The organism is Viridibacillus arenosi (assembly GCF_001955655.1).
GTDB lineage: Bacteria > Bacillota > Bacilli > Bacillales_A > Planococcaceae > Viridibacillus > Viridibacillus arenosi.
The window spans coordinates 519,043-576,713 of the sequence record NZ_MSPW01000001.1; the positions used below are offsets into that span (position 1 = coordinate 519,043).

Genomic DNA, 57,671 nt, shown 5'->3' on the forward strand with positions numbered 1-57,671 from the left:
TCATTTGAATGACTATACTCTACGTTTACTTCAGCCATTTCAATATTTGCAGCAAAACTTGATTCATCAGAGAACGCAATTGTATCTTCTCCAATTTCAGATAACACCATAAATTCGTGTGTATCTTTACCGCCTATTGAACCTGAATCTGCGATAACTGCACGGAAGTTTAAGCCAAGTCGAGTGAAAATATTCGTATAAGCTTTTACCATATCATTATATGTTTCATCTAAACTTTCACGTGTAGCATGGAATGAATATGCATCTTTCATAACAAATTCACGACCACGTAATAAACCAAAACGAGGGCGCTTTTCATCACGGAATTTATTTTGAATTTGATAAAGTGTTAATGGTAATTTTTTGTAAGATTTTACTTCATCACGCACTAAAGAAGTAATAACTTCTTCGTGTGTAGCTCCTAATGCAAAATCACGGTTATGACGGTCTTTTAAACGCATTAACTCTGGACCATATGCTTCCCAACGTCCTGTTTCTTGCCAAAGCTCAGCTTGCTGTAAAGCAGGCATTAACAATTCGACAGCATCGATTGCTTCCATTTCCTCGCGAACAATTTGCTCTATTTTTTTAAGTACTTTTGTAGCTAGTGGTAAGTATGAATAGACACCACTTGTATTTTGACGAATAAAACCTGCACGTAATAATAGCTGATGAGACTTAACGTCAGCATCAGCAGGTATTTCACGTAAGGTTGGGATAAATGTTTTGCTTTGTTTCATAAAAACCACACCTTTTGCGTTATTTATAATTATTTATTAAAAGAAAAATCTTTGAATATCGTTCCAAGTAACGACAATCATTAAAATCATTAACAACATAATACCAACAAAATGCACCATGCCTTCTTTTTGACGATCAACCGGTTTGCCACGTATAGCTTCAAAACCGAAGAATAATAGGCGTCCACCATCTAAAGCTGGTAGAGGTAATAAATTCATGATTCCTAGGTTGATACTTAAAATAGCTGCCCAGTTCATGACATTTGTCCACCCGTATTTAGCTACCTCTTCAGTTGCTTTGTATATACCAACAGGACCAGATAATGCATCTAGTGTAAATTTACCAGTTACAAGCATACCTAATAGTTCAAAGATTTTCATTGTCCATGTATACGTTTGCTCCACACCATACGAGAATGCTTTTAGTGGATTTTTTTCCATCGGACTTGAATATTGTACACCTATTTGTCCCATTTTTTGTTCATTTACTACAACTTCTTTTGGTGTTAGTGTAATTTGCGCTTTTTCTTCACCACGTTGTACATCCAAGGTCATTTCTTTTTTCGGGCTATTTTGAATAGCTTCAGATAATTCTTGCCAACTGTCAATCGCTTTGCCATTAATAGCCGTAACGACATCCCCTTTAGCGATACCCGCCGCTTGAGCTGGACTACCTTTTACTACATCAGCAATAACAGGCTCATTTGTTGGAATTCCCTGAACTAGTCCAATAACAATGAATATTATGCATGAAAGGATAAAGTTAAATAATGGCCCTGCAAAAATCGTCATTGCACGTTTACCTAATGATTTTGAATTAAACTGACGATCATAAGGAGCAATAATTGTTTCCGTGCCATTTTCATTAATAACTGCATCACGCGCTACATCATAACGCACAAGTTTTTCATCTTCGTCATAGCCTTCAATCCACAATTCCTTTTGTAGATCCGCCTTTTCAACTTCCAAAAATAACATGTCCGGTAGTTGCTTATTTTGATTTAAAACAATTTTTTCGATTTCATCTTTGTCATTCAGTTGCATACCGATTCTATAACCAGGTTGTAATTCGATATTGTCCATATCGTCTCCAGCCATTCGTACATAACCACCAAGTGGAAGTAATCGAATAGTATACAATGTTTCACCTTTTGTAATCCCTAAAATTTTAGGACCAAAGCCGATTGCAAATTCTCTAACTAAAATACCTGAACGTTTCGCAAAAATAAAGTGACCGAGCTCATGAAAAAATACAATTGAGCCGAACACTACTATGAATGCAATGATTGATTGCATGGAATCCCACCTTCTTCAGCTTGAAAAAATATCATTCAATCCTGTAGTTATTTTATCATGCTTTGAACTGATTTTCTCGTTTCTTTGTCTACGTGTAAAATAGTTTCTAAATCAGGTTGTAAAATGTTCACGTGTTTGTCCATAATTCTTTCAATAAGATCTTCAATTTCCAAGAATTTAATCTTTTCTTGCAAAAAAGCTCCAACAGCTGCTTCATTTGCCGCATTCATGGCTGTAAGAATTGTCCCTCCCATTCGACCTGCTTTATATGCGAAATCAAGGCAGCGGAAACGTTGTAAATCTACATTTTCAAAATGTAATTGAGATATTTTCGCCAAATCAAGACGTTCTGCGGTTGAACGTGGTAAACGCTCAGGATAACTAAGAGCATATTGAATTGGTGTTCGCATATCAGGTGTACCTAGTTGAGCCATAATACTAGTATCATGATATTCAACCATTGAGTGAATAATACTTTCTCTATGTATTAACACGTCAATATTATCATAATCCACATCATATAACACTGCCGCTTCAATGACTTCAAGTCCTTTATTCATCAATGTTGCTGAATCAATTGTAATTTTGGCTCCCATTGACCAGTTCGGATGATTTAACGCCTCTTTTATAGTTACGTTTTTTAAATCTTCACGCGTTTGATCGCGGAAACTACCACCAGAAGCAGTTAATATTAAACGTGAAATGTCTTTTCGGTTCTCGCCGTGCATCGATTGCCATAAAGCTGAATGTTCACTATCTACTGGTAAAATTGCCACACCATGTTTTTTAGCTTCCGACATTACTATATGACCGGCAGTAACTAATGTTTCTTTATTAGCAATGGCAATATTCTTCTTAGCTTTAATCGCAGCTAATGTTGGTTCTAATCCAACACTACCTAATACTGCGTTGACCAACACATCAGCTTCAGGGCAAGTAGCTACGTCTAGTAAGCCTTGTGCACCAAAAACAAAATCAGTTTTCGGAAACTCTTTTTGCAATGCAACTGCATCTTCAGCCAATTGCACTGATACGATAAGAGGTTTAAATTCCTTTACAATTTCACGTGTTTTTTCGATATTTTTCCCTGCAGAGAAGGCTACAAGTTGAAACGAATCTTTATGGTCCTTCACAATATCTAACGTTTGAATACCAATAGATCCTGTTGCGCCTAGTAAACTAATTGATTTCATCAAAATATTCTCCTTCTTCATCCAACAAAGTGCAAGAAATGCAACAATGGTAATACAAATAATAAACTATCAAAACGGTCTAAAATACCGCCATGTCCAGGTAATATTTTACCGGAGTCCTTTACATCATAATGACGTTTAATCGCTGATTCTACTAAATCGCCCAATTGACCGAAAATAGAAGCAATAACCGTTACAATAATTAAAGTGACATATGTTGTTTCAATACCAACAATCAGTTGGAATAGTATTGCAAAGACAATAGCGGTAACAATCCCGCCTACAAATCCTTCAATTGTCTTATTTGGTGAAATTTCTGGCCACAATTTGTTTTTTCCAAGCTTGCGCCCTACAAAATAAGCACCTGAGTCAGTTGTCCACACGATAACCAAGGCATAGATAACATATTCTAACCCTTCCATTCGTGTTTCAATCAAATAATGGAAACCCATACCTACATAAAGCACACTAATAATAACAAACCCTACTTCATCATAGGTGAACTTGTTTTTAATTAGCACTGTATAAATTAGTAATAGAATAGCACCTAAAAATAGAAATTCCATTTTCGAATAAGATGTTACTTCTAAAACTTTTGCCTCCCAATCATTTGGCATTAGCAAAATAAACATTGTTAGTAATGTTAGAATGCCTTGTACTGAAAATAGCGATATACCCTTCATTCGTAAAATTTCATACAGACCAACTGCTGCCATCGCATATACTAATAACGAAAATGGAAGTCCTCCCAAAACAACAAATGGTATAAATAACGCAGCAGCAATGACGCCTGTGATAATACGCTGTTTCACGTTTTATTCCCCTTTCAATCCTCCGTATCGACGATTACGTTTTTGATAATCGTTCACCGCATCTAAAAGTGAATGTTCGTCAAAATCCGGCCAGAGCGTGTCAGTAAAACAAAATTCAGTATATGCTAGCTGCCAAAGCATAAAATTACTCAAACGAATCTCTCCGCTTGTACGAATTAATAAATCAGGTTCTGGTAACTCACTAGTCATTAAATGCGTTGAAATACTATCTTCTGTAATATCTTCCAATGCAATTTCACCATCTTGAGCTTTCTGAACTAATTGTTGTACCGCTGATACTATCTCAGAACGGCTACCATAATTTAGTGCAAAATTTAATACCATCCCTGTATTTTTTTCCGTATCTTTCATCGCTTTTTTTACAGCATTTTGTGTATGTTCAGGAAGAGAGTCCATTTCTCCAATCATAGCGATTCGAATATTCAGTTCCATGAGTTCGGGTAAAAATGAAGTTAAAAATTCCTCAGGTAAGCGCATTAAAAATTCTACTTCCATTTTAGGTCGCTTCCAATTTTCAGTTGAGAAAGCATACAAAGTAAGAGCCTTCACGCCAATCGCATTTGCAGCCCTTGTAATTTTACGAACATTTTTCATACCTTCATGGTGACCAGCTACACGTGGCATTGCACGTTTTTTTGCCCAACGACCGTTACCATCCATAATAATAGCAATGTGTTTGGGCACAATTTCTCCAGTCATATCTGAAATTCGTTCCTGTAAATTTCGATTTTGTTTATCTGATTTTCTCCATACGAGTTTATTCAACATTTAGAATCCTCCACTAGCTTACAAATCGGAACGTATACTTCATCTATCATATCAAAAATAAGAATTCTTTTCCTTAATCTTGTTTAAAAAAAAGACGTCCCCTTAGTTAGGACGTCTTTTAGAAAACAAGGTTCTTGAAATTAAACTGCCATTATTTCTTTCTCTTTTTCTTTAGCAAGTTCATCAACTTTTACAATGCTTTCGTCTGTAGCCTTTTGGACATCATCAGCATAGCCGCGTAAATCGTCTTCTGTAATATCGCCATTTTTTTCGAGCTTTTTGAAATCCTCATTTGCATCACGACGCACGTTACGAATTGCAACTTTAGCATCTTCAGCAGACTTTTTAACGACTTTAACAAGTTCTTTACGGCGCTCTTCAGTTAATGCAGGGATTGCTAAACGAATTACATTCCCATCATTAGTTGGTGTAATACCAATATCTGATTTCATTAGTGCTTTTTCGATATCACCTAGAACTGTTTTGTCATATGGTTGAATTACTAAAAGACGAGCTTCAGGAACAGATATACCTGCTAATTGATTAATTAGTGTTGGTGCACCGTAATATTCAACTGAAATTCGGTCTAATAGTGAAGCGTTCGCACGTCCAGCACGAATTGAAGCTAGTTCGCGAGAATACGCGTTGATTGTTTTTGTCATTTTCTCATTCGCTTGAGTCATCACTTCTTTAGGCATTACGAATTCCTCCTAACAACTGTGCCAATAGTTTCACCCTGAACGGCACGTTTAATATTTCCATTCTCCATTATTGAGAATACTATGAGCGGGATATCATTGTCCATACAAAGTGTTGAAGCAGTAGAATCCATTACCTGCAAACCTTGTTGAATAACTTCTAAGTATGTCAAATTATCATATTTTACTGCATCTGCATTTGTTTTTGGATCAGCTGAATATACGCCATCTACATTGTTTTTCGCCATTAATATTACATCGGCGTTAATCTCAGCTGCACGTAATGCAGCTGTTGTATCTGTCGAGAAGTAAGGATTACCTGTACCAGCCGCAAAAATAACTACGCGTTTTTTCTCTAAATGGCGTACTGCTTTACGACGAATATAAGGTTCCGCTACTTGTGTCATAACTATTGAAGATTGCACGCGTGTTTCAACACCAAGGTTTTCTAATGAATCTTGTAATGCTAAAGCGTTCATCACAGTAGCTAACATACCCATATAGTCCGCATTTGCACGTTCCATACCCATTTCGCTACCGATCTTACCTCTCCAAATATTACCGCCGCCAACAACAAGGGCAACTTCTACTCCTAGGTCCACAACTTCTTTAATTTGTTCTGCTACTGATTTTACGATATTAGGAACAAGTCCGAAGCCTTGATCCCCTGCTAAAGCCTCACCGCTTAATTTGATGACGACTCTTTTGTATTGTGGCACACTCATTGGAAACCTCCGTCATACTTTTTTCTTGAAAAATAGGGAACACGAAAAGCTGTGCTCCCTAGTCTGATATATTAAATGTGTAATAATTAGTTACCTTTAACTTGGTTCATTACTTCTTCAGCAAAGTTGTCTTCGCGTTTTTCAATACCTTCGCCCACTTCATAGCGTACGAATGATTTTAAAGTACCGCCAGCAGCTTTAACGAAATCGCCAACTTTTTGGTCTGGGTTTTTAACGAATGGTTGGTCAAGAACACAGATTTCTTCGAAGTATTTACGTAGACGGCCTTCAACCATTTTAGCTACGATATTTTCTGGTTTACCTTCGTTAAGAGCTTGTTCAGTTAATACTTTACGCTCGTGATCGATTTCTTCTTGAGAAATTTGGTCATGAGTAATGTATTTAGGATTTAAAGCTGCAACGTGCATAGCTACGTCTTTAGCGACTGAAGAATCAGTTGTTCCTTCAACTACAGTTAATACGCCGATACGACCGCCCATGTGTAGGTATGGTCCGAATGAGTCAGCGTCAGTTTTTGTAGCGATTTCAAAACGACGAAGAGTGATTTTTTCACCAATTTTAGCAATCGCATTTGAAATGTGATCCGCTACTGTTAAACCGTTTTCCATAGTAGATTCTAAAGCCACTTCAACTGAAGCAGGTTTAGTAGCTAGAAGGTAAGCTGCTAATTCTTTTACAAGAACTTGGAAGCCTTCGTTTTTAGCTACGAAGTCAGTTTCAGCATTTACTTCAACTAGTACAGCTTCGTTTCCTTCTTCTAAAATGAAAGTTGTACCTTCAGCTGCAATACGATCTGCTTTTTTAGCTGCAGAAGAAAGACCTTTTTCACGTAGGAAGTCGATTGCTGCGTCCATATCTCCGTCTACTTGTACTAATGCTTTTTTACAATCCATCATACCGGCACCAGTTTTTTCGCGTAATTCTTTTACCATTTGTGCAGTTACTGCCATTGTTAGTTCCTCCTTGTGTAATCATGTTATGAATTTTTTTGTTTTCTCAAAAAAAGGCGATAAGAGGGTTTAGCCGCTTATCACCTGTTTCTTACTTGTGAATTACTCTGCTGCAGCTTCAGTAGCTGGAGCTTCTTCTTCACCTTGTTTAGACTCAATTAAAGCGTCTGCCATTTTTGCAGTTAATAATTTAACAGCGCGAATTGCATCGTCATTTGCAGGAATAACGTAGTCGATTTCATCTGGATCACAGTTAGTATCAACAATACCTACAAGAGGGATGTTTAGTTTGCGTGCTTCAGCAACAGCAATACGTTCTTTACGTGGATCTACAACGAACATAACATCAGGAATACCTTGCATGTCGCGGATACCGCCTAAGAATTTAACTAAACGTTCGTGTTGTTTTTTAAGTTGAACAACTTCTTTTTTAGGAAGAACTTCGAAAGTACCGTCTTCTTCCATTTTTTCGATTTGTTTCATACGAGCAACACGTTTTTGGATAGTACCGAAGTTAGTTAAAGTACCACCTAACCAACGTTGGTTAATATAGTAGTTACCAGAACGCTCTGCTTCTTCTTTGATAGCTTCTTGTGCTTGTTTTTTCGTACCAACGAAAAGCACTTTACCACCATCAGCACCAACTTGGCGCATGAAGTCATAAGCTTCCTCTAATTTTTTAACAGTTTTTTGTAAATCGATAATGTAGATACCGTTACGCTCAACAAAAATGTATTTCTTCATTTTTGGGTTCCAACGGCGAGTTTGGTGACCGAAATGTACACCAGCCTCAAGTAATTGTTTCATAGAAATTACTGACATGTGTGTTTCCTCCTGAAAATGGTTTTTTTGTCCTCCGTATTCGTCATTTGTAAGAGTAACTCTATTAAAAGAGCACCTGCTCCATACATCAGAATACGTGTGTATTGTAACACCACTTGCTACTATATCACACAATACTTACAACTGCAACAAATTTAGTGTTTAAACTTTAGTATCAGTTCAATTTCAGTTTTACCTTTTTGTAAAGATTTTGCAATTTCTTCGATTGATCGACCTTGAGAATATAGTTCTCGAACTTGATCCTCTACCGAAATTTCTATGCCTGCTACGGTCTCTTTTTCCGTTTGAAGAACTGCTTCAAACGTTTGGTGTTTTTTTTGTGGTTGAGTTTGGTTCTGTTTATAAGCTTTTGCTGCAACATTTTTTGATGCACTAATTGTTGATAGTAAAAAAGCTTCTTCGCTTTTTTGCTTTTGTTCCCTTTCAGGTACAACTGGAACTTCTTTTTCTTCCAACAATTGTACCACCGGCTCATTGTTAGTTGTTTTATTTATTATATTAATGTTGGAAAGCTCTTCGATTAATCGATTGTTTTCATCACGCATTTCAGCCAAATATGCACCAACAGCATTATCCATGTCATCTTTTAAACGCTCTTGTTTTACTTCAATATCTTTAAAACGAGAAAGCTTAGTATATAGCATGATAATTAAAAAGAAGCTGATGATTTGCGCCATGAATAAAAAGACAAGTATTGCAACTACCATTGTTGCTCCTAACCGCTATAATCCACAAATTGTCCTTTATATGGATGTTTAGCTTTTTCTTTCACTTCTTCTGAGTCATGCTTTTTCTTACTATTCTTGCCACTACCTGATTGATTATTCGCAGATGGATCTTCATCTTTAATCTCATCGGTACTTTCCGATTCCAATACAGAAGTGCGATTGCGCTCAATTTGGCGTTGCAAAGCTGCATTGGCCAAGTCTTGGTTCGTGTTTACTTGTTGTTGTGCTTGGTCAGCCATTTTACCCGCTTCAAATGTTTTTGGAATAGCTATTTGAAGCTCGACACCTTTTAAGCTCATACAACATGCCTCCATTTATGCATTTTGCATTTCAGATGATAATAGATTCCGCAATTTAAATAATGCTTTTGAATGGATTTGTGAAATACGTGAAGTTGAAAGCTCTAGCATTTCTCCAATTTCAGTGAGTGTCATTTCTTCTGTATAAAACAGACTTAATACAAGTTGCTCTTTCTCATTTAACTTCAATATATTGTCCGCAAGATCCCCGAGTAATTCCATTTTCACAACTTCTTGTTCAGGTGTTTTCACAGTATCATCACGAATAATAAATGATTTACCTTCATGATCATCCTGTTCTGAAGACTGCTCGTCCATTGATAATACATTTGAAATAAAGTGTTCTTGCATTGTTTGATAGATATCATCAACAGGCACATCTAAAGTAGCAGCAATTTCCTCTGGTGTTACATGACGCATTAAACGTTGTTCTAACGACTCAATTTGTGCATCTAATTTTTTTGCTTTTTCACGAGCAGAACGTGGAAGCCAATCTTCTTTTCTAAGACCATCAATAATAGCACCACGAACGCGAAATGATGCATATGTATCAAATTTCAAATCACGAGTTGGATCAAATTTATTTAATGCATCGAAGAGTCCCATCATTCCAAGGCTTGTTAATTCATCCCTTGACACATTTTTAGGTAAGCCAGTACTAATACGCTGTACGTGATAGGATACTAATGGGATATACTTTCGTATTAGCAAGTCTCCTGCACGAGGATCTCGTTCAGCAGTCCAGCTACTCCAAAGCTTCTGCTCTTCATTTACAGTTGGTTGCATCGCCGAATCCTCCCATTTAGTAAAGTACAATTTGTAAATCTATTATATCAATCTATTTCTGTATAAAATCCTCTAATTCCAAGCAAATCATGATCATTTGATGTCTTCTAACATCATGGATTGAACTACTTTTGCTACTTCTTCAGCATTTTCTTCAATGTTATTATTCGTTTGACCAGTCTGTTGCTCTTTTACTTGTTCATTGTTCATTGCAAGTTCACCCTCAGCATGAGTCTCTTCTGATAGTGGTGAAAAAAAGACAAATGCAATGACAAAACGTACTAAAAACGCAATTAAAAATACGACTAACGCAACAATAAATGAACTTGATAATATCGTCGTTGGCGTCTTAAATGATTGGAATGTTATGAAAAAATAAATTGAAAATCCAATCAGAGAAGCCCAACAATTCCATAAAATAGAACCAACCATTATATATCTTTCACTCCTTGATTTACTGTTCGAATATTTAATTTGGTCGTTTGTAAATCAAACTCTATCGTTCGACCACTACTACCACCAGTATCTTCCGCAATTAGAGGAATGGACAGTTTCTTTAATTGCAACTTCACAGCCTCTACATTGCGCGGTCCAATTCTCATAGAATCTCTACTCGATGTAAATTGGAACATCTGCGCCCCTCCAGCTATTTTTGCTTTTAGCTTAAAAAGTTGGATCCCCTCTTGTTTCAGTTGATTTACCATGGCAGGAATACCTGTATCGGCAAATTTCGCCACATTGATCGAGTCTGTTCTACCGAGTTGTGAATCTGGAAGCATCACATGAATTAACCCTGCTATCCCTTTTGATTCATCATATAACACTACACCTACACATGAACCTAATCCAGATGTTCGGATTGTGTTAGGCGCTTTTGCTACGTCCATTTGAGCTATTCCTACTTTGACTACACTAGGGCTATCTATCATATTAAGAAACTCCTAATGCTCTAAAAATAGATTCAAAGGAGTCGGGATCAGGTAACAAGAAGAAATGTCCTCTTACAGTCTCTGTATCTCCCATATTTTCTTCATAAATCGTAGTATCAATGACGATAACATGATCGCTCACTTGAGATACTTCAATTAATCCAAAACTGATAATAGCACCAAACATATCAATACTTAACGCAGGTGGAGTTGGATAAATTTTCAAACCAGTGAAATCCGAGAGCGCTGATAAGTATGAGCCCGATAAAATATTTCCGAGCTCTTGCATTGCAGAAAAACCTAATTCGGAAACAGGTGTTTTACGGAAATCAAAGCCTTCATCTCGTATTAATTTTTGTATGAAGTGATTAGCTTGTTCAATCGGTAGAATAAAGAACATTCCACCTTTAGCATCTCCTTCAATTCTCAAATAGATGCCAGCGACTACTTGTTCCGCACCGCCACCTCTTTCCATCATTTCATTAAATGACACCATTTCAACTTTCGGTACACGCATATCTATTTTTGTATTCAATAAAGATGAAAGAGCAGTAGCAGCATGCGCTGCTCCAATGTTACCAATCTCTTTCAAAACATCTAAATGTAATGACGTGATTTTATCTTGAAATGTCATAGGTTCATACCTTTCTTTACTTTAACGTATTTAGTACTTTATCTAAATGAAGCAAAATAAGAAGGCGCTTACCGACTTTCGCAACACCTGAAATGAATTCTTCTTCTAATGAACCAACCACTTCAGGTTGCGGTTCAATTGATTCCTTTGGTATATCCATTACATCATTAGCTGCATCAACAATAAATCCTACTTCCATTTCATCCAATGAAATAATGATGATTCTAGTACTTTCATTATCTGAAGAAGTATCCAAGTCAAAACGTTCGCGTAAATCAATGATTGGCGTTACTACACCTCGTAAGTTGATAACACCTTTCACGTATCTCGGTGTTTTTGGAACACGTGTAATATGCATTGTTTTTTCAATTCCTTGAACTTGACTAACAGGAATTGCGTACTCTTTATCTGCCAATTGAAAAACAATTACTTTCAAACTTTCTATATCGAGCGTATTTACCATCATTTACACCTCTTTCAATCATTTCATTATTTAATAAGCGCGTTACAGTCTACGATTAATGCAACTTTTCCGTTACCAAGAATTGTTGCACCAGAAATAGCAAAGACATTTGTTAAATAATTTCCTAAAGCTTTCAGAACAATTTCTTGTTGTCCAATAAATGAATCAACAACTAGTCCAGCCATTTTCTCACCTTTACGGACGATGACCACTGAATGGAACTCTTCATCTATTGCTTCATTACGTGGTACTTCAAAGATTTCCTCTAAAAATACAAGAGGCACAACTTTTCCGCGGAAATCAATTACTTTTTGATTGTGTGCATTCATAATATCCGAAGAGCGAATAATTGATGTTTCAATAATTGAAGATAAAGGAATTGCATAAATCTCTTTTTCAATTTCCACAAGCATTACAGAAATAATAGATAATGTTAACGGTAGTTGAATTGAGAACAATGAACCTTTACCCTCAGTCGATTCGATTGTAATATTCCCACCTAAAGATTCTATTGTGGATTTAACTACATCTAGTCCTACACCACGACCGGATACGTCTGAAATAACGTCTGCCGTTGAGAACCCGGATGATAAAATTAATTCATTTACTTGATTGTCTGTCATTGATGCTGCAACTTCTGGCGTTACGACACCTTTAGAGATTGCTTTAGACAATACTTTTTCACGGTTAATACCTGCGCCGTCATCCTCTAATTCGATGAAGACATGGTTACCGCTATGGTAAGCACGCAGAACAATTGTACCTTCTTCTGGTTTTCCTTTAGCACGACGTACTTCAGGGCTCTCAACACCATGATCTAAGCCATTGCGAATTAAGTGAACAAGTGGATCACCGATTTCATCAATAACAGTACGATCTAATTCTGTTTCAGCTCCGATAATTTCTAGATTTACTTTTTTGTTTAATTCACGCGTTAACTGTCGCACCATTTTAGGGAAACGATTAAATACTGTTTCAACTGGCACCATTCGCATTGTTAAAATGATATTTTGTAAGTCCCCAGAAATTCGGGACATTCTTTCAACTGTTTCATTTAGTTCGCTATGATTTAATTCTGACGCGATTGATTGTAAACGCCCACGATCAATTACTAACTCTTCAAACAGATTCATTAAAATATCAAGTCGTTCAATATTCACACGAATTGTTTTACTAGTTGCGTGACCACCACCATTTTTTACAGGTGTCTTTTTAGCAGCAGGTGCATCGACAGATTCTTTCTTGGCAACCTGTTGTTGTGGTTGTTCTACAACGGCTTGTTCAATTTGTGGAGTTTCTACCGTTCCTAGCATTGCTTGATTTAAGACTTGGAAATCAACTAGCTGTACAATGACACGATCTACTTCAGATACTTTTAACAATTTCTTTTCAATATCTTCAGCTGGCTCTTTTGTTATAAAGGCAATATAGAAGTCATTATCAAATTGCTCTTCTTCAAGCTTTTCAACAGAAGGAGATGATTTGATAACATCACCCAATTTTTCAAGTAATTCAAACACCATATATACGCGTGCTGCTTTTAATAAACAATCTTCACGTAGATGAACTGAAATTTCATAAGTGTTAAAGTCTTGTTCTTGTGATTGTTGTATAACCGTTAATTCAAAGTCATCGTATTCAAGTAACACTGCGGGTTCAACATTTGTAGTTGCTGCCACTTCGTTATTTGAAATTGTATTCGTAAATACTTCACCTAATTCAATTTTCTTTAGAGATTCTACTGTTGCACTTACATCCTTTTTCCCATCTCCACCACTTGCAATATCGTTAACCATTTCTTCAAGATGGTCTACTGACTCAAAGACAACATCCAAAATTTCTGGTGTAACCTTAATCTTTTCGTTACGAATAGCATCTAAAACATTTTCCATTTTATGAGTTAAATCAGCTAAATCTTCGAAGCCCATTGTCGCTGACATACCTTTTAATGTATGAGCATTACGGAAAATATCATTCACAATTGCTAAATCATCTGGGTTTTTCTCTAATTCTAGTAGACTTTCACTACAAGACTGAAGATGCTCTTTACTTTCATCAATAAACACTTCTAAATATTGATTCGTATCCATAGAATGGCCCCCTTTAAGGCAAATATTTCATTATCGTATCTGCAATATCATCTACATCCGCTACTTCATCAACTAATCCAGTTTCAAAAGCAGCTTTAGGCATGCCATACACAATACATGTATTAGCAGATTCAGTAATGGCTATAACTTTTCCTGTATTCTTTAATTGAATTAAACCCTTCGTTCCATCGGCACCCATTCCCGTCATAATAACGGCTATTTTATCAATTTCATGAAATTGACAAGTATCTTCAAAAAGTACGTCAACAGAAGGTCTATGCCCTCCACGAGGAGGCTCTTGAGCATCTAGTGTGATGCCATAAGACATACCTATTTTGCGAAGTTTCATATGATAGCCACCAGGAGCTATGTAAGCAACTCCATTTTGCAAAATGTCACCATTTTCAGCTTCTTTTACAGTAATATCAGCCAGTTGATCTAATCGATTGGATAATGACTTTGTAAAACCAGCAGGCATATGTTGAACTATTAGGATGGGAGCTTTGATGGTTGCCGGTATTTTAGTAATGACTTCTTGTAAAGCTCTTGGACCTCCAGTTGAAGTACCAATAAGTATCAGTTTCTTAGTATGAGCTGACCATTCTTTTTTGACTTGTGTTGCAGCTGTTTCAGCCATTCTTATCTGTTGCTGAACTCTCGGTACATTTCGTGATAAAAGACCAGAACCACTCAATTCTCCAGTTAATTTAGTTGTATTTGATTGGACAATCGTTTGCCGAAGTTTTGAAACTTGTACATTTGCAGCATGTTCAACTTTATACACAAGATCATTTTTGATTTTATGTAAATCAAGCGAAATTGTACCACTAGGTTTAGCAATAAAATCAACAGCACCATTTGCCATTGCTTCTAAGGTCGAATCCGCACCCCGTTCTGTCGTACTTGATAGCATAACAACCGGTACTGGTGACTCTGCCATGATTCTTTTAAGAGCTTCTAAACCATTCATTTCTGGCATTTCAACATCCATAGTCACAACATCAGGCTTAAGGCTTTTAATCTTGCGCAATGCATCATTACCGTTACGAGCCGTGCCTATAACTTGTATTTTAGTATTATCCGTAAAAAAATCTGATATGAGCTTCCTCATAAAAGCAGAATCATCAACGATGAGTAACTTTTTCGGTTGAGAAATGTTCAACTAATCACGACCTTTCGAAAAAATACTCTTCAATTTAGACAAAAACTTATTCGTCTGAGCCGGTGCATGTACTTCCTCAATGCAATCTTTCATATAACGATAAGTTATATCTCGTAACGTTTTCGTAATTGGCGCATTTGGAAATAAAATCGAAAAAGGAACTTGTTTACGAACAGCCTGTCTTACAAGTGGGTCTTCAGGTAAAGACCCTAACACAGTGACTTCTTTTGACAAAAATCGTGACATAGCATGGCTTAAACGTCTAAGGGCATCAGGACCTTCTTCTTGATCCATTGTACGATTACAAAGAAGATAGAATTTTTTCTCTGGGTCTTTAAAGTGAATATATTTCATCATTGAATAAGCATCTGTAATTGATGTTGGCTCAGTTGTAGAAATGACAATAATATCTTCAACAGCGACTAACAAATCTAAAGACCAATTAGTTGCTCCTGCTCCCATATCGAACACTATGTAATCAAATGACTTTTGCAACGCTTCAAATGCTTCAATCAAACGATTAAACATTTTATCAGACCATTCCATTAGCCCAACCATACCCGTACCACCGGAAATATATTGCAAACCATTTGGCCCCTCAAAAATAACCTCTTGTAATGAACACTCCCCCTGTAAATAGTCCTTCAAACTTTTCCTAGCACTTTCACCTAAAAGAATATGAATATTGCCCATCCCGATATCCATATCAACAATGACAACTTTTTTACCATAAGAGGCTAAAGTATTAGAAAAATTCGTGGTGAAATTGCTTTTTCCAACGCCACCTTTACCACTGACAACCGCAATAGATTTCCCTATTAATCCTTGGCTACGCATCATATACATTCTTAAAGATTCTGCTTGATCTCTCATTTCCTATCTCCTTGAAAGAACAATTCAACTACACTTTCTAAAGAAGCCTCCTCAATATCCTCTGGTACTTCTTGACCAGTCGTATAGTAAGCAAGTCCTTTATTATATTTAACCATTAAATTAATCATTGAGCCAATAGAATTTGTTTCATCAAGCTTAGTAAATATTAGTTTAGTAATAGGAAATGCCAAAAATTGTTGAATTATCGTTTCCATGTCTCGCTCTTTTGATGTCATTGATAGGACTAAAAAGCTTTCCATGTTTTGTTCGAAATCGATTAATTTTTGTAAATCTTCTACGTACTTCACTTCTTTGTAGTTACGCCCAGCGGTATCTATAAAGATTAAATCTAGATGATCAAATTTTTCTAGCGCATGTTCATAGTCTTGTTTGTTGTAAACAATCTCTACAGGTGCTTGTAATAAATTCGCATACGTTTTCAATTGTTCAATCGCAGCAATTCTATACGTATCAGTCGTAATGAAACCTATTTTTTGTTTCTTCTCAAGTACGGCTCTAGCAGCCATTTTGGCAATTGTTGTCGTTTTACCAACTCCAGTTGGTCCTAAAACGTTTATATATTTTTTCTCATAAGAAATGCCACCGAAAGGAAGTTGTTCAATACTAGCTATTAGAGATTCTTTTGCAAGTTTGAAAAGCTCCTCTTGCAATAAATCTCCTTTACTATTTTTTATAATTGCAAAAAGCTCATCACCAATACATGTGACAAGCTCTTGATTTAGCTCCTGTTTCTCTAGTTGTTCAATCAGAGGTAAGAGTTCATCTGGATACTTGGCCCCTACAGAGTGTCGTTGCATTGATTGCATAAGTAATTTTAGATCAGCTATTTCTTTTTTGATTTCTTCAGAATTTTGATCTGAATGAATACTTTTTTCAATCAAAGGCTGAACTGGAGCTAGAAGAGGCGCAGACTCTCTTACTTCTGCGCGATCTAGCCCTGCTACCACTTCAATACTTTTCTTTTTGAATAATCCTAAAAAACCCTTTGAATAAACTACTTTTGAATTGACAATGACTGCATCATCACCAAAATCAGCACGAACTTTTTTCATTGCGGCTGGCATTGACGGTGCTACATACTTTTTCATTTTCATTCAACATTCACCACCCCAACACTTTGGATCTCAATTGATGCTTCCAGTTCATTATACGAAAGAATTGGAATTTGAGGGAAATATCTCTCTGTCAATTGTCGTAGGTACATTCGAACAGCTGGTGAGCATAAGATCACCGGAGATTGTTCAAAGAATGCAATACGTTCTATTTCTCTTGCAATAGATTCTAATATCGCTTGAGAATCTTGTGGATCCATCGCTAAATAGTTTCCGTGATCCGTTTGTTGAATACTATCTGCAATCATTTTTTCCACTTTAGCAGCTACAGTTAATACTTTTAATTCTGGCTGACTGCCTGCATGCTGAGCAGTAATTTGACGAGCAAGTGCTTGGCGGACATACTCAGTAAGAACATCTACATCTGATGTTAGCTTTGCATAATCTGCTAATGTCTCGAAAATAATTGGTAAATTGCGAACTGAAACATTTTCTTCCAATAATTTTGCCAATACTTTTTGAATTTCACCAATTGATAATGGCGTTGGTGTTAACTCTTCAACTAAAATTGGTGCTGATTCTCTTAAATGATCGATTAATTGTTTTGTTTCTTGGCGACCAAGTAAGTCTGAAGCGTTTGCACGAATAATTTCAGTCAAATGAGTAGAAACAACACTAGGCGGATCTACTACTGTATACCCAAGCATTTCGGCTTCCTCTTTCACTTGCTCAGTAATCCATTTTGCAGGTAAACCAAATGAGGGCTCTACTGTATCGATTCCTTCAATGGAGTCATCATCTCCAGGACTCATTGCTAAGTAGTGATCTAATAATAGTTCACCTTGCGCAAGTTCGTTCCCTTTTATTTTGATACGATATTCATTCGGTTGTAATTGAATATTATCGCGAATACGAACAACCGGAATGACAATCCCTAACTCAAGCGCAAGTTGTCGTCGAATCATTACAACACGATCTAATAAATCCCCACCCTGGGCTGCATCTACTAATGGTATTAATCCATATCCGAATTCAAATTCAATTGGATCAACATTCAATAAATTAATGACATTTTCTGGACTTTTCAGATTATCAGAAGCCACTTCTTCTTCAATTTCTTGTAACTCTTCAATTTCTTCTTGTTTTTGATGACTTATACGATAGGCGACGAATGCAAGTAGCCCAGCCAATGGCACTGTATAAATTAATTCAATTGGAGTTACAATCCCTAACAGAAAGATTGTACCTGCTGCAATATACAACAACTTCGGATTAGCAAGTAATTGCCCCGTAATATCTGTACTTAAATTACCGTCAGAAGCTGCGCGGGTTACTACAATACCAGTTGCTGTAGAAATTAATAATGCTGGAATTTGTGATACTAAACCGTCACCTACTGTTAAAGTAGAGAACAAATGCACTGCTTCAGAAAACTCTAAATCCATTTGCACAACGCCGATAATCATTCCTACAAGCAGGTTAATGATGACGATAATAATACCTGCAATGGCGTCCCCTTTTACAAATTTTGTGGCACCGTCCATAGCTCCGTAGAAATCGGCCTCATTACTTACTTTTTCACGTCTTTGACGAGCATCTGTTTCAGAAATTAATCCTGCATTTAAATCTGCATCAATCGCCATTTGCTTACCTGGCATCGCATCCAATGTAAAACGGGCTGCAACTTCAGAAACACGCTCAGACCCTTTCGTAATAACGATAAACTGAATGATTATCAAAATTACGAACACGACTAAACCGACAAGAATATTGCCACCTACAACAAAGGTACCAAATGTTTCAACTACGTTCCCAGCTTCACCACCACTTAAAATTGCTCGGGTTGTTGAAACATTTAATCCTAAGCGAAACAATGTAAGTAATAAAAGTAATGATGGGAAAATTGAAAATTGAAGTGCCTCTTGCATGTTCATAGCTGTTAATAAAACTAATAACGCTAGCGATATATTAATAATAATGAGAAAGCTTAACATCCACGGAGGTAGAGGGATAATGAGCATCGCTACAATTAAAATAACTGCCGATAATACCCCTATGTCGCGAATTTTCATACTTGTCCCTCCTGCTTAAAACTTTAAATTTTGCGTTTAATACGGTATACATAAGCTAAAACTTCCGCAACCGCTTTGAAAAACTCGTCTGGGATGCGGCCCCCAACTTCCACTTGATCGTACATTGCTCTAGCCAATGGTCTATTTTCCACCATCTCAACATCATTTTCTTTGGCAATCAATTTAATCTTTTGTGCGATAAAGTCGGTCCCTTTAGCTACAACTTTTGGCGCATCCATACTTTCATCATCATACTGCAGCGCGATTGCATAATGGGTTGGGTTGGTTATAACCACGTCCGCTTTAGGTACTTCCGACATCATACGACGCATGGCCATTTCACGTTGACGTTGTTTAATTTTTGATTTTATGAGAGGGTCACCCTCGGTATTTTTATATTCATCTTTAATATCCTGCTTGGACATTTTTAAGTTTTTTTCATAATCAAACTTCTGGTAGAAATAATCCAAGATTGCCACACAAAATAATGTAAGTGAAGCTGCAATCCCCATTATTACTGTTAATTTTCCAACAGTTATTAAAGTGACCCACGGAGATTTAAAAGACAAACTTAGTACATCATCTATATTCATGAGAAGAATAACTGTTGTAACTGATCCGATAAAGGTTATTTTTAAAACTGATTTTAATAACTCAATAATAGCCCTCATTGAGAACATCCGTTTTAAGCCTTTAATTGGATCAATCTTCTTTAAATCAAATTTTAATGACTCTGTTGTAAAAAGTAATCCAAATTGAAAGAAGTTTCCCGCGAGACTAGCAATTACCGCAATCACCATAATAGGTAACAAGACAAATGCCATCTCAATCATGACTTCTTTATAGACTTCCATAACTGAGCTAATCGAAATGGATTCAACTAACAAGTATCGACTAAATGTTTGTTTAAAAAATGCCATGACGCTATCTCGCATAGAGGCGGCGCCAAATAATAAAAATAAAAAAACAGATAGGAGGACAATTGCACTTGTGACATCCTGACTTTTTAATACTTGACCTTTTTTTCGGGCATCTAATCGTTTCTTTGGCGTTGCTTTTTCAGTTTTTTCTCCCGCAAAAAATTGTAAGTCAAGACGAATATATTGCATCTTATCCACCACCTATTAGAACCATAAAATCACGCATACTAACAATCATAATATTAAATAACTTTTGAATAACTGCTACCATTACCCCCATCATTGCTACAAGAACTAGAAAACTCACACCAATTTTAATTGGGAAACCAACCACAAAAATGTTCAACTGTGGAACTGTTCTAGCTGTTATCCCTAAAGCAATATCAACTAAGAATAACGTAGCAACAATTGGGATAGCCATTTGAAAGGCAATACCAAACACTGTAGCAAACATTTTAATAATAAATTCAGTGGAATTTTCCGATCCAAAGGATGGCCACATTTCACCAATTGGCAAGTATTCATAACTATAATAAATACCATCTAGTAGTAAATGATGCCCATTGATACCTAGCAATACTAACAATGCCAATGTATTAAAGAATTGTCCTAAGAGAGGACTTTGTGCCCCTGTCTGTGGATCTATAATATTCGCAATAGCAAAACCCATTTGGAAGTCTATAAAACTTCCTGCTATTTGGATAGCTGACATAATCATATAAGCAATTAAGCCGATAATTAAACCAACCATGGCTTCTTTCATAACTAATAATATGTATTCCCCGTTTACTTCCATAGGAGTAACGTCAATTGTGTAGTACATCATCCATGCAATTACTGCCGCTAATGTAAGTCGCATTTTCGACGGGATTGTTTTATAAGAAAACAAGGGTACCGTTATAAAAAATGCCGAGATTCGCACAAGAATGAGAAGGAACACAGTTACTTTAGGTACTAGTTCTTCCATTCGATCACCCTACATATCGCAGTAAATTTTCAAAAATATCTGTTGCATACGAAGTCACTTGCGTAAGCATCCAAGGTCCAAAAAACACAATACCGACTAAAACAGCGATAATTTTTGGCACAAAGGCAAGCGTTTGCTCTTGAATTTGTGTCGTTGCTTGGAAAATACTGACCGCCAAACCAGTAATTAAAGCGATTAGTAATAAAGGCCCTGAAGTAAGTAGGACAACCATGATCGCACGTTCTGCAACTGAAATGACCATTTCACCTGTCATATTGATTCATCCCCTAAAAGCTTTGCAGCAATGATTTCATTACAAGATACCAGCCATCTACAAGTACAAATAATAGGATTTTAAATGGTAGTGAAATCATAACTGGCGGTAACATCATCATCCCCATAGACATTAATACACTTGCGACAATCATATCGATTACAAGGAATGGTATGAAAATCATGAAACCAATTTGAAAAGCAGTTTTAATCTCACTTAACGCAAAAGCAGGTACTAAAGTAGTTAATGAAATATCCTGAATCGTTTCAGGACGTTCTGCACCAGAATATTTTAAAAATAAATCTAAATCCTTCTGTCTTGTATGCTGACTCATAAAGTCTTTGAATGGCCCACTCGCTTTGTCGTAAGCTTCATCCAGTGTGATTTTCTCATCAAAAAGAGGCTGTAATGCTTCTTTATTCACTTCTTGGAATGTTGGTGCCATGATAAAGAATGTTAAAAAAAGTGCCAATCCAACTATTACTTGGTTTGGAGGCATTTGTTGTGTAGCTAGAGCTGTACGTACGAACGATAGGACTATAACAATCCTCGTAAAGGATGTCATTAGTATTAATATACTTGGTGCTAATGATAGGACCGTTAGCATTAACATCAGTTTTACAGAAGTAGAAACATTGGATGGATTACTGTCTGAGAAATAATTAACTAAATCACTCATTCTTTATCGCTCTCCTTTTGCTTCCACTCATTCAAATCTTTACTACGATCAGATTTTATTTTTGAGATTTTTTGTTGAAAAAGATCTTTGAATTCTTCATTTGGTTTTTCATCTACTTTCGATGAAGGTCGTACTTTTTCTTTTAAACTAGTAAAAAGGTCTGCAATATATGGAACTTGATTTGCAAATTCCTGTTTATCGTTATATAAGGTCATTAGACGCTCTTTTTCGACTTCGTTTGAGATTTCCTTAAGAATATGTACATCTTCACCTACGCCAACTAAATAGAGCGAATCTCCTACTTTTAAGAGCTGCACCGATTTCTGTTGGCCTAAAGATAATCCACCTAAATTTTGCATCAATTGATTATGTTGATATTTTTGGTTGCGACTATTTACGAATTTTAACATTCCGTACAATAGGGCTACTACAAAGATAAGAGCTAGGACCATTTTAATATAATCCCATGGAGACAAGCCGACAGCTGTCGATTGTGTGTTTTTATCGACAGCTGTAGTTGAATCCTCTTTGCATACATCTTTATCTTTGTTATAGCAATCATCCACCATACCACCCTTCTCAGCAAAGGCTGGTGTCGGGTTTAGCATAGGATTAATAAATGTAATTGTTAATAATGATGCACACAACATCAGTTTCAATAAGGCTTTATAAAACATTCTGATCAACCTAACGCTTTTTGGATCGCTTCGATAACACGGTCAGCTTGGAAAGGTTTTACGATAAAGTCTTTTGCACCTGCTTGGATTGCATCGATTACCATTGCTTGTTGTCCCATTGCTGAGCACATAATAACAATTGCACTTGGATCTTTTTCTTTAATAGATTTTAATGCGGCAATTCCATCCATCTCAGGCATAGTAATATCCATTGTTACTAAATCTGGTTTTAATTCGCTGTATTTCTCAATAGCTTGAGCACCATCTCCAGCTTCCCCCACAACTTCAAAACCATTTTTTGTTAAAATATCCTTGATCATCATGCGCATGAAAGCTGCGTCATCCACAATTAAAATCCTTTTAGACATGTCTAACTCCTCCAATAACTATCTATCTTAGATTGTTTAAGCGATCCGCTTTACTCAAAATATCTGTAATACGAACACCGAAGTTTTCGTCTATTACAACTACTTCTCCTTTAGCAATGAGACGGCTATTTACTAGAATATCAACCGGTTCCCCAGCAAGTTTATCAAGTTCAATAATAGATCCACTTGCTAGTTCTAATATCTCTTTTACGGAACGCTTCGTACGTCCTAATTCAACAGTAACTTGCAGTGGTATGTCAAGTAGCATATTCAAATTTCTAGCTTCTGCTTGCTTCAATGATGCATTTTCAAAGCTAGCAAATTGCGCTTGTTGTACATTTGCTGGCTGTTGTGTATACATTGGTCTTTCAGGCATTGCATACGATTGTTGATATTGTTGTTCTTGCATTGGAGCAGGTTGGGCTACTGGTACCTGTTGTACAGGAGGTGCTTGAACTGGTGCTGCCTGTGGTGTTGGCGCAGGCGCAACCATAGTTGAAGCAATTTCTTCAGTATCTTGATTCAGTAATTGGTTAACCAACTTCTTACTAAATCCAAGAGGTAGTAGTTGCATAATATCTGAATCTATTAAAGTACCAATTTTCAAGCGGAATGAAACTTTAACAAGTAAATCTTCTTCCGGAATATTATCTCTACCTTCATTTTTTGAAATATTCATCAAATCGATTGATGGTGGTGAAATGTCCACTTTTTTATTAAAGATCGTAGACATAGATGTTGCAGCAGAACCCATCATTTGATTCATTGCTTCCTGTACAGCACTTAAATGAATCTCACCAAGTTCATCTGCAGGGCTAGCACCATCTCCACCTAACATTAAATCAGCTATAATTGCTGCATCCGATTGTTTGATGACTAATAAGTTCATACCCACAAGGCCCGTCGTATATTCTACTTGAACCGCTACATATGGATGAGGAAACTCTTCCTCCAAATTATCACGATTAATCATACTGATTGTTGGTGTTGTAATATCAACTTTTTGGCCAAGTAACGATGATAACGCCGTTGCAGAACTACCAAAGGAAATATTACCGATTTCACCTAGTGCATCTTGAGATAATGCATCTAAATATTCCTCTACTTTGTATTCAATTTGAGAAGACTTCTTATTTTCTAGTTCTGGAGATTCGCCTCTTAATAGGGCTTCAATTTCTTCTTGTGATAACATTTCATCACTCATCAACTTCGTCTCCTCCTTTCAAAGACTCTAAAACTTGAACAGCCATTCGTTTTTTCAGTTTCCCTGGTTGAACAGTAAATTTAGGTATATCGCCAACTTTTAATGTAAGTGGTTGGCTAATTTTCTGATCCAGTTGAATAACATCACCTTGCAACAATAGAAGGAAGTCTTCAATTGTTATTTCAGCATTACCAAGCTCTGCTATTACTGGTAAATTAGATTGTTTCACACTATTTTCAAGAATTGCTGTTTGTTCTGGTGAAACTTCTTTTTTGTTAGATTGCATCCAGTAACGAACCGATAGATTCGGTACAATCGGCTCTAATACGACATGAGGGATACAAATATTAATCATGCCACTTGTTTCTCCAATGATTGAGTTGAATGAAATAACAACAACCGTTTCATTTGGAGAAATCATTTGTAAGAACTGTGGATTCACTTCAAGCTCAGATAAAGCTGGATCAATATCGGCTATGTTTGCCCATGCTTCACGCAAGTTATCGAACGAACGTTCAAATAAATTTGTCATAATTTTTGTTTCAATTTCAGTTAAGTTATCGACGTTACTATGACTTGCTCCAGTTCCACCCATTAAACGATCTAGCATTGAATACGCAATATTAGGATTAATCTCCATTAGGATATTGCCATCTAAAGGTGGTACTTCGAAAACATTTATGAGTGTCATATTCGGAATTGAACGAATAAACTCTTCAAATGGAATCTGATCCACAGATGCTACAGTTATTTGCACGTACGTCCTAAGCTGAGCTGAGAAAAACGTCGTTAAAAGACGTGCAAAGTTTTCATGTATTCGGGTCAAACTTCGGATTTGATCTTTTGAAAAACGTAGAGCTCGTTTAAAGTCATAAACTTTAACTTTTCTAGCCTCTTCATCTTTCTTAATATCATCAGCCGTCATCTCACCCGTTGATAACGCTGATAAAAGCGCATCAATTTCGGACTGGGATAACACATCTCCTGCCATTTTCCCACCTCCATTTCAAAATAATTGACCTTACTGAATGATGTAGGAAGTAATGTAAACTTCTTGTACCTTACCGTCTTGCATCAGTTCATTAAATCTTGTTTTTAACGTTGTTTCGAGCATTTTCTTTCCTTTTTTTCCTTCTAAATCACCTTTTGTCATCTCTGACATTTCTTCAATTACAATACTCTTCACTTGGAAATCACGTTTACCGATTTCTTCAGCAGCTTTTTTGCTATCAGTTTGGATTTTTAGTGAAATTTTAACAAAATTTGTTCCGGCAAGGTTTGTTGTCAATTCAGGAACATCTACAGAAGCTTCGATGATATCATCGATACTTGGTTCTTTGGCACTTCCTTTGTTCAACTGATTGACAGTTACCAATGCAATAACACCAAGCAGTGTAATTGAAACTAAGATAATCAACATAATGGTTAAAAGTTTGTTATTCTTCATCTTCTTCACCTCTTAAGTGCGGGTTTGATAGGAGCTGAACACTGTTGTAGAAAGCAATCATACGATTACTCACTTCTTTCTCAGTTTCTAATACAACATATTTTCGTCCGGTCGTTAACGTAATCGTCGTATCAGGAAACTCCTCGACCGATTCTATGTATAAAGCATTTAATGAGAATGGTTTACCATTTAATTTAGTTACTGTAATCATAGGAAATAAGGGCCGAGTCACGAGAGCCGACCCAGCCCCCTCCTTTTAATGAAAAAATTTTAGCTAAAACTTATCGTTTTAAGTTAACAAGCTCTTGTAAAATTTCATCTGATGTAGTGATAATACGTGTATTCGCCTGGAAACCACGTTGCGCTACGATCATATCAGTGAATTCTTCTGATAGATCTACGTTGGACATTTCGAGAGCACCAGAAGCGATTACACCAATACCCTTTAGACCAGCTGTGCCTACTGTAGGTGCCCCTGAGTTTGAAGTTTCATTATAATAATTAGAACCTTCCTTAGATAAACCTCCAGCATTTGGGAACTTAGCTAATTCTAATTGACCTGCTTTTTGCAATACACCTGCTTCATCAACATAATCTACAGACCCATCTTTACCGACAGACATACTTTGAGCAGTTGTAGGAATATTTATTACTCCAGCAGTTCCTTTTAAATACTTACCTTCAGCATTAACTAGGTCTCCATTTTTATCCATATAAAAGTTCCCAGCACGTGTATACTTTAAGTTTTTCCCATCCTTATCCATAACAACAAAGAATCCATCACCAGAAATCGCTAAATCCAACACTCGGTTAGTGGTTTGCAATGAACCACCTTCATGCATTGTATCTATTGCAGCAATTTGAGAACCTAAGCCAATTTGTTTTGGGTTTGTACCTCCAGTAGTAGCAGTCGGCGCTGAAGCACCTGCGCTTGTCTGTGAGAATACATCTTTAAACACGACGCGACCTTTTTTGAACCCGTAGGTATTAACATTGGCGATATTGTTACCGATCACATCTAATTTTGTTTGGAAATTTTTAAGACCACTGATGCCTGAATACATTGAACGTAGCATAACTTAATTTTCTCCCTTCGATTTTAGAGTGTACTGCTTCTGTCATTTGGCAGTACTAAGGCACCCTTAAAAGGTCCTGCCTTATGTCAGCACAATTGTGCCGTCGATATTGGTGAATAATTGATCTTTTGCTTCATTACGATCCATTGCTGTTATTACTGTGGCGTTTTTCGCACTAACTATGAGCGCTGCCTGATCAGTTAAAACAAGTGAATCATTCACACCTTTTGAGCGTGCTTCGAATACTTTTTCAGTAATTCTTTGCCATTGCTTTTCATCAATATGAATATCTCGTTCGTTCAGACGAACTGAAGCGTGCTTACTTATCTTTAACTGTTGGCTACTTGTTGCTTTTTCTAACTCTTGACTAAAGGATTGTTTGCTTGTAGAAACATTCGGTCTTGCAATTGACTGTTGTCTTAAAGTTGGTTGAAGTTGTTGTATATGTTGCTGAAATCTAATTTTATCCACCATATATTTTATTTCCCTTGAGCAATGGACACGATTTGATCAGCTGTTATTTCATCACCGTTACTAAGTATATATTTGATTTGTCCATCTTTTTTTGAAACGGATTGGACGGTTGCTTCATTAGTTACCTCATTTGGAGATTCTTCAGATTCTTCATTATCATCTTTATCCTCAGTCACTTTGTATGTAATATTTTTCCCAATTAACATACTCGCTTCTACTAGGGACCCCCCGGTACTGCCTGTACTTCCATTAATCACTTCTGAAATATTTGATGGTGTTAATTCTTTACCGTCTGCTAATACAAAGATAACTCCCTCACCATTGTATTTAACTCGAACTACAGTACCAGTTCCTTCATTAACAATCGGTTTACCATCTTCACCTTTTTTATCTGTTACTTCATGCCATTTCACATCTTTGCCGATGAATGAATTAAATTCAATTAACTGCGATTGTTGTTGTAATTGCGTTAAATTCTCTAGTGCTGTTGTCATATTCGTCATTTGTTCAAGAGATGAAAATTGAGCCATTTGTGCGATAAATTCTTTATCATCCATTGGGTTTGTTGGATCTTGGTTTTGTAATTGTGTAATTAGCAATTGCAAGAATGCGTCTTTACCTAAAGCAGAGTTACCTGTTTGTCTTTGGTTAGATGGTTTATTGGCAACATTGTAATCATCTAAAATACTCTTTTTATCTGGAATTTTCGTTGTATCTGCCATAATCCTACACCTCCATTTCCATTAAATAGTCGCTAAATGTTAGTTCTTCATCTTGCTCGTCTTTATTTTTAGCGTCTTGGTCCTGTGCTTGTTGCTTAAATGATTGATTGAATTGATTCTGGCCTTTTTCTTGACGATTTGCATCACTTAAGGCTTGTGTGACATCAATACGATCAAGTTGTATATTTTGGTTAACTAAACCTTGTTTTAAAGTATTTAACTGACTATCTAGCATTTCTTTACCAAGTGCTGTTGAGGCTAACAATCTAGCTGTCATAACACCATCTTTTTGTACTAGTTCCACACGAATCGTCCCTAAATTTTCTGGGTACAGTTTAATCAAAAGCTTCGTCATTCCTTGTGCATTTGAAGTTTGACTACGATTCATAATTGCTTGGAACTCTTTGACAAACGTTTCAGCCTGAGAAGCCTTGTTTGTTGGTAATGTTAATGTCACAGTCGTGTTAGCTGTACCTTTTGTTTCTGTCAGAGTTGTTGTTACACTTTCATTGGCACTGGCATCGGTTAAATTAATCATTAATGGTTGTACATCTTTAGATTTTATGAGTGGAAGTTGACTGCTCGATGCTTGATTTAGAAGCTGTTCTACTTTTGTAGATAAAGCAGACATCCATTCTTTCACTTGAAATACTTGTAATTCCTGATTTAAGACTAAATCTGTTTTAGGTACTGCAAGCTCAACTAATTTTAAAAATTTCAGTACATCTGAAGCCTGAGTTTGAGAAACTGTTGCACCCTTTTCTCCACTAATAGAAGCCATCAAATTCTGCATAAATGCAAAGGCATTTTGATCGATACCGGCAAGTAAATCCCAAACATCTTTTGCCTGTGTATCATCACCTGTTAACTTTTGAATTGCAGCTTGTAAATCTTCAACGTTTACTCCTAACAATTCGCCTAATTTATCTAATGAAATACTTTCAGTACTTAGAGTAGCTTCATCGATTGCACTGTTCAGCAATTTATTTAAATCAGTTAGAGAAGTTACACCAAGGATGTTTGACATATCTTCTATAGTGATTGCTTGTTCTTGATTTCCAGCAGTATTGCTTTTTAGCACTTGTCCAAGTAAACCTTCTAGACCTCTTGATAGATCGATAGATAATTTATTTGAGCTAAATGTGGATTCCTTAATGGACTGATTATTCAACTTATCTATATTACTTTGATTACTATTACTATTTGTTGTAGATGAAGTTGGCGGTTCAGTCTTATTAGAAGATAACAAGTAATCCGAAAATCCAGTATTAGTTGAGCTATCAGTTGAATTTTTTGATTGACTACTTGCTTTGGGTGCTTCTATTTGTATCGAATCTATATTCATGATTTCACCTCCTTCCGACTAATAGAATTTTTATTTAGCTAACAATACCGTATATCGTGCAGCGTCTTTTGCTGGCATCTTCTCTAATACTTTCGCCAACGTTTCAGGTTTTAAGCTAGCTAGTATTTTAATTGCTTCCGAATCACTCATATTTATGATGACTGGAGCTGCTGCTTTTGGTGTCATTTTTTCAAAGGTTGACACTATACTGCTAAATTCTTTTTGTGTTTCTACTTTTCCCTTTTCAAGCTTATCGATTTCAGCTATTAGTCGATCTTGTTCAATAACTAGCTTAGATTTTTCGTTTTTCGAGTCTTCTATTTGACCTTGTAATTGCGCAATTTGGGCTTCTTTTTCTTTAATTTGAGCTTTTAGCTCCACAGTTTGTTTAGCATTTTCTTTTGCATCATTTTCATTTAACACTTTTTCGTTAGTACTTTGGGCTGTACCACTTGTCCATTCTTTTGCTTTTTCAAAAACATTTACGTTTAATAAATGCGCAATGATCAGGAGAACAGCAGTTGTAAATAGTAATGGTATAATCACCCAATAAAAAAGCCTTTGAAGCGTACTAGCTGCTTTTATTTCCGAAGCTTTTGTATGCTTCAAATTTTTTTTCGCCATGCCATCACCTGATTTCTTTGTTGTAATATGCGACTGATGATAGTTCATCTAGTCGAATTGCTTCAAGTCTTTCTTGTTCTTCTTTAAAAGTTTCAAGATCTTTTTCTTTCATCTTTTCATACTTCCGAAACTCTAACGACTTTTCCAGCAGTTTCTGTTCATGCCACTCCATTTTAGAGCGAGCTTGAATAACCTTTTGCTGTACATCCACTATTGTCTTTTCAAGACTATCAATAAATCTTGAATAATGATGAATTTCATCGATACTAGAACCAGTAGACATTCGTTGTTGTTGAAAACCAATTAGATCTTCTTTTTTCTTTAGCAGATTATAAAGTTTGGTAGCTACTTCTTCAAAAACTCTGACAGATTCTTTATAAGCAATTTCTGTTTCATTTTTTTCTTGCTCTCTCACTGTCATTACTTTTTCAAAGCGATATGTATATGCGCTCATTTACAGCCCACCACCATTCGATAAACTGATTAGTTCATTCACACTCTGCTGCATACTAACATTATCTAAATATCCTTGTTTCAAAAATGCTGTAATTAGAGGCTCATAATGAATGGCTTGATCAATTTCTTTGGAAGTTCCTCGCTTATAGGCACCTATATTTATCAAGTCTTCTGATTTGTTATACGTATAGTACAGTTCTCGCAACCGTTCTGCAGCTTGTACATGTTCTTTAGAGACAATATGATTCATCAAACGGCTGACACTTTTTAAAACGTTAATAGCCGGATATTGCCCTTTATTTGCCAATGTACGATCAAGCACGATGTGTCCATCTAAAATACCTCGTACTGTATCTGCGATTGGTTCATTCATGTCATCCCCGTCTACTAATACCGTATAGAAAGCTGTTATAGAACCATGTTCATTTGTACCTGTTCGTTCTAATAACTTTGGCAAAATAGAGAATACAGAAGGTGTATAACCTCTCGTAGCAGGTGGTTCACCAACCGCCAAACCAATTTCACGTTGAGCCATAGCAACACGAGTGACAGAATCCATCATGAGCATGACATTTAGTCCTCTATTTCTGAAGTACTCTGCAATTGCTGTAGCTGTAAATGCCCCTTTAATACGCATCAGAGCAGGTTGATCAGATGTAGCAGCGACAACGATTGAGCGCTTCAAGCCTTCAGGGCCAAGATCTCGTTCGATGAATTCACGAACCTCACGACCACGTTCTCCAATAAGTGCGATAACATTTAAATCTGCTTCTGTATTTCGCGCTATCATTCCTAGGAGGGTACTTTTACCAACACCTGAACCGGCGAATATACCAACACGCTGGCCATTACCAACCGTTAACATGCCATCTATTGCTTTTACACCCACTTCAAGGGTTTCATTTATAGGTGGTCTAGTTAAAGGGTTTGGTGGGTCTTCCTCTGTCTGAACAGTAGCAAGGCCTTTTGGTAAGTTGTGTCCATCAAGAGGTAATCCCATTGAGTCCAATACTTTACCAATAAGTTCAGGCCCTACTTTTACTTCTAAAGGTGACCCTGTTCCCTCAACTAAACATCCTATCGAAATCTCTCTAATTGATGTAAACGGCATGAGTACAACGATTTCATCTTTAAAACCGACAACTTCAGCTAAAATCTCTGTAGGTCCATTTTTTGAAGATTGCACATGAATTTTACATACATCACCAACAGAGCTTTCAGGACCTTGCGATTCAATCATTAGACCAACTACACGAGTTATTCGACCATACTTTTTAAATGTTTGTACTGATGGAATATGCTCAACCAACTGCGACGCTTTCATCATTTCTGATCCACGCTTTCTAATATTTCTATTAGTTTCAATCGTAATTCATTAAGCTGTTCATCGATACTCACGACAATTCTTCCGTGATTTGTTTCGATAAAACCATCCGTATCATTTAGTTCTTCATTTACGAAAATCATGAATGGGACATCCACTGGGAAGATGGAAGCTAATTCGTCTCGATGACTTGATACGAGCTTATGATAAGTAAGTGATACATACAGCTTAATTTCTTTCATCTCTCTTGCCTCTTTTAAACCTCGACGGACCACATTCAAAAACAGCTCTCCATTTTCTTCTAAGGCTGTCCCTAAAATGCGAGTCGCAGCATTCATAGCCAGTTCTAAAATGACTCTTTCTTGACTTTCTAGATATTGTTGAGCATTTTCTTGTGAACTGATAGTAGTTTCATTAGCTATTTGAACTGCTTCTGACATATTGTCTTCAGCTTTTAAGCGTCCTTCTTCTAAGCCTTGCTGAAAACCTTCATCGTAAGCTTGTTGTTGAAGAATAAGCTTATCTTGTTCCCATTGCTCTTTAGCAAAATCAAGTACCTGCTGTTGTTCTTCGCACTGTGCGAAGAATTTTTGTTGTTGAATAGTAATCTCGGACTGCGCTTCAGCAATAATACGTTCTCTTTCAGCTATTACATCTTCTAAGGAATAATCCTCAACGACTTCTTGCTGATCTTCGGGCAATCTTAACTCGCGTATTTCAATTGTTCTAATTTTCTCTTTGGATGATAGAGTATCATCGAATCGAATGATTCTAGACAATGACGTCATCTCCTCCACCACGAGCGATAATGATTTCACCTGCGTCCTCTAAGCGTCGTGTTACTGCAACGATTCTCATTTGTGCATCTTCAACATCTCTCAGGCGAACAGGTCCCATTACTTCCATCTCTTCTCTAAATGTTTCAGCCATACGTTGGGACATATTTTTGAAAATAATTTCTTTTACTTCTTCGCTTGAAATCTTCATTGCAAGGAGTAAATCTTCATTTTCACAATCGCGTATAACACGTTGAATTGAGCGGTTATCCAGTGTAACAATATCTTCGAAGACAAACATACGTTTTTTGATTTCTTCTGCTAGTTCTGGATCTTGAATTTCAAGTGCATCCAGAATTGTTTTTTCTGTTTGTCTATCAACACCATTAAGGACTTCTACAACTGCATCAACGCCACCAGTTTCGGTGTAATCTTGCGTCACAGTTGATGACAATTTGCGTTCTAATACTGATTCAATTTCACTAATAACTTCGGGCGATGTTGAATCCATCATTGCGATACGTTTCGCTATATCAGCTTGTACCTCTTGAGGTAAAGATGAAAGTATAATACCCGCTTGCTGTGGCTCTAAATATGAAAGTATTAGCGCAATTGTTTGCGGATGTTCATTTTGAATAAAGTTGAAAATTTGAGCAGGATCTGTGCGTCTCGCAAAATCAAAAGGTCTTACTTGTAGAGAAGATGTTAATCGATTGATAATTGTTTGAGCCTGATCCGATCCAAGAGCCTTTTCTAATACAGTTTTCGCATAACCAATTCCACCTTGAGAAATGTAGTCTTGTGCGAGTGCAATATTATGGAACTCTTCGATGATTTCTTCTTTTATCTCTGGTTCAACTTTTTTAACTCCTGAAATTTCTAACGTTAAACGTTCTATTTCCTCTTCGCTTAAGTGTTTATATACCGCAGCGGACACTTCTGGTCCTAGTGATATTAACAGGAGTGCTGCTTTTTGTTTACCAGATAAACCTTTTTCTTTCCTTGACACAGCTTTTCCCCCCATTAATCTTCAGTTATCCATGTACGTAATAATTTCGCGAAATCATCTGGCTTGTCTTTTGCCATCTTCTCAAGCTGTTTACGTCGTACGGTTGATTCTGTTTCTTTTTCTGTAGAGATATCTTCTACTTCAACTATTTCCTCTTGATCTTCTAGAATCATATTTTCTTCTGTCGCGTTTTGTTTTCTAGAACGTAAAATAAAGAATGCTAGTAAAATAATAGCAGCTACTAAAATACCGCCAATCACATATACCCACCATGGAATTTTACTTGTCTCAGTTGAAGCTAATTGTGCTTTACCATTCAATTGTTGAACAGTAACATTTATTTTTTGATCGATTTGAGCATCAGTTAATTGTCCAGCTTCATTTTTATCAATTGAAGTACGGACGATTGATGCAAGCATACTTTGAATATCCTGTTGTACATTTGTTGGTAATGTCGTTGCGTCGTTAGCAGTTGGTGGTTCTACCATTACTTGAATACCTAAGTCACGAATACGATACGGACTTTCTACAATCTGACGTTTAATACGATTCACTTCATTATTAATCGTCTCTTCAGTTTTCTCGTAATCTCCATCTCCAGTTGACCCAGACTGATAGTTTGTAAAATTATCAGTTGCATTTTCAGCTTCTGGTGTACCCGAAGCTGCTGCTCCAGTACCTGTAAATGTTTCACTAATACGCTGTGCACTGATTTGGATACCAGCCATATTCTCTTTATCTACTGGTTCAACTAAATTTTCTTCACGTTGTTCTTGGGTAAAATCAATATCAGTAGTCACTACAACGGCTACTTTATCTGCTCCCATTAAAGTACCTAACATTGTTTGCACTTGGCGTTGCAAATCACGTTCAATTTGCTTTTTAAGTGTCAATTGTTGATTGACATCCGCTCCACTAGCTCCCGCTGTTGCAGTATTAGTAGACTGTAAATCGTAATATTCAAAGTATTGATTTGTAATTACAATATTTTCGGGTGTTAGGTTCGGAACACTTTTAGATGCCAAATTATAAAGTGTTTGAATTTGCGTTTCAGTAAATTGATAGCCTGGTTCCGTATTCAAAACTATCGATGCACTAGCTGGTTGCTGTGTATCACTTACGAATACACCCTCTTCAGGTAAAGTGATCATTACTTTGGCGTCTTTTACACCTTTAATACCTTTAATTAAATTAGCTAGTTCTGTTTGTGTAGAAGCTAATTTTAGAACGCTAAATTCATTATCTGTCATACCAAATCCAGCGTTTTGAGAGAAAAATGAGTAATCTATTTTACCAGATTGAGGAAAACCTTCCGATGCTAATTGTACTAATAGTGGATCGACTTGATTTTCTGGAACTAAGATAGATGTTCCACCTGGTGCAATTTTATATTTTGTTCCTTGAGCATCAAGGGTTTCTTTTATTTTCCCTACTTCAGCAGTCGATAAGTCTGAATAAAGTGGCGCATACGTAACTCGAGTTGCAAAGTATGTAATAACAGCTGCCAAAATAATAATTCCAAGAAGGGAACCTATTAACGTACCTTTTTGTGCTTTCGTACGACTTCCCCAAAACCTCGTGGAGTCGGTTTTGATTTTTGTCAGTCTTTCATTCATTTTAAGCCTCCGGTTATAGTGAATGTTCTAATACGTGGTTAAATCCGCACTAACCGTTCGAATTAAACTGTCATTCGCATAATTTCTTGATACGCCTCTACTACTTTATTACGTACTTGTAATGCTGTATTCAATGTTATACTCGCTTTTTGAGAAGTAATCATAACGTCATGAAGTTCAACATTATCACCGTTTATCAACTTAGTTGTCATATTATCTGAAGCGACTTGACTGTCGTTTACAGATTGAATAGCATCTTTTAACATTGTTCCAAAACTCTCTTTTGATTCTGTAGGCATCGTTTCAGCAACTCTTTGTGTCATAGTTGGTTGAACTGGTTGCATTACAGATACTTGTGATACTGGCAATTAACCCATCCTCCTTTATTGAAATTATTTACCTATTTCTAGAGCTTTTGTTAGCATCGATTTATTTGCATTAAAAACCGTTACGTTCGCTTCGTATGATCGTGTAGCAGATATTAGGTTTACCATTTCTTTTAAAGGATCAACATTTGAAGTTTGCACATAACCTTCATCATTAGCATCTGGATGTGTTGGATCATAAATAAGTTTGAATGGTGTTTCAGTATCATTATTTATCCCTGTCACTTTGACACCATTGCCAACTCCTTGTTTACTTGTTGAACCCATTGCCGTATTTAAATAATTAGAAAATTGTCCTTCTTTCGAAGTTAACGTTACTGTTTTACGACGATACGGAACCCATTCACCATTTTCCATTGTCGCTCGTGTAGTATCGACATTTGCCATATTAGACGAAATGACATCCATTCTTAGACGCTGAGCAGTAAGTGCTGAGCCAGTCGTGTTCATACTATGGAAGATAGACAAAATTAGTTACCCCCTTTAATGACAGTTTGTAATGTATTTAATTTACCGTTAATACGGTCAACCAAGGCATTATAGAAAATTGTGTTCTCCGCCAAACTTGCTTGTTCTTTATCCATATCTACACCATTACCATTTTCTCGGTAGCGAAGATTAGAATAACTATAAACACCTGGTGTCGAATTCTTAGTAGTAAAATCAAAATGTCTTTGATCTGTTCTGTTTGCTTGAATATATGTATTTTGTGCCTCAGTTAACATTTTTTTAAAACTAACGTCTTTCGCCTTATAGTTTGGTGTGTCATTATTCGCTATATTTTGAGCGATTGTTTTATTCTTCACCGCAGCATAAGCGAGGCCGTTTTCCAAATTACTTATCGTTCCACTAAATAAATCCAAATATTTCACCCCAATTCGATATAAACTACCAAATTTCAATTTTATTTTTACTATCTAATTGTATTAGAGATGTATCCTAGTGTCTATCCGTATTAGGTTCTTTTTGATAGGTACAAAAACCCATTTTTATCACTTTACTCCCCTTTTCTTTCAAAACTTCTAAACCCCTTATCCTATAAGGGGTAAAGGTATTATTCACTATAACAATAGTGTTAATAAACTTAATCCTTTATTTTATCCACTTCTTAAGCGGCTATTGAGTTTATAGGTATTTCTTAGCCATTCAATATTATTAGAAAGTTAAATCCTCCTAATAACACCAATTCGACACATATTCATTTGATATTTTTTGTACAATTTTCTAATAATTTAACTTGATATTACTATAACAGACTTCACATATAATAATAGTTCTTTACTAATTTATTCTAAAAATAACTACCTTTTCATTACTTTCCATCCTTTTTAAAAGGTAAAATGGTAACTATATATTATATAATCATTTCATACAAAAGAATTATGTTTTTTCAGCATATTCAATTGATTTTGTAAATCCACCATTTTAATCGACAATATTTTTGAATTCCCTTTGTCTTTTAATGATTTTTCAAATATTGATCAATAATTCACTAGGTACAATTATTGATTTAGTGGTATAAAAAAACTATCCCAAAGTCTTCCATAGACTTTGGGATAGTTAGGTCGGAATTATTAGCGCATTTTGATTTCTGCTAATGCATTTAGGAATTTATCGTTTAATACTTTAATATACGTACCTTTCATACCTAGTGAGCGTGATTCAATTACACCAGCTGATTCTAGTTTACGTAAAGCATTAACGATAACTGAACGTGTAATACCTACTCGGTCAGCAATTTTAGAAGCGACTAGTAATCCTTCGCTGCCATCTAGTTCTTCGAAGATATGCTCAATAGCTTCTAATTCACTGTATGATAATGAGTTGATCGCCATTTGTACGACTGCTTTGCTACGAGCTTCCTCTTCTATTTCTTCAGCTTTTTCACGAAGAATTTCCATACCTACTACTGTTGCACCGTATTCAGCAAGGATTAAATCGTCATCCTCAAAAGTACCTGCTAGACGTGCTAAAATTAATGTTCCTAGGCGTTCGCCACCACCAATAATCGGTACAATTGTAGTTAGACCTGATTTGAAAAGCTCTTTGTTTTCAAACGGGAATGCACTATGTTCATCATGGACATCAAGATTAGGAGCAGTTTCAGAGAAGTCATATAAATTTTGAGTATATTCTTCAGGGAAACGACGCTCTTCAAACATTTTATTAATGCGCTCGTTTTCAATTTGTTGAGTAATTGAAATACCTAATAATTTACCTTTACGACTTACAATGTATACGTTACTTTCGATGACTGTTCCTAATGTGTCAGCCATTTCTTTAAAGTTAACTGGTTTCCCAGCAGATGCTTGAAGCATTGAGTTAATTTTTCTTGTTTTAGCTAATAAATTCATTTTTATTTAGCCTCCTGTAATATTTTCTGCGTAGTTTATTTAATTTTCATAATTTTATAAATTTTCATATAACAACCTAGATTATAAACTATAAAATAAATTGAGACAAATCTTTGTTCTTAGCAATTTCTCCAAGTTTTTGATCTACGTATGACGGTGTAATATCGATGTGAGCTGGAGCGATATCTGCTGCTTCAAATGACAACTCTTCTAAAAGACGTTCCAAAATCGTATGCAGGCGGCGTGCCCCGATATTATCTGTTTCTTGGTTAACGAATGTTGCAATTTCCGCAATACGGTCAATCGCTTCTTCTGTAAACTCAATTTCAACACCTTCAGTATTTAGTAATGCCTTATACTGAAGAATTAACGAATGGTCTGGCTCTTTTAAAATACGTACGAAGTCTTCCTTCGTCAGCTTTTCTAATTCAACGCGAATTGGGAAGCGCCCTTGTAGCTCAGGGATTAAATCTGATGGCTTAGACATATGGAATGCACCTGCAGCAATGAATAGCATATAATCTGTTTTGACAGGACCATACTTCGTATTAACAGTCGAACCTTCAACAATTGGTAAAATATCACGTTGAACGCCTTCTCTTGATACATTAGCAGAACCAGAATTGCCATTCTTGTTTGCAATTTTGTCAATTTCATCGATAAAGATGATACCCGTTTGCTCAGCACGCGTAATTGCTTCTTGAGAAACCTCATCAGAGTCAATTAAATTATTAGCTTCTTCTATTATAAGTATACGTCTAGCATCTTTTACTTGTAGACGACGTTTCTTCTTTTGCTTTGGCATTAAGCTTGATAACATATCACCCATGTTACTACCACCCATATCCATACCCGCTCCAGGAAACCCACCAAACATAGATGGTGCTTGTTCCGTCACTTCTACAGATATCCACTCATCTTCAAGCTTACCTGCTTTTAAATCTTCTGCAATTTGCGAACGTTTTAAACGTATTTCTGTATCATCTGTAGTTGTTTCTTCTTCCTTCTCGGAATTTTGTCCGAAAAACATTTCGAAGGGATTTGAAGTTGATTGCTTTTTACGCATACTCGGTACAAGTAATTTCACAATTTGTTCATTAGCTAGTGTTTCAGCTTGGTCCTTCACTTCTTCATATTTTTCTTCTTTCACGAGTCGATTAGCTACTTCTACTAAGTCACGTACCATCGATTCCACATCACGACCTACATAACCCACTTCAGTAAATTTTGTCGCTTCTATTTTTATGAAAGGCGCTTTTGCTAAACGTGCGATACGTCTAGCAATCTCCGTTTTACCAACTCCAGTTGGTCCAATCATTAAGATGTTTTTAGGGATGACTTCATTTTTCATCTCTTCATCTAAAAGTTGACGACGATGACGATTACGAAGCGCAACAGCTACCGCGCGTTTAGCATCACGTTGTCCAACGATATAACGATCTAAATACTCGGTCATTTGTCTAGGCGTTTGTTGTTGTGTCATAGTTACAGTGCCTCCACGATAATATTATGGTTCGTAAATACACAAATATCTGCCGCAATTTCAAGCGATGCTTTTGCAATTTCTTCTGCCGATAATGTTTCACCAGAGTATTGCTTCAACGCTCGACCAGCTGATAAAGCATAGTTACCTCCCGAGCCAATTGCTAAGATGCCGTCATCAGGTTCAATGACTTCACCAGAACCAGAAACAAGTAGTAGTGTTTCACTATTCATCACAAGTAACATTGCTTCTAATTTTTGCAACATTTTATCTCCGCGCCACTGCTTAGCTACTTCGACTGAAGCACGTTGAAGGTTGCCATCAAACTCCATAAGTTTCCCTTCAAACATTTCAAACAATGTAAACGCGTCAGCAACAGAACCAGCAAACCCCGCTAATACTTTACCGTTATAAAGACGACGCACTTTCTTAGCTGTGTGTTTCATCACGACTGCATTACCAAGTGTCACCTGTCCGTCACCTGCCATCGCGCTCTGCCCTTTATGTTGTACTGCAAAAATTGTGGTTGCATGCATTTCAACCATAATAACCCTCCTCCCAATTGTTACGCTCTTGGATGAGCATTCATATATGTGTTTCTTAGATGTTCTTTTGTCACATGCGTATAAACTTGCGTAGAAGATAAATTTGCGTGTCCGAGTAATTCTTGCACGGTACGTAAATCTGCTCCATTGTTTAATAAATGCGTGGCAAAGGTGTGTCTTAACATATGAGGATAAATATTAGAATGTAATTCTGCATTTTTCATCATATCATTTAATATATAACGAATACCTCTTGCGGTAAGGGCTCCACCTCGCATATTGACAAATAGTTGAGGGTTTTGAAGGCCTTTCATAAGTTTAGGACGTGAATTTGCTAGGTATTGTTGCAATGCCTCCGAAGCAAAATGTCCAAATGGTACATAACGTTCTTTTCTCCCTTTTCCCATCACACGTAAAATGCATATCGAAAAATCAACATCTTTCATTTCAATAGATGTCAATTCACTAACCCGAATACCTGTAGCATACAACAATTCAAGAATGGCTGTATCTCGCAACGACTTCGGATCTTCCCCTTCGTTTGCCTGAAACAATCTGGCAAGCTCTTCTTCATAAAAAAAGCGCGGTAATCTATCTTCTTTTTTCGGATGATAAAGGGCTTGAAAGCCGGCATCATCCAATCCATATTCTTTATTCAAAAAACGAAAAAAAGAACGGATTGAGGAAATCTTCCTTGAGATAGTTGTTCTCGCTTTTTTTTCTTCGTACAATTTTGTTACGTAAAGTCGTGCGTGAATATATTCAACATCAGCTAAATCTACTACGCCTTCTACTTTTAAGAAAGATAAAAATTCATGTAAATCAGATTGATATTCTCGCACTGTTAATGGTGAAAAATTTTTTTCTAATTGAATGTAAATAACAAATTGCTCAAGTGCTTGTTCAGATCGTATGTTCATTTGAACACCTCGTTAATAAAAGTTCCAAATTTAACCATCTAACTCTAAGCATTTTTATAAAGCAAAAACGAGTACTAATCTAGAGCTAATGTTAATCCTAGTTGTTTAAGGCACATATGAGTATAACACACTCATGTGAATTGTTCGACACTTCAGTTCATAAGTCAAAATAAAGTTTTTAAAGAAAAGTTTATTCATGTCTTTTAGATAACTTTGTTACACTTAAATGTATTATTCTAACTATCGAATTACCACTATTTGTATCTTATTTTCAATTATGAGAAATTATCTTCATTTATAAACAAAAAAGCCTCTAAAATTGTAACAATTTTAAAGGCTTAAAACAATTAGATATTTGTTGTATTTTTAAAATTTTGAATAGCAGCCAATGCGCGCTCTGCGTGTTTTTCTCCGCGTTCTTGCTTCGATTTAATTTTTTCACCCAGTTTAGGGAATAAACCAAAGTTCACATTCATTGGTTGGAAGTGCTTTGAATCCGCTTCTGTTATATAACGCGCCATACTTCCTAAAGCCGTTTCTGCTGGGAAGATTAACAAGTCTTTCTCCATTGCAAGATGTGCAGCATTAATACCTGCAATTAGACCACTACCTGCTGACTCAACATAACCCTCTACACCTGTCATTTGGCCGGCAAAGAAAATGTTTGGACGACTTTTTAGTTGATAAGTTGGTGCTAATGCTTTAGGAGAATTGATAAAAGTATTTCGATGCATAACACCATAACGAACGATTTCCACATTTTCCAAACCAGGAATCATACTAAATACTTCTTTTTGTGCTCCCCATTTTAAATGTGTTTGGAAACCTACTAAGTTATAAAGCGTACCTGCAGCGTCATCTTGGCGTAGTTGTACAACTGCATGGGGACGTTTACCTGTTCTAGGATCTTCTAAGCCTACTGGTTTCATAGGACCAAATAGCATAGTTTTCGGACCGCGTGCAGCCATTACTTCAATCGGCATACAACCTTCAAAGTACTTTTCTTTTTCAAACTCTTTTAATGGTGCAACTTCAGCGTTAATTAAGGCTTCTTGGAAACGGTTGAATTCCTCTTCAGTCATTGGGCAATTTAAGTATGCTGCTTCACCTTTATCATAACGAGATTTTAAATATACTTTATCCATATCAATGCTGTCTTTTTCTATTATCGGCGCAGCTGCATCATAGAAATAAAGATATTCTTCTCCTGTTAAAGCTTGAATTTGTTCTGCTAATGCTTTTGAAGTTAATGGACCTGTAGCAATAACTGTTATACCCTCTTCAGGAATTTCAGTTACTTCTTCATTAATTACTTCAATAAGTGGATGATTTTTGACTTTTTCTGTTACATAGCCAGCAAATTCGTGGCGATCTACCGCTAGCGCTCCACCGGCAGGAACTGAACTACGATCTGCTGCTTCTATAATAACCGAATCTAACATACGCATTTCTTCTTTAATAACGCCAACAGCATTTGTTAAGTTATTGGCACGTAGTGAGTTACTACATACTAATTCTGCAAATTTATCTGTGTGGTGAGCAGGCGTTTGTTTTACTGGACGCATTTCATATAAACGAACTTGAATGCCTCTTTTCGCAATTTGCCAAGCTGCTTCACTACCTGCTAGTCCTGCACCGATTACATTTACGATTGTTGTCATGCTAATATATACCTCTTTCTTTTACTCATCATTGTGATGCTGTTTCTTTATAGTCACATTTCGTACACTGAATTTGCACGCCTTTTTTCAGTTTCTTCTCAACTAATAATTCACTACATTTTGGACATGGTCTGTTAATTGGTTTATCCCATGATACAAACTCACAGTCAGGATAACGATTACAACCATAGAAAATGCGTTTTGTTTTACTCTTACGTTCTACTATTTCGCCCTCTTTACATGTTGGGCATGTTACGCCGATTGCTTTAACAATTGCTTTAGTATTACGACAATCAGGGAAGTTGCTACATGCCATGAATTTACCATAGCGACCAAGTTTGAATACCATTGGTGAACCACAATGTTCGCAATCTTCACCAGCAGGTTCATCTTTAATTTCAACTTTTTCCATTGCCACTTCAGCGTGTTGTACATGTTTTTCAAAATCTTGATAGAACTCATCGATGATACTCACCCATTTTGTATTACCTTCTTCAATACTATCTAAATCGTGCTCCATTTTTGCAGTGAACTCGATATTAATAATATCTGGGAAAAATTCTAAAACTAATGAGTGAACAATTTCACCTAATTCTGTAGGTACAAAACGTTTATTATCTAATGTGACATACCCACGCTTCTGAATTGTATCTAATGTTGGAGCGTAAGTTGACGGTCGACCTATCCCTATTTCTTCCATCGTTTTAACAAGTCGCGCCTCTGAGAAGCGAGGTGGCGGCTGTGTGAAATGTTGTTTTGGTTCAATATTCAAGGATTTTACAATGTCGCCTTTTTCCATTGGTGGCAATAGCTTATCCTTTTCTTCTTTTTGGTCATCTGACCCTTCAATATAAAGCTTCATGAAACCTGGGAATTTCACTTGAGAACCTGTAGCTCTAAAGAATACATCACCATTTTGTAAGTCTGCTGTTACTGTATCTAATACAGCTGATGCCATTTGGCTCGCTATAAAGCGTTCCCAGATTAGACGATAAAGACGAAGTTGGTCTCTAGATAAAACAGCTTTTAACTGATCAGGAGTACGCAACGTGCTTGTTGGACGAATTGCTTCATGTGCATCTTGCGCCTTTTCAGATTTTTTTGCTTGTTGATCAAGGGGCGTTGTATATTCGTTACCGTATGTTGATTGCACGTATTCAAATGCTTCTTTTTTCGCCGTTTCAGATATACGTGTCGAATCGGTACGCATATACGTAATTAAACCAACCGTGCCTTCTTTTCCAACATCTATACCTTCGTATAATTGCTGTGCAAGCATCATTGTTTTTTTCGCCCGGAAGTTTAATTTACGAGCGGCTTCTTGTTGTAGGGATGATGTTGTAAAAGATGGAGCCGCATTACGCTTACGCTCACGTTTAACTACTTTTGCAACTTCAAAATCTTCGCCCTTCATTAGCTTCAAGACATCTTTTACTTGTGCTTCATTAGACAATTTGATTTTCTCTTTACTATTTCCATAATAAATAGCATCAAATTGCTTGTTACCTTTTTCAAAGTTACCTTCGATTGTCCAATATTCTTCAGGCTGGAAGTTTTTAATTTCGTTTTCACGGTCGATAATCATACGTAGTGCAACTGATTGCACTCGACCAGCAGATAAACCTTTTTTGACTTTCTTCCATAGAAGAGGACTAATGTTATACCCTACAAGACGGTCTAGAATACGACGTGCTTGTTGAGCATCAACTAAATCCATATCAATAGGACGTGGATGCTTAAATGACTCTTTAATAGCATCTTTCGTGATTTCGTTAAATAATACACGACAGTCCGATTTTATATCAATGTTAAGAGCTGTTGCTAAATGCCAAGCAATTGCTTCTCCTTCACGATCTGGATCGGCCGCGAGATAGATTTTCTTGGCTTTTTTAGCTGCGGATTTTAAATCTTGTAAAACAGGACCTTTACCACGAATGGTAATGTATCTTGGTTCAAAATTATTTTCCGTATCAATTCCCATTGTACTTCTAGGTAAATCACGTACGTGACCAATTGATGCTTTTACTTTATATTTTTTCCCTAAATATCGCTCGATTGTTTTTGCTTTTGCGGGCGATTCTACTATTACTAAATAATCCGACATGTGAGTTCCCCCTTATAGAGGTGATGTTTCATTTTCTTTAGTTTCACTTGTTAAAATTGAATAAGTGCATGAAAATATTGTTAAAAACCTTACCATTCAACTATAACTTTTTTTCTTAGCGTTTACAAAAGAATACCTGTTGCAAAATGTATAACAGAAAAGAAATTTTTGCAAGTTATATTTCATCGTCAAATAAAATATCTTTCTAATTCTTCTATTATTTGATAACCATTCCAGACTGGTGTAGCACCTTCTGCGAGCAATTTATGAGGTCCTAATGAAAGTTTTGATGTGATATCTCCAGGTACAATGAAAATTTCTTTCCCGTGCTCTAGGGCGTGGTCCATTGTACTGGAAGTACCGCTTTTTTCAGCGGCTTCAGTGACTAGTATTGCCTTTGATATACCGCTAATAATACGATTCCGCATTGGAAAATACCATCGTTTCGGCTCGATATATGGCGGATATTCTGTCATTAATAAATGATCTTTGCTAATTATTTCGGCTAATTTCTTATTTTCTTTCGGATATAGGTGAAATAATCCATGTCCAAGAATTGCGATTGTTTTACCTCCGTTTGCAATTGCACTTTCATGCGCCATTCGATCAGCTCCCTTTGCTAGGCCGCTGATGATGATATAATCATTTTCTACCAATGCCGGCATAATATACTGTAATGCATTTTCTGTATAGGCTGTCGCCTTTCTAGAACCAACTATAGCAATCTTACGTTTGTTTACTAGTAAATCTACTTTACCTTTTACATATAGACATACAGGAGGATCATATAATTCGAATAACTCTTTAGGGAATAAGGGATGAAAGAACGGAATAGGGGTAATCAACTTTTGTTCATAAGCTTGGAGTAAGGGGGTTTCCATTGCTTCTATATAAGCAACTCTTAATCTAGTAGCTTTTTCATAGGAGAGATTTAATAATTGCGCAATTTTTTGTGTGGACATTTGTTCAAATTTTACAAGTTCTACATCCTCTTTAAACAAAGGCGCTAACCTGTTTAGAGGCACGGGAAATACATAATGCAATGCTAAGAGTCTCTGCGTCAATTGTACTTCATTCATCTTTGCCCTCCATTCATATAACTACTTAAAAGGTGTAGCAATGTCTAATATGACTTTGCTACACCTTCTATATTAATGGGTTTTACATTTTTCGTATAAACCTTGTTCTTTAATAACTTTAATAAATGTTTCACCAATAACAGATGGCGTTTCTGCTACTTGGATTCCAGCTGCATTCATTGCTTTAATTTTATCTGCAGCTGTTCCTTTACCACCAGAAATAATGGCACCAGCATGGCCCATACGTTTCCCAGGAGGAGCAGTTTGTCCACCAATAAAGCCTACAACAGGTTTTGTCATATTTGCTTTAATCCACTCAGCTGCTTCTTCTTCTGCTGTACCGCCAATCTCGCCAATCATTACGACACCATAAGTTTCAGGATCCTCATTAAATTCTTTTAAAACATCAATGAAGTTTGTACCATTAACTGGGTCTCCCCCAATCCCAACAGCAGTCGTTTGACCAATACCCTCTTGAGAAAGTTGATGAACAGCTTCATAAGTTAATGTACCAGAGCGTGAAACAACTCCTACATGGCCTTTTTTATGGATATAACCTGGCATAATACCAATTTTACATTCATCTGCAGTAATAACACCTGGACAGTTCGGACCAATTAGACGTGTTTTCTTACCTTCCATATAACGTTTCACTTTAACCATATCTAATACCGGGATATGCTCAGTAATACAAATAACTAAATCTAAATCAGCATCTACAGCTTCTAATATCGCGTCTGCCGCAAACGGTGCTGGTACGTAGATGACAGAAACATTACAACCTGTTGCTTCAACAGCGTCAACCACCGTGTTAAAAACCGGTACGCCTTCTACAGTTGTACCACCTTTACCAGGTGTAACTCCTGCTACAACTTTTGTACCATATTCTAGCATTTGCTTTGTATGGAATAGAGCCGTTGACCCTGTAATCCCTTGTACAAGCACTTTAGTTTCTTTATTAATATAAACGCTCATTTCAAGTCCCCGCCCTTCTTAGCCTACAAGTTCTACAATTTTTCTTGCACCATCAGCCATTGAATCTGCTGTAACGATATTAATACCCGATTCATTTAACAACGCTTTACCAAGTTCAACATTCGTACCTTCCAAGCGAACAACTAATGGTACATTTAAGCCAACCTCTTTGGCCGCTGTAATAACACCTTCTGCGATAATATCACATTTCATGATACCCCCGAAAATGTTAACGAATATACCTTTTACACTTGCATCAGAAAGAATGATTTTGAAGGCTTCTGTTACTTTTTCAGCAGTTGCACCGCCCCCAACGTCCAGGAAGTTTGCGGGTGATCCGCCATAATAACTAATGGTGTCCATTGTAGCCATAGCAAGTCCAGCACCATTGACCATACAACCAATGCTACCGTCTAATGAAATATAGCTTAAATCATATTTTGAAGCTTCAATTTCCTTTGGATCTTCTTCTTCGAAATCTCGTAATTCAACAACATCTTTATGACGATATAAAGCGTTTCCATCGAAGTTGAATTTTGCATCTAACGCCACTACGTTACCATCACCAGTCACAACAAGTGGGTTGATTTCTAAAATAGAAGCATCTTTTTCAGTAAATGCTTTATAAATTCCAAGCATAAGTGATGCAGCTTTATTTATTAATTTGTCTGGAATATTCATATTAAACGCAAGACGACGTGCTTGGAAACCTGTTAGTCCGATAGCTGGATCAACTACTTCTTTGAAAATTTTCTCAGGGGTTGCTTCAGCAACCTCTTCAATGTCCATCCCGCCTTCTTCAGACCCCATCAAAGTAATTCTAGAAGTTGCACGATCTACTACAAATCCCAAATAGTACTCTTTTTTAATATCAGAGCCTTCTTCTATGTAGAGGCGCTTGACTTCTTTACCTTCTGGACCAGTTTGGTGAGTGACCAGGATTTTCCCTAATAATTCTTTCGAATACGAACGTACCTCGTCCAAATTTTTGGCAATTTTAACGCCACCTGCTTTACCACGTCCACCTGCATGGATTTGAGCCTTAACAACGACTACACTTGTACTTAATTCTTTCGCTACTTTTACAGCTTCCTCTGGTGAAAATGCTACTCGGCCATTTGGAACTGATACCCCGTACTGTCTTAGAATTTCTTTCCCTTGGTACTCATGGATATTCATCTAACTTCCTCCCATCAAAATCCCATAGAGTTTAACTATTACATAACCATTGTATATAATCTGATTCACTATGTCTACATTCTTGTTATTTCGACTTTCACCTTTAGTTATCCGCAAATTCGCTCGAAATATACATATATCAATGTTTTGACCGCGACTTATATCGACTTTTTTCGACCATTATTTTGAATTTTCATAATTTTTATCTAAACGATAAATAAACGCAAATACTTCAGCAACTGCTTGGTATAGTTCCTCTGGAATCGACTCATTTAAGTCCAGTTGCCCTAATAATTGGACGAGGGATGGGTCTTCTTGAATTGGGATATTATTATCTTTTGCTTGTTCTAAAATATTTTCCGCTATTTTCCCTTTACCTTTCGCAATCACTTTAGGAGCTTCAAACCCACCTGGGTTAAAGGAAAGGGCAACAGCTTCTTTCCGTTCAAGTTGTTGTTTTTCTACTGTCATATGCGGAAATCGACTCCCCCGTTGACATCCTTTGAAGTTTTTGCATTTAATGTCGTTTTCACTGGTTGATTTTCTGCGAATTTTTTCATAAAGACCCCTGATAATTGATAATCATGTGATGATAATCCTTTTTTTAATGCTGTTTTAAGCGGCTCTGCTAATTCTTTCAACTGATCATTCTCATTGTAAACAGTTACTGTGACGACGCGACTCTGTACCTGCATATCAACTACTGTTTCTTGAAGTGAATTCAATTGCAAATAAAATAAAATTCTCGCATAGTCTGCGTCAATTTTACCATTGTCCTTCATACGACCATTCCACTGCAATGTGGCATCTGTTTTTCGTCCAAAAAACTCTAATGGAATTTGCATAATCAGTTGATGTTGAGGTCCGTTTTCTCCTGATAAGTATTGCATACCATTCATACGAGCAACGATTTGCTCGGCCACTGCTTTTGTAGCATTTGAAGCAGTAGGCTCTTGTAACAATGATAATAACTGTGGTTTCAATTGCCCTGCAAGTTGCTGCATATCTGCTGTTTTATCTAATAATTTTGCTTCATAGCTTAATCCTAGGTGATGCAAAGTTTGTTTCATAGCAGACTCTAAAGCTTTACTATCAATTGCATTATGAACACTCTGCTCAGCTTGCGATACAAGTTGCTGAATGAAGGGTTCCCCAGACTTACTTGTGATTTGTGTCAACACTCTAAATGTCATATCATCAGTCGTTGAATTAGACACATTCATTAATGTTATTAAATGTTGTTTAGCTGTTATATTTTGTTCATCAGTTTTGAAAGGTTGTTGTTCTGCTATTCGGCTAAATGCTTGCATTAGCTGACCTTGTAATTCCTTGACCAAAACTTGAATTGATTGAGGGGTATTGTTTGCCAGTGAAAATTTCCCAAGGGTATTAATAAGAATTTCTTTCTGTGAAGCTGATAATAAACTTTGTGATTCAATGGATACCTTTAGCTGGGTGATGAAGTCTGGCATATCTTTTTGACTAACAGACTGAATACTTTGCAGTAATTGCGTCGTAGAAGGTGCTGTAATGCTCATTTGTCTCATTTTCCCTAACTGTCCCTGCAGTTCCTTCACAAGCGTTGACAACGCTTGTTGTGATGATTGAGCAGCATTGAATTTCATCAAGTTCTGCTGTAGCTCTGCTCTTTGAGAATCTGTAAAATCGGCATTATTTGTAATTGCCATTTGTAATTGGGAGATAAGTTGCGTAGCTTCCTTTGGTGTTGCCGTTTGAATTTGTTGTAATAAATGTCCAATTGAGTTGGAATGTGATACAGATGGTCCTTGCAATGCAGTTGTCGACCAATTAAAAATATTAGCGTTTTTTGGTAAGATACCTACCTCTTTGAGCATTTGAATTAGAATATTCTTATCAGTAGACGATGTATTTGCGTCTGTTAAAGATTGAATAATTTTCGCTAAAATTGCACCACCTGTTTCTGTTTCAAACGGTTTAGCTAGCAATTGTAATTGTTGTAATAGTTGGTCGCGTATAGCTGGTGATAAGGATGTATCCTGTTGCAATAGTTGTCGTAAAGCATCAATTGTTTGTGTAAAACCTTGTTTCATCCCACCTTGAATGAGTGCTTGGAACGTGTCTTGTTGCATAGGCATTTTCAAGTCAATTATTTTTTGCAATGCATGTAAGGCATCCTTCATCGTAACACCAGCAGGTAATTGTTTTACCAACTGTTCTGCTTGCGTTAACTGTTCTTTAGACATCGGCACGTTTTCCTTTAAGAAATAGGCTGCAATTTGTTGCATTTCCGATGTCTTCGGAAGATGCATAGAATCTAATAATTGATTAATTTGTTGTGTTATTGTTCCTGTTTGATTAATAGGACCCGATACGACTTTAAGTTGTAAGTCTGGCTCTATGCCTGTTACTTGAAAATAGTGTGCATTACCAGCTTGCATTGGCACTTCTAACTTTGCCATAAAACGATGGCCACCTAGCTGCACCTCTGCTTGGTTGTCAGGAAAAAGCTGTTTAATCGTACCGTGAAATACTTGGCCTTGTTTTAAAGCCACTGGTTGTTGTGTGTTTAAACTTTGATTTTGTTGCATTTGTATGGACGAAAACGAAGTATAAGCCAATACTCTTCACCCTTTCTTAAGAATCATTGATTTAATTGGTTCAAATGTTGTTCTATGAATGTCTGTAGGTCCAAATTCACGTAAAGCCTCTAAATGTTGTTTTGTACCGTAACCTGCGTGTTGTGCAAAACCGTATTGAGGGTATTTTTCATCCATTTCTTCCATATAGTGATCCCGCGCTGTTTTCGCCAATATTGAAGCTGCTGCAATTGCTAAGCTTTTGGCATCACCTTTAATGATGGAATCTTGTGGAATATCGATTGGTAAAGTCATTGCATCCGCTAAAACAAAATCAGGTTTCACTTGTAGTGTTTCTATTGAAGCCTTCATTGACTGCTTTGTCGCTTCGTAAATATTGAGATTGTCAATTACTTCTTCAGGCTGAAAATGAATAGATGTTGCGATAGCACATTCCATAATTTTAGAGAAAAATGCTTCTCTTGTTTCTTTTGATAATTGTTTGGAGTCATTTAACCCAACAAGCTCCGGACAATCCTTAGGTAAAATAACTGCTGCTGTAACAACAGGACCTGCTAACGGGCCTCTCCCTGCTTCATCTGTACCTGCAATACTTGCAGTAGGGTGTGGCCGATAAGCATTGTCGAATTCCAGTTTCGCCTGATACTCGGCTAATAGTTTGTCTAGCTTCGTTTTTTTTCTAAGCCATTGTTGCCATGCTTTTTGTACGCCCAAGCGTTCATCTGCTTCTATCTCCACCATCCAAGATTGGTATTGTTGCTCATTATTTAATGCTTCTTTAATGTCTTTTATCGTTTTCAAAACTAGAACTCCCTTTTGTATCTATTTATACTATCGGCACTATTTCTAAAAAATCTAGAAAAAAACCTTTTTCACCAAAAGGTAAAAAAGGTTAGTTTTTATTCTTCGATTATGTCTTCTACAAAGTCGAATGTCAGCTTACCTAATTGCTGGTTACGAATATCTCGTACAATTAGTTCAGCAACTTGGTCATAGTCAATTTCACCGCCAGTTGCGTATACTCTACGCAATTGACCGATATGATTATAAGTCTCTACAAGATCTTCACTGACTTCTGAAAATTTATATCGCTCTTCCATTCGACCTTTATAATGCTTACTCAAAAAGTTTAATCCATATATAGCTAAGTCATCCATATTTGTAATGGTATCTTTGATAGCACCTGTTAAGGCAAGTTTATACCCTACTTCTTGGTCTTCAAATTTCGGCCATAGAATTCCCGGTGTATCTAATAGTTCAAGCTCTTTACCAAATTTAATCCACTGTTGTGATTTTGTTACACCAGGTGTATTTCCTGTTTTAGCAATATTCTTTTTAGCAAGTCGATTAATCAATGTCGACTTGCCTACGTTTGGTATACCTACAATCATTGCACGAATTGCGCGAGGTTTCATACCTTTTGAGCGCATACGATCCCATTTCTCTGCTAGTAATTCTTGTGCGGCTTTAGTTACTTTATTAAGTCCCTTACCATCTAATGAATTAATAGCCACAGCCCTGTGCCCTTTTGATTCAAAATAATCTATCCATTTACGTGTTTGAACTTCATCAGCCATATCCGCTTTGTTCAAAATAAGTAAACGTGTTTTTTGATGAATTACTTCATCTAACATTGGATTTCTTGAAGATAATGGCAAGCGTGCATCAATCAATTCAAAAATAATATCAACCAATTTCAGTTGTTCGGTTACTTGTCGACGAGCCTTCGCCATATGTCCCGGAAACCATTGAATGGTCATGTGTTTCACTCCTATTCGTTATTTCACGGTACCAATTTGATCAAAAGGCCAAAAAACAATACTTGTTTTACCGATAATTTCATCTACTGATACAATCCCAATGTGACGACTATCTTTACTATAACGACGATTATCTCCCATTACAAAAACATAACCATCCGGAATTTTATCCAGTTGTTCCATATCCGGGATATCCACAAGTGTAAAATCTTCAGTTAATGTACCTTCATCCGTAATTTCATCTTTATATTGTTGTAAATAAGGCTCAGCAATTGCTTTGCCATTGATATAAAGCTGATCATTTTTATATTCTACCTGATCTCCTGGTAAACCAATAATACGTTTAATATAATCTTTCTTTTCCGGTGCATGGAATACAACTATATCAAAACGGTGCAAGTCACCAATTTTATAGCCAATCTTATTTACAATCATGCGGTCGCCATTTTCAAGGGTTGGCATCATAGACTCGCCATCTACTACAATCGGCGTAAATAAAAAATAACGAATAATTGCAGCTAATGCAAAAGCAATGACTAATGCCTTTGTCCATTCCCATAACTCATTTTTCTCTTTTTTTGTTTTTTCCATTTCGATGTCCCCCTTGACTATTCTGTTCTTATTGTACAAGGATTTATCATTTCAAGCAAAAAGAAAGAGAGCTTGTAAAACAAGCTCTCTCTTCGGCAAAAAAATGTATTATCGAATTTCTTTAATACGAGCCGCTTTACCACGTAAGTTACGTAGGTAGTATAATTTAGCGCGACGTACTTTACCGCGACGTACTACTTGTAAGTTAGCGATTTTTGGAGTGTTAACTGGGAACGTACGCTCAACACCTACGCCGTAAGAAATTTTACGAACTGTGAAAGTTTCGCTAATACCGCCACCACGACGTTTAATAACTACTCCTTCGTATACTTGGATACGTTCGCGAGTTCCTTCGACTACTTTAACGTCGATTTTTACAGTATCTCCAGCGCGGAACGCAGGAATGTCTGTGCGAAGTTGTTCTTTAGTGATTTCTGTAATGATGTTTGACATTATTTTCTCTCCTTAGACAGATGTTCTTGTAACTCCTCTTGATGATACAGCGGAACACCGTAATTCGGCATTTCTCATAGAAATGCATTTTTAATATTATCACATGATATGATAATATGCAATAATTATTTACCCGATTTTAATATATCCAAGTAGTTTTGTTGCTTTGGATTTAACTCCATTTTTTCAAGCAGATCCGGACGTCTCTCAAACGTTCTTTTTATAGATTGTTGCTCACGCCATTCGTCAATTTTTGCATGATTACCAGAAAGTAAAACATCTGGCACTCTCATACCACGGAATTCAGCAGGACGAGTGTAATGTGGGTGTTCTAGTAAACCAGTTGAAAAAGAATCTAATACAGGTGAATCATTATTGCCTAAAACCCCAGGCAACAGGCGAACGACACTATCAATCACCGTCATTGCCCCCAACTCACCACCCGTTAAGACATAATCCCCAATAGAAATTTCATCCGTTACAAGATGCTGACGAATACGCTCATCATAACCTTCATAATGACCACAAAGGAAGATTAAGTCTTCCTCTTGCGCTAATTCCTCTGCTTTAGCCTGTGTATAGCGTTCTCCTTGTGGACACATCAAAATGATACGCGGCTTTTTTCCTTCGCTTACAAGCGCTTCTACGGCGTTAAAAAGGGGTTCTGGCTTTAATACCATACCAGCTCCTCCACCGTACGGATAATCATCCACTTGGTTGTGTTTATTAATTGAAAATTCACGAAAATCTGTTACACCTAACGTAACAGCTCCTTTTTCTTGAGCCTTTTTTAAAATAGAAGAACCAAATACGCCTTCAAACATATTCGGGAATAGCGATAGTACGTGGATATTCATCATGATAATAAACCATCCATCACATGAATAATGATCTTCTTCTCGTCAACGTCGATTTCTTTAATGACGTCGTCTATTACTGGAATATATTGATCTTTACCATTAACACCTTTTAGAGTCCAGACATCATTAGCACCGGTTTCGAAAATTTCTTTCACTTGTCCAATTTCTGTACCCTCTTCATCAAAAACAGTACAGCCAATGATTTCATGGTAATAGTATTCATCATCAGCTAATTCACTTAGTTGCTTTTCTGATACTTTTAAAATACCGTCACGGAAGTCTTCTACATCATTAATATTTGGATATCCTTCAAACGTTAGTAGAATGAAGTTTTTATGAGCACGGGCTGATGCGATTGTTAGTCGCAATGGTTTTTTAGAATCTTTCTTAAACAGTGCAATTTGTTCTCCCACTACATAGCGTTCTTCAGGGAAGTCCGTTTGTGAGATGACACGCACCTCACCTCTTATACCATGTGTATTAACGATTTTACCTACGTTATACCATTCCATCTAAATCACCTCTTAATAAATATGTGAACATCCTCAATACATTATTAGAGGACTAATTGATTTTAATCGTAACAAAAAAGGAAGGAACTAAGGCTCCCTCCTTTTTGACTAATCTAGAATATCGACATACGTCTTCTTCTTATGATGACTGCCCGCTGCTGAATAAACAATTGTACGCATCGCTTTTGCAACACGGCCCTGTTTACCAATTACTTTGCCCATATCACTAGGGTGAACAGATAGTTTATATACAATCCGATTCGGACTCTCCTCGGTTATAATACGAACTTCTTCTGGATAATCGACTAAAGGTTTAACGATTGTTTCAATCAGCTGCTTCATGCTGTCACCTCCGATTATTTACTGATTTTTGAGTTATGGAATTTTTCCATAATGCCTTGTGATGAGAACAAGTTGCGTACTGTATCAGATGGTTTTGCACCATTTGCTAACCATGCTAATGCTTTTTCTTCATCAATCTTAACTTCTTCTGGAGTAGTTAAAGGATTGAATGTACCAATTGTTTCAATTGAGCGGCCGTCGCGTGGTGCGCGAGCGTCTGCTACTACAATACGATAGAAAGGAGCTTTTTTTGCCCCGATACGTTTTAAGCGAATTTTTACTGCCATTTTTAATTGCACCTCCGAATAGTTTCACACAAGATAGTATAATAGCAAGCTTTGGATTGTTTGTAAAGTGTTTTTTCTTAACACACTAAATTTTAGATTAAAAAGTTATTTAAACAGTGAATCCAAACCAGGAAGTTTCATTTTTTTCTTCCCTTTTTGCGTCATACCCGTCATTTGCTTCATCATTTTCTTCATATCTTCAAATTGTTTTAAAAGTCGGTTTATTTCTTGAACAGAGCAACCTGAACCTTTTGCAATTCGTTTTTTACGACTTGAGTTGATAATCTCAGGGTTCGTTTTTTCAGCTGGCGTCATCGAGAGAATAATCGCCTCTATATGCCCAATTTGTTTATCATCGATTTTCGCATTTTCTAAGCCTTTAATTTTATTGGCACCTGGAAGCATTTTTAAAATTTCATCCAAAGGTCCCATTTTTTTTACTTGGCTCATTTGATCTAAGAAATCATCGAAAGTAAAGCTCTGTGTTCTGAACTTTTCTTCCATTTCTCTTGCTTTTTCTTCGTCAACGTTTGCTTGAGCTTTCTCGATTAAGGACATCATGTCGCCCATACCAAGAATACGTGAAGCCATACGTTCTGGATGGAATGGCTCTAAAGCATCCATTTTCTCACCCATACCGACAAATTTAATTGGTTTTTCTGTAACAGAGCGGATTGATAAAGCCGCACCACCACGTGTATCCCCATCTAACTTCGTTAGAACTACACCCGTAATACCTACTGCTTCATTGAAGCTATTAGCTACATTTACAGCATCTTGACCTGTCATAGAATCGACAACTAAGAAGACTTCATCTGGTTCTCTTAATGCACGAATATCTTTCAATTCTTGCATTAAGTTTTCATCAATATGAAGACGACCTGCAGTATCGATTAATACAACATCATGATGCTCTTCCTTTGCATGTTCTAGCGCTTGGCGAACAATATCCACAGGAGATACTTCCGTACCAAGAGCAAATACCGGCAAAGATAGCTGATCACCTAATGTTTGCAATTGCTTAATGGCTGCTGGACGGTAGACATCCGCCGCCACAAGCAATGGTTTACGATTGTACTTTTTGCGTAAAACATTAGCAAGTTTACCAGTAGTTGTTGTTTTACCGGCACCTTGTAAACCTACCATTAAAATAACAGTTGGTGGTTTTTGAGAGAATTTAATAGGGCTTTGTTCGCCACCCATTAATTCTGTCAGTTCGTCTTTTACGATTTTAATAACTTGTTGACCGGGTGTTAGACTTTTCATGACGTCTTGACCGATTGCTCGTTCACTAACGCGCTTAATAAAAGATTTTACAACTTTTAAGTTTACGTCCGCTTCAATTAAGGCAAAACGGACTTCACGCATCATTTCTTTAACGTCTTGTTCCGTCACTTTCCCTTTGCCTTTAATCTTCGAAATCGTGCCTTGGAGTCGCTCCGCTAATCCTTCAAATGCCATGCATGCCGCCTCCTAATCCCATTGCTTTAACTGCTCAATAAGTTCTAGCCACACAGTTTGCGAGGCACTATTGTCAGTAGTTTTTTTCGATAGCTCTGCAATTATTTGTTGTCTGTTTTGAAATTTCTCGAATAATCGAAGTTTGTCTTCATATTCTTCAAGCATCGCTTCTGTTCTACGAATATTATCGTAAACTGCTTGACGCGATACTTCATAAGCTTCAGCAATTTCACCAAGAGAATGGTCATCTAAATAATAAAGTTGCATATAGCTACGTTGTTTATCAGTCAACAATGCTTGATAAAAGTCGAAGAGAAAGTTCATGCGTGTCGTTTTTTCAAGAAGCATAAGAAATCTCTCCCCTGTTTTACACATTCTTTTAGTATCATAAGGAATAATCCGATTTCTGTCAAGTAAATATACTTGTCTAAATACATTTTAGTCCTCATATAAACCCAAATCTACAAAGCTGAAAAATGCATAGCCAAAAAGCTATGCATCCTTCTTCTATCTATTTATTGCTCGTTTAATTCCTCTTCTTTTGCTAGCTGTTGATCAAGTGCATCAGCAAATAAGCCATACACATAGCGTTCTGTATCAAATGGTTGTAAATCATCCATTTTCTCACCCAAGCCAACAAACTTTACTGGAATATGCAATTTGTTACGAATAGCAAGTACAATACCACCTTTTGCAGTACCGTCTAGTTTTGTTAATACAATACCTGTCACGTTTGTTGCTTCTTTAAATGTCTGTGCCTGCACTAGTGCATTTTGTCCAGTAGTTGCATCTAAAGCTAATAAAACTTCATGCGGAGCATTCGGTATTTCCCGGGAAATTACACGGTGTACCTTTTCTAATTCATTCATTAAGTTAACTTTATTTTGCAGACGTCCCGCTGTATCACAAATAAGTACATCTGCTCCACGATTTTTGGCTGCACGAATGGCATCATACATTACTGCAGCAGGATCAGATCCTTCTGCTTGCTTAATAACTTCCACAC

66 protein-coding genes (2 of these 66 only partly in view) are annotated in these 57,671 nt (G+C 36.7%); all 66 read right to left on the bottom strand.

The window, feature by feature from the left end; all coding sequences use genetic code 11:
* Positions 1-740 carry the 5' end (the start) of a proline--tRNA ligase gene (locus tag BK137_RS02510; RefSeq protein WP_038184209.1) on the bottom strand. The gene continues 967 nt to the left of window position 1, outside the view, so 740 of the gene's 1,707 nt are visible here — the first part of the coding sequence; the start codon lies at positions 738-740; its stop codon lies off the left edge, out of view.
* 36 nt (positions 741-776) lie between these two features.
* On the bottom strand, positions 777-2,036 hold the full coding sequence (gene rseP, locus BK137_RS02515; RefSeq protein WP_038184205.1) for an RIP metalloprotease RseP: 1,260 nt from the start codon (positions 2,034-2,036) through the stop codon (positions 777-779).
* A gap of 47 nt (positions 2,037-2,083) precedes the next feature.
* On the bottom strand, positions 2,084-3,229 hold the full coding sequence (locus BK137_RS02520) for a 1-deoxy-D-xylulose-5-phosphate reductoisomerase (RefSeq protein ID WP_038184202.1): 1,146 nt from the start codon (positions 3,227-3,229) through the stop codon (positions 2,084-2,086).
* A gap of 17 nt (positions 3,230-3,246) precedes the next feature.
* Positions 3,247-4,041 carry a phosphatidate cytidylyltransferase gene (locus BK137_RS02525; RefSeq protein WP_038184199.1) on the bottom strand — a complete coding sequence of 265 codons (795 nt, stop codon included), beginning with the start codon at positions 4,039-4,041 and terminating at the stop codon, positions 3,247-3,249.
* A gap of 3 nt (positions 4,042-4,044) precedes the next feature.
* Complete coding sequence (locus BK137_RS02530) at positions 4,045-4,830, bottom strand: undecaprenyl pyrophosphate synthase (RefSeq protein ID WP_038184196.1); 786 nt, start codon at positions 4,828-4,830, stop codon at positions 4,045-4,047.
* A gap of 140 nt (positions 4,831-4,970) precedes the next feature.
* On the bottom strand, positions 4,971-5,528 hold the full coding sequence (gene frr / locus BK137_RS02535) for a ribosome recycling factor (protein ID WP_038184193.1): 558 nt from the start codon (positions 5,526-5,528) through the stop codon (positions 4,971-4,973).
* On the bottom strand, positions 5,528-6,253 hold the full coding sequence (pyrH, locus tag BK137_RS02540; RefSeq protein ID WP_038184190.1) for a UMP kinase: 726 nt from the start codon (positions 6,251-6,253) through the stop codon (positions 5,528-5,530). The genes frr and pyrH overlap by 1 nt, the downstream gene beginning before the upstream one ends.
* An 86-nt stretch (positions 6,254-6,339) precedes the next feature.
* The gene (gene tsf / locus BK137_RS02545) at positions 6,340-7,224 is read right to left on the bottom strand and encodes a translation elongation factor Ts (protein ID WP_038184187.1); all 885 of its coding nucleotides are present in this window, start codon (positions 7,222-7,224) and stop codon (positions 6,340-6,342) included.
* Between the two features lie 102 nt (positions 7,225-7,326).
* Positions 7,327-8,046, bottom strand: a complete 720-nt coding sequence (gene rpsB, locus BK137_RS02550; protein ID WP_038184184.1) for a 30S ribosomal protein S2 — start codon at positions 8,044-8,046, stop codon at positions 7,327-7,329.
* 155 nt (positions 8,047-8,201) lie between these two features.
* The gene (locus BK137_RS02555) at positions 8,202-8,774 is read right to left on the bottom strand and encodes a DUF6115 domain-containing protein (RefSeq protein ID WP_038184181.1); all 573 of its coding nucleotides are present in this window, start codon (positions 8,772-8,774) and stop codon (positions 8,202-8,204) included.
* Positions 8,775-8,782: 8 nt separating this feature from the next.
* Positions 8,783-9,094, bottom strand: coding sequence for a hypothetical protein (locus tag BK137_RS02560; RefSeq protein ID WP_038184179.1), 312 nt, complete (start codon positions 9,092-9,094; stop codon positions 8,783-8,785).
* A 15-nt stretch (positions 9,095-9,109) separates the two neighbouring features.
* Positions 9,110-9,880, bottom strand: a complete 771-nt coding sequence (locus BK137_RS02565; protein ID WP_038184175.1) for a FliA/WhiG family RNA polymerase sigma factor — start codon at positions 9,878-9,880, stop codon at positions 9,110-9,112.
* A 93-nt stretch (positions 9,881-9,973) separates the two neighbouring features.
* Positions 9,974-10,312: a hypothetical protein gene (locus BK137_RS02570; RefSeq protein ID WP_038184173.1), complete on the bottom strand. Its 339-nt coding sequence runs from the start codon at positions 10,310-10,312 to the stop codon at positions 9,974-9,976.
* Positions 10,312-10,809, bottom strand: coding sequence for a chemotaxis protein CheD (locus tag BK137_RS02575; RefSeq protein WP_038184171.1), 498 nt, complete (start codon positions 10,807-10,809; stop codon positions 10,312-10,314). The genes BK137_RS02570 and BK137_RS02575 overlap by 1 nt, the downstream gene beginning before the upstream one ends.
* A 1-nt stretch (position 10,810) precedes the next feature.
* Entirely contained in the window at positions 10,811-11,443 is a 633-nt protein-coding gene (locus BK137_RS02580; RefSeq protein WP_038184169.1) for a chemotaxis protein CheC, read from the bottom strand.
* Between the two features lie 16 nt (positions 11,444-11,459).
* Positions 11,460-11,906 carry a chemotaxis protein CheW gene (locus tag BK137_RS02585; RefSeq protein WP_038184167.1) on the bottom strand — a complete coding sequence of 149 codons (447 nt, stop codon included), beginning with the start codon at positions 11,904-11,906 and terminating at the stop codon, positions 11,460-11,462.
* A 26-nt stretch (positions 11,907-11,932) separates the two neighbouring features.
* Positions 11,933-13,996 (bottom strand): chemotaxis protein CheA, encoded by a 2,064-nt coding sequence (locus BK137_RS02590; RefSeq protein WP_038184165.1) that lies wholly within the window; start codon positions 13,994-13,996, stop codon positions 11,933-11,935.
* A gap of 13 nt (positions 13,997-14,009) precedes the next feature.
* Complete coding sequence (locus BK137_RS02595; protein WP_235175723.1) at positions 14,010-15,107, bottom strand: protein-glutamate methylesterase/protein-glutamine glutaminase; 1,098 nt, start codon at positions 15,105-15,107, stop codon at positions 14,010-14,012.
* 51 nt (positions 15,108-15,158) lie between these two features.
* Complete coding sequence (locus BK137_RS02600; protein ID WP_038184160.1) at positions 15,159-16,031, bottom strand: MinD/ParA family protein; 873 nt, start codon at positions 16,029-16,031, stop codon at positions 15,159-15,161.
* Positions 16,028-17,146: a flagellar biosynthesis GTPase FlhF gene (flhF, locus tag BK137_RS02605; RefSeq protein WP_038184157.1), complete on the bottom strand. Its 1,119-nt coding sequence runs from the start codon at positions 17,144-17,146 to the stop codon at positions 16,028-16,030. The genes BK137_RS02600 and flhF overlap by 4 nt, the downstream gene beginning before the upstream one ends.
* On the bottom strand, positions 17,143-19,176 hold the full coding sequence (flhA, locus tag BK137_RS02610; RefSeq protein WP_038184144.1) for a flagellar biosynthesis protein FlhA: 2,034 nt from the start codon (positions 19,174-19,176) through the stop codon (positions 17,143-17,145). Before flhA ends, flhF begins: the two co-directional genes overlap by 4 nt.
* Before the next feature lie 23 nt (positions 19,177-19,199).
* Positions 19,200-20,285, bottom strand: coding sequence for a flagellar biosynthesis protein FlhB (flhB, locus tag BK137_RS02615; RefSeq protein ID WP_038184141.1), 1,086 nt, complete (start codon positions 20,283-20,285; stop codon positions 19,200-19,202).
* 1 nt (position 20,286) lies between these two features.
* Positions 20,287-21,063, bottom strand: coding sequence for a flagellar biosynthetic protein FliR (gene fliR / locus BK137_RS02620; protein ID WP_038184138.1), 777 nt, complete (start codon positions 21,061-21,063; stop codon positions 20,287-20,289).
* A 4-nt stretch (positions 21,064-21,067) separates the two neighbouring features.
* Complete coding sequence (gene fliQ / locus BK137_RS02625; protein ID WP_038184135.1) at positions 21,068-21,337, bottom strand: flagellar biosynthesis protein FliQ; 270 nt, start codon at positions 21,335-21,337, stop codon at positions 21,068-21,070.
* 13 nt (positions 21,338-21,350) lie between these two features.
* Positions 21,351-22,016, bottom strand: coding sequence for a flagellar type III secretion system pore protein FliP (gene fliP / locus BK137_RS02630; RefSeq protein ID WP_038184132.1), 666 nt, complete (start codon positions 22,014-22,016; stop codon positions 21,351-21,353).
* Entirely contained in the window at positions 22,013-22,693 is a 681-nt protein-coding gene (locus BK137_RS02635; protein WP_038184129.1) for a flagellar biosynthetic protein FliO, read from the bottom strand. Before BK137_RS02635 ends, fliP begins: the two co-directional genes overlap by 4 nt.
* Positions 22,694-22,698: 5 nt before the next feature.
* Positions 22,699-23,061 carry a response regulator gene (locus BK137_RS02640; protein ID WP_038184126.1) on the bottom strand — a complete coding sequence of 121 codons (363 nt, stop codon included), beginning with the start codon at positions 23,059-23,061 and terminating at the stop codon, positions 22,699-22,701.
* A 22-nt stretch (positions 23,062-23,083) separates the two neighbouring features.
* Positions 23,084-24,265 (bottom strand): flagellar motor switch phosphatase FliY, encoded by a 1,182-nt coding sequence (gene fliY, locus BK137_RS02645; RefSeq protein WP_038184123.1) that lies wholly within the window; start codon positions 24,263-24,265, stop codon positions 23,084-23,086.
* A complete protein-coding gene (gene fliM / locus BK137_RS02650) occupies positions 24,258-25,256 on the bottom strand; it encodes a flagellar motor switch protein FliM (RefSeq protein WP_038184120.1) in 999 nt (332 codons plus the stop codon). The genes fliY and fliM overlap by 8 nt, the downstream gene beginning before the upstream one ends.
* A 30-nt stretch (positions 25,257-25,286) precedes the next feature.
* Entirely contained in the window at positions 25,287-25,712 is a 426-nt protein-coding gene (gene fliL / locus BK137_RS02655) for a flagellar basal body-associated protein FliL (protein ID WP_038184117.1), read from the bottom strand.
* Positions 25,702-25,923 carry a flagellar FlbD family protein gene (locus BK137_RS02660; RefSeq protein ID WP_038184452.1) on the bottom strand — a complete coding sequence of 74 codons (222 nt, stop codon included), beginning with the start codon at positions 25,921-25,923 and terminating at the stop codon, positions 25,702-25,704. Before BK137_RS02660 ends, fliL begins: the two co-directional genes overlap by 11 nt.
* Before the next feature lie 70 nt (positions 25,924-25,993).
* Positions 25,994-26,788 (bottom strand): flagellar basal body rod protein FlgG, encoded by a 795-nt coding sequence (gene flgG, locus BK137_RS02665; protein ID WP_038184115.1) that lies wholly within the window; start codon positions 26,786-26,788, stop codon positions 25,994-25,996.
* Positions 26,789-26,869: 81 nt separating this feature from the next.
* The gene (locus BK137_RS02670; protein ID WP_038184448.1) at positions 26,870-27,259 is read right to left on the bottom strand and encodes a TIGR02530 family flagellar biosynthesis protein; all 390 of its coding nucleotides are present in this window, start codon (positions 27,257-27,259) and stop codon (positions 26,870-26,872) included.
* Between the two features lie 8 nt (positions 27,260-27,267).
* Positions 27,268-27,984: a flagellar hook assembly protein FlgD gene (gene flgD / locus BK137_RS02675; protein ID WP_051448684.1), complete on the bottom strand. Its 717-nt coding sequence runs from the start codon at positions 27,982-27,984 to the stop codon at positions 27,268-27,270.
* Between the two features lie 4 nt (positions 27,985-27,988).
* Complete coding sequence (locus tag BK137_RS02680; RefSeq protein WP_051448683.1) at positions 27,989-29,329, bottom strand: flagellar hook-length control protein FliK; 1,341 nt, start codon at positions 29,327-29,329, stop codon at positions 27,989-27,991.
* A gap of 30 nt (positions 29,330-29,359) precedes the next feature.
* Entirely contained in the window at positions 29,360-30,001 is a 642-nt protein-coding gene (locus BK137_RS02685) for a MotE family protein (RefSeq protein ID WP_081730072.1), read from the bottom strand.
* The gene (gene fliJ, locus BK137_RS02690; RefSeq protein ID WP_038184109.1) at positions 29,958-30,407 is read right to left on the bottom strand and encodes a flagellar export protein FliJ; all 450 of its coding nucleotides are present in this window, start codon (positions 30,405-30,407) and stop codon (positions 29,958-29,960) included. Before fliJ ends, BK137_RS02685 begins: the two co-directional genes overlap by 44 nt.
* On the bottom strand, positions 30,408-31,733 hold the full coding sequence (fliI, locus tag BK137_RS02695) for a flagellar protein export ATPase FliI (RefSeq protein WP_038184440.1): 1,326 nt from the start codon (positions 31,731-31,733) through the stop codon (positions 30,408-30,410). It lies immediately after the preceding gene.
* Complete coding sequence (gene fliH, locus BK137_RS02700) at positions 31,733-32,521, bottom strand: flagellar assembly protein FliH (RefSeq protein WP_179078231.1); 789 nt, start codon at positions 32,519-32,521, stop codon at positions 31,733-31,735. The genes fliI and fliH overlap by 1 nt, the downstream gene beginning before the upstream one ends.
* Positions 32,505-33,518, bottom strand: coding sequence for a flagellar motor switch protein FliG (fliG, locus tag BK137_RS02705; protein ID WP_038184093.1), 1,014 nt, complete (start codon positions 33,516-33,518; stop codon positions 32,505-32,507). Before fliG ends, fliH begins: the two co-directional genes overlap by 17 nt.
* Positions 33,519-33,532: 14 nt before the next feature.
* A complete protein-coding gene (fliF, locus tag BK137_RS02710) occupies positions 33,533-35,134 on the bottom strand; it encodes a flagellar basal-body MS-ring/collar protein FliF (protein WP_038184091.1) in 1,602 nt (533 codons plus the stop codon).
* 62 nt (positions 35,135-35,196) lie between these two features.
* On the bottom strand, positions 35,197-35,502 hold the full coding sequence (gene fliE / locus BK137_RS02715; protein ID WP_412104686.1) for a flagellar hook-basal body complex protein FliE: 306 nt from the start codon (positions 35,500-35,502) through the stop codon (positions 35,197-35,199).
* A gap of 24 nt (positions 35,503-35,526) precedes the next feature.
* A complete protein-coding gene (flgC, locus tag BK137_RS02720; RefSeq protein WP_038184088.1) occupies positions 35,527-35,988 on the bottom strand; it encodes a flagellar basal body rod protein FlgC in 462 nt (153 codons plus the stop codon).
* 2 nt (positions 35,989-35,990) lie between these two features.
* Positions 35,991-36,383 (bottom strand): flagellar basal body rod protein FlgB, encoded by a 393-nt coding sequence (gene flgB / locus BK137_RS02725; RefSeq protein ID WP_038184085.1) that lies wholly within the window; start codon positions 36,381-36,383, stop codon positions 35,991-35,993.
* Positions 36,384-37,094: 711 nt separating this feature from the next.
* Positions 37,095-37,874 (bottom strand): GTP-sensing pleiotropic transcriptional regulator CodY, encoded by a 780-nt coding sequence (gene codY, locus BK137_RS02730; RefSeq protein ID WP_038184082.1) that lies wholly within the window; start codon positions 37,872-37,874, stop codon positions 37,095-37,097.
* Positions 37,875-37,962: 88 nt separating this feature from the next.
* Positions 37,963-39,357 (bottom strand): ATP-dependent protease ATPase subunit HslU, encoded by a 1,395-nt coding sequence (hslU, locus tag BK137_RS02735; protein WP_038184069.1) that lies wholly within the window; start codon positions 39,355-39,357, stop codon positions 37,963-37,965.
* A 2-nt stretch (positions 39,358-39,359) separates the two neighbouring features.
* Entirely contained in the window at positions 39,360-39,902 is a 543-nt protein-coding gene (gene hslV, locus BK137_RS02740) for an ATP-dependent protease subunit HslV (RefSeq protein ID WP_038184066.1), read from the bottom strand.
* 20 nt (positions 39,903-39,922) lie between these two features.
* Positions 39,923-40,822, bottom strand: coding sequence for a tyrosine recombinase XerC (gene xerC, locus BK137_RS02745; RefSeq protein WP_038184063.1), 900 nt, complete (start codon positions 40,820-40,822; stop codon positions 39,923-39,925).
* Positions 40,823-41,169: 347 nt separating this feature from the next.
* Entirely contained in the window at positions 41,170-42,483 is a 1,314-nt protein-coding gene (trmFO, locus tag BK137_RS02750; protein WP_038184061.1) for an FADH(2)-oxidizing methylenetetrahydrofolate--tRNA-(uracil(54)-C(5))-methyltransferase TrmFO, read from the bottom strand.
* Between the two features lie 28 nt (positions 42,484-42,511).
* Positions 42,512-44,587, bottom strand: a complete 2,076-nt coding sequence (gene topA / locus BK137_RS02755; RefSeq protein ID WP_038184057.1) for a type I DNA topoisomerase — start codon at positions 44,585-44,587, stop codon at positions 42,512-42,514.
* A gap of 188 nt (positions 44,588-44,775) precedes the next feature.
* Positions 44,776-45,666 (bottom strand): DNA-processing protein DprA, encoded by an 891-nt coding sequence (gene dprA, locus BK137_RS02760; protein ID WP_038184055.1) that lies wholly within the window; start codon positions 45,664-45,666, stop codon positions 44,776-44,778.
* 72 nt (positions 45,667-45,738) lie between these two features.
* Positions 45,739-46,641, bottom strand: a complete 903-nt coding sequence (gene sucD, locus BK137_RS02765; protein WP_038184052.1) for a succinate--CoA ligase subunit alpha — start codon at positions 46,639-46,641, stop codon at positions 45,739-45,741.
* Positions 46,642-46,659: 18 nt separating this feature from the next.
* Positions 46,660-47,820, bottom strand: a complete 1,161-nt coding sequence (gene sucC / locus BK137_RS02770) for an ADP-forming succinate--CoA ligase subunit beta (RefSeq protein WP_038184037.1) — start codon at positions 47,818-47,820, stop codon at positions 46,660-46,662.
* Positions 47,821-48,000: 180 nt separating this feature from the next.
* On the bottom strand, positions 48,001-48,291 hold the full coding sequence (locus BK137_RS02775) for an EscU/YscU/HrcU family type III secretion system export apparatus switch protein (protein ID WP_038184034.1): 291 nt from the start codon (positions 48,289-48,291) through the stop codon (positions 48,001-48,003).
* Positions 48,288-50,420 carry a hypothetical protein gene (locus BK137_RS02780; RefSeq protein ID WP_038184031.1) on the bottom strand — a complete coding sequence of 711 codons (2,133 nt, stop codon included), beginning with the start codon at positions 50,418-50,420 and terminating at the stop codon, positions 48,288-48,290. Before BK137_RS02780 ends, BK137_RS02775 begins: the two co-directional genes overlap by 4 nt.
* Positions 50,421-50,426: 6 nt before the next feature.
* Positions 50,427-51,200, bottom strand: coding sequence for a ribonuclease HII (locus BK137_RS02785; protein WP_038184028.1), 774 nt, complete (start codon positions 51,198-51,200; stop codon positions 50,427-50,429).
* A 98-nt stretch (positions 51,201-51,298) separates the two neighbouring features.
* Positions 51,299-52,159 carry a ribosome biogenesis GTPase YlqF gene (gene ylqF, locus BK137_RS02790; protein WP_038184024.1) on the bottom strand — a complete coding sequence of 287 codons (861 nt, stop codon included), beginning with the start codon at positions 52,157-52,159 and terminating at the stop codon, positions 51,299-51,301.
* Positions 52,160-52,177: 18 nt separating this feature from the next.
* A complete protein-coding gene (lepB, locus tag BK137_RS02795) occupies positions 52,178-52,750 on the bottom strand; it encodes a signal peptidase I (protein WP_038184020.1) in 573 nt (190 codons plus the stop codon).
* 108 nt (positions 52,751-52,858) lie between these two features.
* Positions 52,859-53,203, bottom strand: a complete 345-nt coding sequence (gene rplS, locus BK137_RS02800; protein WP_038184017.1) for a 50S ribosomal protein L19 — start codon at positions 53,201-53,203, stop codon at positions 52,859-52,861.
* A gap of 125 nt (positions 53,204-53,328) precedes the next feature.
* The gene (gene trmD / locus BK137_RS02805) at positions 53,329-54,060 is read right to left on the bottom strand and encodes a tRNA (guanosine(37)-N1)-methyltransferase TrmD (protein WP_038184436.1); all 732 of its coding nucleotides are present in this window, start codon (positions 54,058-54,060) and stop codon (positions 53,329-53,331) included.
* Positions 54,060-54,575 carry a ribosome maturation factor RimM gene (gene rimM, locus BK137_RS02810; RefSeq protein ID WP_038184015.1) on the bottom strand — a complete coding sequence of 172 codons (516 nt, stop codon included), beginning with the start codon at positions 54,573-54,575 and terminating at the stop codon, positions 54,060-54,062. The genes trmD and rimM overlap by 1 nt, the downstream gene beginning before the upstream one ends.
* A gap of 108 nt (positions 54,576-54,683) precedes the next feature.
* Positions 54,684-54,917 (bottom strand): KH domain-containing protein, encoded by a 234-nt coding sequence (locus BK137_RS02815; RefSeq protein ID WP_038184012.1) that lies wholly within the window; start codon positions 54,915-54,917, stop codon positions 54,684-54,686.
* Positions 54,918-54,931: 14 nt separating this feature from the next.
* Positions 54,932-55,204 (bottom strand): 30S ribosomal protein S16, encoded by a 273-nt coding sequence (gene rpsP / locus BK137_RS02820; protein WP_038184010.1) that lies wholly within the window; start codon positions 55,202-55,204, stop codon positions 54,932-54,934.
* Positions 55,205-55,309: 105 nt separating this feature from the next.
* A complete protein-coding gene (gene ffh, locus BK137_RS02825; protein ID WP_038184008.1) occupies positions 55,310-56,665 on the bottom strand; it encodes a signal recognition particle protein in 1,356 nt (451 codons plus the stop codon).
* Between the two features lie 12 nt (positions 56,666-56,677).
* Complete coding sequence (locus BK137_RS02830; protein WP_038184004.1) at positions 56,678-57,013, bottom strand: putative DNA-binding protein; 336 nt, start codon at positions 57,011-57,013, stop codon at positions 56,678-56,680.
* A 167-nt stretch (positions 57,014-57,180) separates the two neighbouring features.
* Positions 57,181-57,671, bottom strand: partial view of a signal recognition particle-docking protein FtsY gene (gene ftsY / locus BK137_RS02835; protein ID WP_038184002.1) — the final stretch only. The gene runs 784 nt beyond the window's last position; the window shows 491 of its 1,275 coding nt (coding positions 785-1,275); the start codon falls outside the window, past its right edge; the stop codon is at positions 57,181-57,183.

Excerpts from the sequence above, each read along its gene's own strand:
- BK137_RS02580 (WP_038184169.1), bottom strand. The coding sequence starts at position 11,443 with ATGACATTTCAAGATAAAATCACGTCATTACATTTAGATGTTTTGAAA.
- fliR (WP_038184138.1), bottom strand. The coding sequence starts at position 21,063 with ATGGAAGAACTAGTACCTAAAGTAACTGTGTTCCTTCTCATTCTTGTG.
- fliH (WP_179078231.1), bottom strand. The coding sequence starts at position 32,521 with ATGACGTCATTGTCTAGAATCATTCGATTCGATGATACTCTATCATCC.
- flhF (WP_038184157.1), bottom strand. The coding sequence starts at position 17,146 with ATGAAAATGAAAAAGTATGTAGCACCGTCAATGCCAGCCGCAATGAAA.
- BK137_RS02560 (WP_038184179.1), bottom strand. The coding sequence starts at position 9,094 with ATGAGCTTAAAAGGTGTCGAGCTTCAAATAGCTATTCCAAAAACATTT.
- hslU (WP_038184069.1), bottom strand. The coding sequence starts at position 39,357 with ATGACACAACAACAAACGCCTAGACAAATGACCGAGTATTTAGATCGT.
- BK137_RS02640 (WP_038184126.1), bottom strand. The coding sequence starts at position 23,061 with ATGTCTAAAAGGATTTTAATTGTGGATGACGCAGCTTTCATGCGCATG.
- fliJ (WP_038184109.1), bottom strand. The coding sequence starts at position 30,407 with ATGAGCGCATATACATATCGCTTTGAAAAAGTAATGACAGTGAGAGAG.
- BK137_RS02775 (WP_038184034.1), bottom strand. The coding sequence starts at position 48,291 with ATGACAGTAGAAAAACAACAACTTGAACGGAAAGAAGCTGTTGCCCTT.
- BK137_RS02570 (WP_038184173.1), bottom strand. The coding sequence starts at position 10,312 with ATGGTTGGTTCTATTTTATGGAATTGTTGGGCTTCTCTGATTGGATTT.
- BK137_RS02660 (WP_038184452.1), bottom strand. The coding sequence starts at position 25,923 with ATGATTACAGTAACTAAATTAAATGGTAAACCATTCTCATTAAATGCT.
- fliM (WP_038184120.1), bottom strand. The coding sequence starts at position 25,256 with ATGGCAGGAGATGTGTTATCCCAGTCCGAAATTGATGCGCTTTTATCA.
- sucC (WP_038184037.1), bottom strand. The coding sequence starts at position 47,820 with ATGAATATCCATGAGTACCAAGGGAAAGAAATTCTAAGACAGTACGGG.
- BK137_RS02600 (WP_038184160.1), bottom strand. The coding sequence starts at position 16,031 with ATGAGAGATCAAGCAGAATCTTTAAGAATGTATATGATGCGTAGCCAA.
- BK137_RS02565 (WP_038184175.1), bottom strand. The coding sequence starts at position 9,880 with ATGCAACCAACTGTAAATGAAGAGCAGAAGCTTTGGAGTAGCTGGACT.
- BK137_RS02830 (WP_038184004.1), bottom strand. The coding sequence starts at position 57,013 with ATGCTTCTTGAAAAAACGACACGCATGAACTTTCTCTTCGACTTTTAT.
- BK137_RS02575 (WP_038184171.1), bottom strand. The coding sequence starts at position 10,809 with ATGATAGATAGCCCTAGTGTAGTCAAAGTAGGAATAGCTCAAATGGAC.
- trmD (WP_038184436.1), bottom strand. The coding sequence starts at position 54,060 with ATGAATATCCACGTACTATCGCTATTCCCGAATATGTTTGAAGGCGTA.
- BK137_RS02520 (WP_038184202.1), bottom strand. The coding sequence starts at position 3,229 with ATGAAATCAATTAGTTTACTAGGCGCAACAGGATCTATTGGTATTCAA.
- rpsP (WP_038184010.1), bottom strand. The coding sequence starts at position 55,204 with ATGGCAGTAAAAATTCGCTTAAAACGTATCGGGGCAAAAAAAGCTCCT.
- dprA (WP_038184055.1), bottom strand. The coding sequence starts at position 45,666 with ATGAATGAAGTACAATTGACGCAGAGACTCTTAGCATTGCATTATGTA.
- rpsB (WP_038184184.1), bottom strand. The coding sequence starts at position 8,046 with ATGTCAGTAATTTCTATGAAACAATTACTTGAGGCTGGTGTACATTTC.
- BK137_RS02680 (WP_051448683.1), bottom strand. The coding sequence starts at position 29,329 with ATGAATATAGATTCGATACAAATAGAAGCACCCAAAGCAAGTAGTCAA.
- flgD (WP_051448684.1), bottom strand. The coding sequence starts at position 27,984 with ATGGCAGATACAACGAAAATTCCAGATAAAAAGAGTATTTTAGATGAT.
- BK137_RS02530 (WP_038184196.1), bottom strand. The coding sequence starts at position 4,830 with ATGTTGAATAAACTCGTATGGAGAAAATCAGATAAACAAAATCGAAAT.
- fliI (WP_038184440.1), bottom strand. The coding sequence starts at position 31,733 with ATGAAAGCGTCGCAGTTGGTTGAGCATATTCCATCAGTACAAACATTT.
- flgG (WP_038184115.1), bottom strand. The coding sequence starts at position 26,788 with ATGCTACGTTCAATGTATTCAGGCATCAGTGGTCTTAAAAATTTCCAA.
- BK137_RS02635 (WP_038184129.1), bottom strand. The coding sequence starts at position 22,693 with ATGTTTTATAAAGCCTTATTGAAACTGATGTTGTGTGCATCATTATTA.
- rplS (WP_038184017.1), bottom strand. The coding sequence starts at position 53,203 with ATGTCAAACATCATTACAGAAATCACTAAAGAACAACTTCGCACAGAC.
- fliF (WP_038184091.1), bottom strand. The coding sequence starts at position 35,134 with ATGAATGAAAGACTGACAAAAATCAAAACCGACTCCACGAGGTTTTGG.
- ffh (WP_038184008.1), bottom strand. The coding sequence starts at position 56,665 with ATGGCATTTGAAGGATTAGCGGAGCGACTCCAAGGCACGATTTCGAAG.
- frr (WP_038184193.1), bottom strand. The coding sequence starts at position 5,528 with ATGCCTAAAGAAGTGATGACTCAAGCGAATGAGAAAATGACAAAAACA.
- BK137_RS02815 (WP_038184012.1), bottom strand. The coding sequence starts at position 54,917 with ATGAAGCAGCTGATTGAAACAATCGTTAAACCTTTAGTCGATTATCCA.
- sucD (WP_038184052.1), bottom strand. The coding sequence starts at position 46,641 with ATGAGCGTTTATATTAATAAAGAAACTAAAGTGCTTGTACAAGGGATT.
- codY (WP_038184082.1), bottom strand. The coding sequence starts at position 37,874 with ATGAATTTATTAGCTAAAACAAGAAAAATTAACTCAATGCTTCAAGCA.
- rseP (WP_038184205.1), bottom strand. The coding sequence starts at position 2,036 with ATGCAATCAATCATTGCATTCATAGTAGTGTTCGGCTCAATTGTATTT.
- lepB (WP_038184020.1), bottom strand. The coding sequence starts at position 52,750 with ATGGAAAAAACAAAAAAAGAGAAAAATGAGTTATGGGAATGGACAAAG.
- fliL (WP_038184117.1), bottom strand. The coding sequence starts at position 25,712 with ATGAAGAATAACAAACTTTTAACCATTATGTTGATTATCTTAGTTTCA.
- flhB (WP_038184141.1), bottom strand. The coding sequence starts at position 20,285 with ATGCAATATATTCGTCTTGACTTACAATTTTTTGCGGGAGAAAAAACT.
- hslV (WP_038184066.1), bottom strand. The coding sequence starts at position 39,902 with ATGGTTGAAATGCATGCAACCACAATTTTTGCAGTACAACATAAAGGG.
- trmFO (WP_038184061.1), bottom strand. The coding sequence starts at position 42,483 with ATGACAACAATCGTAAATGTAATCGGTGCAGGACTAGCAGGTAGTGAA.
- BK137_RS02590 (WP_038184165.1), bottom strand. The coding sequence starts at position 13,996 with ATGGATACGAATCAATATTTAGAAGTGTTTATTGATGAAAGTAAAGAG.
- pyrH (WP_038184190.1), bottom strand. The coding sequence starts at position 6,253 with ATGAGTGTGCCACAATACAAAAGAGTCGTCATCAAATTAAGCGGTGAG.
- flhA (WP_038184144.1), bottom strand. The coding sequence starts at position 19,176 with ATGAAAATTCGCGACATAGGGGTATTATCGGCAGTTATTTTAATTGTA.
- BK137_RS02555 (WP_038184181.1), bottom strand. The coding sequence starts at position 8,774 with ATGGTAGTTGCAATACTTGTCTTTTTATTCATGGCGCAAATCATCAGC.
- rimM (WP_038184015.1), bottom strand. The coding sequence starts at position 54,575 with ATGGAATGGTATAACGTAGGTAAAATCGTTAATACACATGGTATAAGA.
- tsf (WP_038184187.1), bottom strand. The coding sequence starts at position 7,224 with ATGGCAGTAACTGCACAAATGGTAAAAGAATTACGCGAAAAAACTGGT.
- BK137_RS02685 (WP_081730072.1), bottom strand. The coding sequence starts at position 30,001 with ATGAACTATCATCAGTCGCATATTACAACAAAGAAATCAGGTGATGGC.
- BK137_RS02595 (WP_235175723.1), bottom strand. The coding sequence starts at position 15,107 with ATGAGGAAGCTCATATCAGATTTTTTTACGGATAATACTAAAATACAA.
- topA (WP_038184057.1), bottom strand. The coding sequence starts at position 44,587 with ATGTCGGATTATTTAGTAATAGTAGAATCGCCCGCAAAAGCAAAAACA.
- fliP (WP_038184132.1), bottom strand. The coding sequence starts at position 22,016 with ATGAGTGATTTAGTTAATTATTTCTCAGACAGTAATCCATCCAATGTT.
- xerC (WP_038184063.1), bottom strand. The coding sequence starts at position 40,822 with ATGAACATACGATCTGAACAAGCACTTGAGCAATTTGTTATTTACATT.
- fliY (WP_038184123.1), bottom strand. The coding sequence starts at position 24,265 with ATGAGTGATGAAATGTTATCACAAGAAGAAATTGAAGCCCTATTAAGA.
- BK137_RS02585 (WP_038184167.1), bottom strand. The coding sequence starts at position 11,906 with ATGGTAAATACGCTCGATATAGAAAGTTTGAAAGTAATTGTTTTTCAA.
- fliQ (WP_038184135.1), bottom strand. The coding sequence starts at position 21,337 with ATGACAGGTGAAATGGTCATTTCAGTTGCAGAACGTGCGATCATGGTT.
- ylqF (WP_038184024.1), bottom strand. The coding sequence starts at position 52,159 with ATGACCATTCAATGGTTTCCGGGACATATGGCGAAGGCTCGTCGACAA.